Source organism: Cellulomonas endophytica (assembly GCF_004123805.1).
GTDB classification, from domain to species: Bacteria; Actinomycetota; Actinomycetes; order Actinomycetales; family Cellulomonadaceae; genus Cellulomonas; species Cellulomonas endophytica.
The window spans coordinates 1-46,578 of the sequence record NZ_RWJX01000030.1; the positions used below are offsets into that span (position 1 = coordinate 1).

The following is a 46,578-nucleotide window of genomic DNA, read 5'->3' on the forward strand; positions in this document are numbered from 1 at the left end:
CCGCGGTCGTCCGCCCGCGGCCCCGCCGAGGGCCCCGCGCCCTTCGACGCCGAGGCCACCTGAGCGACGCCGCGGCCCCGGCCGCGCGCCGGACGCCGGCCCGGCCGCCGCCCGGCGAGCCGGACCACCCCGCCCGGCCTGCGATGATGGGTCCATGGTGCCGTCCTCCACCCGGGCCCGGATCTTCTCGGGCATGCAGCCGACGTCGGACTCCCTCCACCTGGGGAACTACCTCGGCGCCCTGACGCAGTGGGTGCGGCTCCAGGACGACCACGACGCCATCTACTGCGTCGTCGACCTGCACGCGCTGACGGTGCAGCCCGACCCGGCCGTGCTCCGCGAGCGGACCCGTCGCACGGCGGCGCAGTACCTCGCCGCGGGCGTCGACCCGGCCCGCTCGCTCCTGTTCGTCCAGTCCCACGTGCCGCAGCACGCGTCGCTGGCCTGGCTGCTGAGCACGCTGACGGGCTTCGGCGAGGCCGGGCGCATGACCCAGTTCAAGGACAAGACCGCGCGCCTGGGGTCGGACAGCGCGAACGTCGGGCTGTTCACCTACCCCGTGCTCATGGCCGCGGACATCCTCCTGTACGACACGGCGCTCGTGCCGGTGGGGGAGGACCAGCGCCAGCACCTGGAGCTCACGCGCGACCTGGCGCAGCGCCTCAACGCGCGGTTCGGCGCCGGCACGGTCGTGGTGCCCGAGGCGTACATCGTGAAGGCCACCGCCAAGATCTACGACCTGCAGGAGCCGACGGCGAAGATGAGCAAGTCCGCCGCCAGCCCGGCGGGGCTCGTCGACCTGCTGGACGACCCGAAGGTCGTCGCCAAGCGCATCCGGTCGGCCGTGACCGACGCGGAGCGCGACATCCGCTTCGACCCGGTGGCCAAGCCCGGGATCGCCAACCTCCTCACCATCTACTCGGCGCTCTCGGGACGGCCGGTGCCGGCGCTCGAGGAGGAGTACGCCGGGCGCGGCTACGGCGACCTGAAGAAGGACCTCGCGGAGGTCGTCGTCGCGTTCCTCGAGCCGTTCCAGGCGCGCGTGCACGGGTACCTCTCCGACCCCGCCACGCTCGACGACGTGCTCGCCGAGGGCGCGGAGCGGGCGGGCGCGATCGCCGGGGAGACCCTGGCGCGGCTCGAGGGCGCCTTCGGCCTGCTGCCGCCGCGCCGCCGGTCGGCGTGAGCGCCCCGGGCGGGACGGACGCGCCGGACGGGACGGACGGGGCGGCGGCGCCCCTGCTCGGGGTCGCCGTCCGCGTGCCGGAGCCCTGGTCGACGCTGCTCCAGCGGGAGCGCGCGGCCACCGGGGACCCGGTGGCGTGGTCCGTCGCGCCGCACGTGACGCTCGTGAACCCCACGCCCGTCGCCCCGGCGGCGCGGGCCGCCGTGTCCGCGCACCTCGAGCGGGTCGCCGCGGCGGCGGACCCGTTCGTCCTGCGCCTGCGGGGGACCGGCACGTTCCGCCCCGTCTCGCCGGTCGTCTACGTGGACGTCGTCGCCGGGCACGAGGCGTGCGCCGCCCTCGAGCGTGCCGCCCGCCGGGGGCCCCTCGCCCAGCCCCTGCGCTTCCCGTTCCACCCCCACGTCACGGTGGCGCACCACGTCGACGACGACGCCGCGGACGCCGTGCAGGCCCGGCTGGCGGACCTCGAGGCGGAGTTCCTCGTCGAGGCGCTGGAGTGCTTCGTGCAGGGCCCCGACGGGGTCTGGCGCACGGAGGACGTCCACCGGCTCGGCGGCGGGTCCCCGGCGCCTGTGGCCGCCGCGTCGCGAGCGGATGCCCCGGGGACGCCCCGCCCCTAGCCTCGCGCCATGGAGCACAGGCGCGCCCCCGCACGCACCGCCGCGCAGGTGCCGGCCGTCCCGCCGCCCACCGCGCCGCGCGTGCCGCCGGGCTACGGCGGCACGGGCGGCGTCGAGGTCGGCCCCGCCCGGGGCGCCGGGTCGGCGCACCTGACCGCCGGGCTCGCCCTGGGGGAGGAGGACCCCACGAACTCGCGCCGGAAGCGGGGGTTCGCGGCGCTGCTCGCGCGGGTGCAGGCCCTGCTCGCCTGGTGGAACGGCACCCGGGCGGCGCGGGCCAACGCCCGGTTCGGGCAGGCCGGCGGCGGCGTGCTCACCGGCGGCATCGCCTACGCGGCGCTCTTCTCCGTGGCGGCGGGCCTCACCATCGGCTACACGGTCTTCATGGCCGTCCTCGGGCGCAACGACGCGTTGCGCCAGGAGGTGCTCGCGACGGTCGGGCAGTCGCTGCCGGGCCTGCTGAAGACCGGTCCGGACGCGCAGGACGGCCTCGTCGACCCGGAGAGGCTGCAGTTCTCGTCGGGCTCCTTCCTCGCCGGCCTCACCGCCGTCGTCGTGCTCGTGGTCTCGGCCACCGCCGCGATGGGGGCGCTCCGGACGGCCGTGCGGGCGATGTTCGCCGCCCCCGCCGCCGGGCAGAACGCGGTGCTGTCCAAGCTGCGCGAGGTCGGCGGGCTCGTCGCCGCCGGGCTCGTCGTCCTCGTGTCGACCCTGCTCACCGTCGGCGCGACGACCGCGGCGGACTGGCTCGTGGGCGTGCTCGGGGCGTCGGAGGCGGCGGGCGTCGTGGCCCGGGTGGTCGGGATCTCCGTGTCGTTCGTGGTCGACGCGGGCACCTGGGTGCTCGTCGTGAAGTACCTCGCCGTGCAGGACCCGCCGCGCCGCGACCTGCTCCAGGGCGCGGCCATCGCCGGCGTCGGGCTGGGGGTCGTGCGCGTGCTCGGGACCTCCGTGGTGGCCGGCAGCGCCTCGTCGAACCCCGTCTTCGCCGGTGTCACCGTGCTGGCGACGCTGCTCGTCTGGATCAACCTCATCGCGCGCATCGCGCTGCTGGCCGCGGCGTGGACGGCCGACCCCTCGACGGAGGAGCTCGCCGCCCCGGACGCGACGACGCCCGCCGACGCCGGCCGCTAGGACCGGGCGCCGACGGGCGCCGTGCGGGACCTGCGAGGGGGACCTCAGAAGGTGCGGGTGATCATCGCCCGCTTGACCTCCTGGATCGCCTTCGTGACCTCGATGCCGCGGGGGCAGGCCTCCGTGCAGTTGAAGGTCGTGCGGCAGCGCCACACGCCCTCCTTGTCGTTGAGGATCTCCAGGCGCTGGGCGGCGCCCTCGTCGCGGCTGTCGAAGATGAACCGGTGGGCGTTGACGATGGCGGCGGGACCGAAGTACTGCCCGTCCGTCCAGAAGACCGGGCAGCTCGTCGTGCACGCCGCGCAGAGGATGCACTTCGTCGTGTCGTCGAAGCGCTCGCGCTCCTTCGCCGACTGCAGGCGCTCCTTCGTCGGCTCCGTGCCCGTGGTGACGAGGAACGGCATGATCTCGCGGTAGGAGGCGAAGAAGGGCTCCATGTCGACGACGAGGTCCTTGAGGACCGGCAGGCCCTTGATGGGCTCGACCACGACGGGCTTGGACAGGTCCAGGTCCTTAAGCAGCGTCTTGCACGCGAGGCGGTTGCGGCCGTTGATCCGCATGGCGTCGGAGCCGCACACGCCGTGCGCGCACGAGCGCCGGAACGTCAGCGACCCGTCGTGCTCCCACTTCACCTTGTGCAGGGCGTCCAGCACGCGGTCCGTGCCGTGCATCGTCAGCGTGAACTCGTCCCAGCGGTACTCGCCGGGGGTGGGCGCGCCCACGTCCTGGCCCGCGGGCAGGTCGCCCGCGTCGGTGGGCAGGTAGCGCTGGACCCGCAGGGTCACCTGGAAGGACGGCACGGCGCCCAGGCCGGACTCGGCGGACCCGGGCCCGGGGGCGGTCTTCTCGAGGGTGGCGGTCATCAGTACTTGCGCTCCATCGGCTGGTAGCGGGTCATGGTCACGGGCTTCGAGCCGAGGACGACGCGGTAGCCGTCGAGCTCCGTGCTGCCGCTGAAGGAGCCGTCGACGTCACCGCCCGCCCCCGCCACCGGCGTGGACAGCGGCCGCCGGTACGTCATCGTGTGCCGCATGTAGCCCTCGTCGTCCCGCGTGGGGTAGTCCTCGCGGAAGTGCCCGCCGCGCGACTCCCGGCGGTTCAGGGCGCCGACGACGACCGTCTCGGCGATGTCGAGCAGGAAGCCGAGCTCCACGGCCTCGAGCAGGTCGGTGTTGAACGCCCGGCTCTTGTCCTGCACGCTCACCGCCGCGAACCGCTTGCGCAGGCTGCGCAGGTCGTCCATCGCCTGGTGGAGGGACTCCTCCGTGCGGAACACCTGCGCGTTGGCGTCCATCGTCTCCTGCAGGGCCTGGCGCAGGTCGCCCACGCGCTCCCCGTCGGGACGGGTGCGGATCTCCTCGAGCTCGGCCTGGACGAGCGCCGCCGGCGCCTCGGGCAGGTCGACCCAGGGGGCGTCGACCGCGTAGCGGGCCGCCGAGATGCCGGCGCGCTTGCCGAAGACGTTGATGTCGAGCAGGGAGTTCGTGCCGAGGCGGTTCGAGCCGTGCACGCTCACGCACGCGACCTCGCCCGCGGCGTAGAGCCCGCGGATGACGTCCGACTCGTTGCGCAGGACCTCGCCCTCGATGTTCGTGGGCACCCCGCCCATCGCGTAGTGCGCGGTGGGGTAGACGGGCACGGGCTCCGTGTAGGGCTCGATCCCGAGGTAGGTGCGCGCGAACTCCGTGATGTCGGGGAGCTTGGCGTCGATGTGCGCCGGCTCCAGGTGCGTGAGGTCGAGCAGGACGTAGTCCTTGTTCGGCCCCGCGCCGCGGCCCTCGCGCACCTCGTTCGCCATGGACCGCGCGACGATGTCGCGCGGCGCGAGGTCCTTGATGGTCGGGGCGTAGCGCTCCATGAAGCGCTCGCCCTCGCTGTTGCGCAGGATCGCGCCCTCGCCGCGGGCGGCCTCCGACAGCAGGATGCCCAGGCCGGCCAGGCCCGTCGGGTGGAACTGGAAGAACTCCATGTCCTCCAGCGGGATGCCGCGGCGGTACGCCAGCGCCATGCCGTCGCCCGTGAGCGTGTGGGCGTTGGAGGTCGTCTTGTAGATGCGCCCGGCGCCCCCCGTGGCGAGCACCACCGACTTCGCGCGGAACACGTGGATCTCGCCCGTCGCCAGCTCGTACGCCACGACGCCCGCCACCGCGACCTCGTCGCCCTCCGCGACCTCGCCGGCGGCCAGGTCGTGGTCGACCAGCAGGTCGAGGACGTAGAACTCGTTGAAGAACTCGACCTCGTTCTTCACGCACTGCTGGTAGAGCGTCTGCAGGATCATGTGGCCCGTGCGGTCCGCGGCGTAGCAGGACCGGCGCACGGCCGCCTCGCCGTGGTTGCGCGTGTGCCCGCCGAAGCGGCGCTGGTCGATGCGGCCCTCGGGCGTGCGGTTGAACGGCAGGCCCATCTTCTCCAGGTCGAGGACGGCGTCGATGGCCTCCTTGGCCATGACCTCCGCGGCGTCCTGGTCGACGAGGTAGTCGCCGCCCTTGACCGTGTCGAAGGTGTGCCACTCCCAGTTGTCCTCCTCGACGTTGGCGAGGGCGGCGCACATGCCGCCCTGCGCCGCGCCGGTGTGGGACCGGGTCGGGTACAGCTTCGAGATGACGGCCGTGCGGGTGCGGACCGAGGACTCGAGCGCTGCCCGCATCCCGGCACCGCCGGCGCCGACGATGACGACGTCGTACTGGTGGATCTGCATCGGGCGAGGCTTCTCTCTGCGGGGGGCGGTGCGGCGGGTGCTGCGGGCGGGGCTGCGGACGTCAGGGCAGGTCGCTGCACACGTCGGGCAGCAGGTCCATCGGGGCACCGGCCGGGCACGGGTCGAACGTGAAGATCACGAGCGTCCCGAGCACGACGACGACGGTGAACGCCAGGTACAGCGCGCTCTTGAGGACCAGCCGCGTCGAGTCCTTCTCCGCGTAGTCGTTGACGATCGTCCGCATCCCGTTCGTGCCGTGGATCATCGCGAGCCACAGCATCGTCAGGTCCCAGACCTGCCAGAACGGGTTGGCCCACTTGCCGGCGACGAAGCCGAAGTCGACCTGGCTGATCCCCTCGCCGGAGATGAGGCTCGACCACAGGTGCGTGAAGATGAGGATCAGCAGGAGCACCCCGGACACCCGCATGAAGACCCAGCCGTAGAGCTCGGTGTTGCCGCGCGTGCTGCGCCGGCCGGGGCCGGGGCGCGCCGCCCGCGGCGCCTTCGGGTCCGCGATCGTCGTCATCACTCGCCCCCGAAGACGGCCATGAGGTGACGGGGCAGGAAGCCCGCCATCACCAGGACGGTGAGGCCGACGACGACCCAGAACATGAGGCGGTGGCGGCGCGTGCCGCTCCACCAGAAGTCGACGAGCATGATCCGGACGCCGTTGAACGCGTGGAACACGATCGCCCCGACGAGTCCGGCCTCGGCCAGGCCCATGACCGGGTTCTTGTACGCGCCGATGACGTCGTTGTACGCCTCGGGGGACACGCGCACGAGCGCGGTGTCGAGCACGTGCACGAGCAGGAAGAAGAAGATGGAGACGCCGGTCACCCGGTGCGCGACCCACGACCACATCCCCTCCTGCCCGCGGTAGAGCGTCCCGAGCCCGCGGGACGGGCGTCGGGGAGCAGCCACCGGGGTGCGCTGCTCGGTCTGGGCTGTGGCCACGGGGGTTCCGCCTCCAGGGAGAGGGACGACGACGTCATCGTCGGATGATCAGGCGTCCATGGTAAGCACCGGCGCGGGTCCGGCCCGTCCGCGGCGGGCGCGTTCACAGCGACCGTTGTGAGCAAGTGCACAGGTGGCCGGTGCCACCACCGGGCACGCCCCGGCGCGCGGCGCCCCGCCGCTAGGGTCGCGGGCATGGCGAGCCCCGACCCCCAGACCCCGGCCGGCCCCGGCGGCCCGATCCCCGGCTTCCACGCCGTCGTCCCGGCCGGCGGCGCCGGCACGCGGCTGTGGCCCCTGTCCCGCGCGGGGCACCCGAAGTTCCTCCTCGACCTCACCGGCACCGGCCGGACCCTGCTCCAGGCGACGGTCGACCGCCTCGCCCCCCTCGCCGGGCCCGGCGGCGTCCTCGTCGTGACGGGCGCGAAGCACGCGGCCGCCGTCGCCGAGCAGCTGCCGGAGGTGGGGGAGGCCGACGTCCTCGCCGAGCCGTCGCCGCGCGACTCCATGGCGGCCATCGGCCTCGCGGCCGCGGTGCTCCTCGAGCGGCACGGCCCCGACGCCGTGCTCGGGTCCTTCGCGGCCGACCACGTCATCACCGACGACGACCTGTTCCGGCGCGCCGTGCGCGACGGCGTCGAGGGTGCCCGCGCCGGGTACGTCGTCACCATCGGCATCACCGCCACGGAGCCGTCCACCGCGTTCGGCTACGTGCGCGCCGGCGCCTCCCTGGGCCTGGAGGCGGCACCGTCGGTGCGGCACGTCGTCGGCTTCACGGAGAAGCCCGACGCCGGGACCGCCGCCGAGTACCTGGCGACGGGGGAGTACCGGTGGAACGCCGGGATGTTCCTCGTCCGGGCCGCGACGCTGCTCGAGCACCTGGCGACGCAGCTGCCCACCCTGCACGACGGCCTGCGGCGCATCGCGGCCGCCTGGGACGGGCCGGACCGCGAGGCGGTGCTCGCCGAGGTGTGGCCGGGGCTGACGAAGATCGCCATCGACCACGCCATCGCCGAGCCCGTGGCGGCCGCCGGGGGCGTGGCGGTCGTGCCCGGCGACTTCGGCTGGGACGACGTCGGCGACTTCGCCTCCCTCGCGGGCCTGCTCGCCGCGCGGGCGGGCGGCGCGGCGGCCGTCACGCTCGGCGACGAGGCCCTCGTCCAGCGGGTCGGCGCGGCGCAGGACGCCTTCGTCGTGCCCGGGACGGGCCGGACGGTCAGCGTGGTCGGCGTCCCCGACGCGGTCGTCGTCGACACCCCCGACGCCGTGCTCGTCACGACCCGCGCCCAGGCCCAGGCCGTGAAGGCGGCCGTGGACGGGTGGCGCGGGCGGGAGCGGACGGACCTGCTCTGACGGGCGTCCCGGCCGGCCGCGCCCGCCCGTCCGGCAGCCCCGGGCGGGCGCGGGCCGCCCCCGCCCGCGGGGCGGGCGCGCACTAGGCTCGCGGCGTGCCACCCGCCAGCGACCCGTCCGTGCCCCCGGTGCCCCCGGTGCCCCCGGTGCCCCCTGGTCCCGTGGTCGTCCCGGCGGTGCCGGGGCCCCCGGCGGACACCGCCGCATGGGCGGCGAGCCACCCCGTCGGCCCCGTGCGCGACGGCGCGGACGCGCCGACGGACCCGACGGTCGCGCTCCTGCTCAAGGTCGTCGACGAGCTGCGCGACGAGCTCGTCGCCGTCCGGAGGGACCTGCACGCCCACCCCGAGACGGCGCGGCTCGAGGAGCGCACGACGGCCGTCGTCGCCGCCCGCCTGCGGACCGCCGGGCTGCGGCCCCGCCTCCTGCCCGGCTCGGGCCTCGTGTGCGACCTCGGCGACACCACCCCCGGCACGCGCCGCGTCGCGCTGCGGGCCGACCTCGACGCCCTGCCCCTGCCGGACCAGTGCGGCCTGCCGTGGGCCTCGACGTCCCGCGGCGCCGCCCACGCCTGCGGCCACGACGTCCACGCGGCGGTCGTCCTCGGCGCCGGGCTCGCCCTCGCCCGCCTCGCCGAGCTCGGGCGGCCCGTCGGCGGCGTGCGGCTCGTGCTGCAGCCGGCCGAGGAGGTGCAGCCCGGGGGCTCCCTCGACGTCCTCGCCGCCGGCGGCCTCGACGGCGTGGGCCAGATCTTCGCGGTGCACTGCGACCCCAAGCTCGACGTGGGCCACGTCGGCACGCGCATCGGACCCATCACGTCCGCCAGCGACGAGGTGACGGTCAGCCTCTCCGGCCGCGGCGGGCACACCTCGCGCCCGCACCTCACGGAGGACGTCGTCTACGCCCTCGGCCAGGTCATCACGCAGGTGCCGGCGATCCTCGGCCGGCGGCTCGACCCGCGCTCGGGCGTCAACCTCACGTGGGGCGCGGTCCAGGCCGGCTCGGCGAACAACGCCATCCCCTCCCACGGCGTCGTGCGCGGGACCCTGCGGTGCCTCGACGTGCGGGCCTGGGAGCGCGCGTCGGAGGTGTTCGGCGAGGCGGTCACCCAGGTCGCCACGCCCTACGGGGTCGAGGTCGAGCTCCACCACCAGCGCGGCGTCCCGCCCGTGGAGAACCACGCCCGCTCGACGGGCCTGCTCGAGGCCGCGGCCCGCGACGTGCTCGGCCCGGCCGCCGTCGAGCTCACGGAGCAGTCCCTCGGCGGCGAGGACTTCGCGTGGTACCTGACCAAGGTCCCCGGCGCCATGGCCCGGCTGGGCACGCGCACCCCCGGCGGGCGCACCTTCGACATCCACCAGGGGGACCTGCGGGTCGACGAGCGCGCCGTCGAGGCGGGGACGCTGCTCCTGGCGCGCGTGGCCCTGCTGGCGTCGGCGGCCTGACCGGCGCCCGACGGCCTCACCCGGACGGGCGGCGGCCGTGTTCCGGTTCGGTAACGAACGGGCCCCCGCCGGGGGACGAAACACCGGCGTCACACCGCGCTCACTAGGGTCGCACCGGTCGGCACGGCACCGGCCCGGCACCGGGCGGACGCCCGGTGGCGGCGGCACGGGCGCGCCCCGGCCGCCGACCGGTCTACCCTCGTCCCGCCGGGTCGAGGTGCCAGCCGCACGAGCGCGACCCGGGGGCGGGTCGTCGACGGGGACGAGTGTCCGAGACGGAAACAGGAGTGACGACGTGAAGACCACCACACGCAGCGCGGTGCTCGTCGCCGTGAGCGCACTGGCGCTCGCGGCCTGCGGGGCCGCACCCGAGGAGGACGCGGGCTCGACCGGCGGCTCCTCCGCCGCCCCGGAGTCGGACTTCCGCGGCTGCATCGTGTCGGACGCCGGCGGGTTCGACGACAAGAGCTTCAACCAGCTGAGCTACCAGGGCGCCCAGCAGGCCACCGAGGAGCTCGGCGCCGCCTTCTCGGAGGTCCAGTCCGACTCGGAGACGGACTTCCAGCCCAACCTCGAGTCGCTCGTCGGCGAGGGTTGCAACGCCATCGTCTCCGTCGGCTTCGCGCTGTCGGCCGCGACGGTCGAGTCGGCCACCGCCAACCCCGAGATCGACTACATCCTCGTCGACGACGCGGCGGACAACGACTTCGACGGCACGAAGGACGCGGAGAACATCAAGCCGCTCCTCTACGACACGGCGCAGGCGGCCTTCCTCGCCGGCTACCTGTCGGCCGGCTACTCCACGAGCGGCATCGTCGGGACGTTCGGCGGCCAGCCCTACCCGACCGTGACGATCTTCATGGACGGCTTCCGTCAGGGCGTGGAGTACTACAACAGCGAGAAGGGCGCCTCCGTCCAGGTCGTCGGCTACGCCGGCGGCGAGGAGGGCTCCTTCACCGGCGGCTTCGTGGCGAACGACGACGCGAAGAACATCGCCGCGGGCCTCATCGACCAGGGCGCGGACGTGCTCCTGCCCGTCGGCGGGCCGATCTACCAGTCGGCGCGCGACGCGATCGCGGACGCCGGCGGCGGTGTGGCGCTCATCGGCGCCGACGCCGACGTGTTCGAGACGGACCCGTCGGTCCAGGACATCGTCCTGACCTCGATCCTCAAGAACATGCAGCTGTCGACGTACGAGGCCGTGCTGGCCTCCGGCAACGACGAGTTCGACCCCGAGGCCTACGTCGGCACGCTCGAGAACGAGGGCGTCGGCATCGCGCCGCTGCACGACTTCGAGGCGGAGGTCGACCCGGCCCTCGTCGAGGAGGTCGACGCGCTGCGCGAGGCGATCATCGCCGGCGAGGTCGAGGTCACCTCGTACCTGTCCGAGTGAGCCCGACGCTCCCCGGGGACGGCGCACGCCGACCCCGGGGAGCGTCGTGCTGCTCGCCCGGCACCCCCGGCCCCACCCGCCCGGACACCTCCCGAGGACAGGCATGAAGCTCGAGCTGCGCGGCATCACGAAGCGCTTCGGCGCCCTGGTCGCGAACGACCACATCGACCTGCGCGTCGAGCCCGGCGAGATCCACTGCCTCCTGGGCGAGAACGGCGCCGGCAAGTCCACCCTCATGAACGTGCTCTACGGCCTCTACACGGCCGACGAGGGCGAGATCCTGCTGGACGACGAGGTCCAGCGCTTCACCGGGCCCGGCGACGCCATGGCCGCGGGCATCGGCATGGTGCACCAGCACTTCATGCTCATCCCCGTCTTCACCGTCGCCGAGAACGTCATGCTCGGCCACGAGGAGACGAAGGCGGCCGGCCGTCTGGACCTCGACGCCGCCCGCCGCCGCGTCCGCGAGATCGCCGACCGGTTCGGCTTCCACGTCGACCCCGACGCCCTCGTCGAGGACCTGCCCGTCGGCGTGCAGCAGCGCGTCGAGATCATCAAGGCCCTCTCGCGCGACGCGAGGGTGCTCGTGTTCGACGAGCCCACCGCCGTGCTCACGCCGCAGGAGACCGACGAGCTCATGGCGGTCATGCGGCGGCTCAAGGAGGGCGGCGCCGCCATCGTCTTCATCACCCACAAGCTCCGCGAGGTCCGCGAGGTCGCCGACCGCATCACCGTCGTGCGCCGCGGCAGGATCGTCGGCGAGGCGAGCCCCACGTCGACGGACGCCGAGCTCGCCGCCCTCATGGTCGGCCGCGCGGTCGAGCTCACCGTGCCGAAGGAGGCGCCGCGGCCCACCGCCTCGGCCCTGGAGGTCCGCGGGCTCGAGGTCACGGACCCGACGGGCGCCGTCGTCGTCGACGACGTCTCGTTCACCGTGCGCGGCGGCGAGGTCCTCGTCGTCGCCGGCGTGCAGGGCAACGGGCAGACGGAGCTGGCCGAGGCCCTCGTCGGGCTGCAGCCGGCCTCCGGCGGCAGCGTCACGCTCGACGGCACGGAGCTCCTGGGCCGGTCCGTGCGGCAGGTCCTCGACGCGGGCGTCGGGATCGTCCCCGAGGACCGCACGCACGACGGCCTCGTCGGGGCGTTCACCGTCGCCGAGAACCTCGTCCTCGACCGGACCGACGGGCCGCCCTTCGCGCGCGCCGGCCAGCTCCAGCTCGGCCTGCGCGACCGGTTCGCCGCCGAGAAGGTCGAGGAGTTCGACATCCGCACGCAGGGCATCGACACGCCCGTCGGTCGGCTCTCGGGCGGCAACCAGCAGAAGGTCGTCCTCGCCCGCGAGCTCTCGCGCGACCTGCGCCTCCTCGTCGCCTCGCAGCCGACCCGCGGCGTGGACGTCGGCTCCATCGAGTTCATCCACCGCCGGATCGTCGAGACCCGCGACGCGGGCGTCCCGGTCGTCGTGGTGTCCACCGAGCTCGACGAGGCCGTGGCGCTCGGCGACCGGATCCTCGTGATGTACCGCGGCCGGGTGGTGGGCGTCGTGCCCGCGACGACCCCGCGCGACGTCCTCGGCCTCATGATGGCCGGCATCCCGCAGACGGAAGGCGCGTCGGCATGACCACCCCGGACCCCTACGCCGCGGGCGGCGCGGTCGCGCCCGACGCGGTCCCGCACAACCCGGCGACGCACCCCTCGCCGGAGGCGGACCCCGCCGGGCCGCCGCCCGCACCCGTCGAGGACGACTCCGCCCGGTGGCGCGCCGCCGTGCACCGCGTGTTCGCGGGCGGCTGGGCCGTCTCCGTGGGCGCCGTGCTGCTGGCCGTGCTCGCCGGCTCCGTGATGATCGCCTTCACGGACGAGGGCGTGCAGGAGGCCTCGTCGTACTTCTTCGCCCGCCCCCTCGACACCCTGGGCGCGGTCGGGTCCGCGGTGGGCAGCGCCTACGCGGCCCTGTTCCGCGGGGCGGTGTGGAACTTCCGCGCCGACGACCTCGCCGGCGCGATCCGGCCGCTCACCTCGTCCCTGAACTTCGCCACGCCGCTCATCGCCGCCGGGCTCGGCGTCGCGGTGGCGTTCCGGGCCGGCCTGTTCAACATCGGCGGCCAGGGGCAGATGCTCGCCGCGGCGGCCGGTGCGGGCTGGGTCGGCTTCGCCGCGGACCTGCCCGTGGGGCTGCACCTGCTGCTCGCGATGGTCGCCGGCATCGCCGCCGGTGCCGTGTGGGCGGGGATCGCCGGCGTGCTCAAGGCGTTCACCGGCGCCCACGAGGTGATCGTCACGATCATGCTCAACTACATCGCCTTCTACGGGATCTCCTACCTGCTCGCGACGCCCGGCCTGCTCCAGGCCCCGGGCTCGGCGAACCCCAAGACGCCGGCGATGCAGGACACCGCGATCCTGCCGCGGCTGCTCGGCGAGCGGTTCACGCTGCACGCGGGCTTCCTCGTCGCGCTGCTGGCGGTCGTCCTCGTGTGGTGGCTGCTGAACCGCTCCACGCTGGGCTTCGGCTTCCGGGCGGTGGGGGAGAACCCCGCGGCGGCGCGGGTCGCCGGGATCGACGTCCGGCGCACGACGGTCGTGGCGATGCTCGTCGCGGGCGCGCTCGTCGGGATCGCGGGCACCACGCAGGTGCTCGGCACCGTGACGACCGGCTTCTCCTACGACATCGACGCCGGGATCGGCTTCGACGCCATCACCGTCGCGCTGCTCGGCCGCTCGACCCCGTGGGGCGTGCTCGGCGCCGCGATCCTCTTCGGCGGCTTCAAGGCCGGCGGCTCGACGATGCAGGCGGCGGAGAACATCCCCATCGAGATCGTGCTCGTCGTGCAGTCGCTCATCGTGCTCTTCATCGCCGCGCCGCCCCTGGTGCGCGCCGTGCTGCGGCTGCCGCAGCCGCAGGCGCGCCCCCGACGCCGCGCCACGACCCGAGAGGCGGCGGCATGACCACGCTCGCCCCCACCCCGTCCTCCTCGCCGGCGCCCCAGGAGGGCGCCACGGCGGTCGTCGCGCGGCACGTCGCGGTCGTCAGCCGCAAGGCCGTCGTCGCCTCCGGCGTCCTCACGCTGCTGCTGGCGCTCCTCGTCGCGCTCGCGCCGCACGCGGGCCTGGCCCGGTTCCGGTTCTCCTCCGAGACCGACCTCTTCCGCATCCCGTCCGTCGCGGTGCCCGGGCAGACCGTCGCCTGGGTCTGCGTGGTGCTCGCCGTGCTCGTCACCGCGGGCATGGCGCTGCTCGTCCGCGCGGGGCGGCGGGTGCCCGTCGTGCTGTCCGCGCTGCTCGCCGTGCTCCTCGTGGTCGGGTTCCTCGCCTGGGCCGGCGCCGGCAGCGACCGCGACTTCCCCGTCGTCCGCCTCGTCGGCGGCTCCGTGCTCCTCGCGGTCCCCATCGTGTTCGGCGCCCTGGGCGGCGTCCTCGGCGAGCGCGCGGGCGTGGTGAACATCGCCATCGAGGCCCAGCTCCTCGCCGGCGCCTTCACCGCCGCCGTCGTCGGGTCCCTGACGGACAGCCCGTGGGCGGGGCTCCTCGCCGCGGTCCTGGCCGGCGCCCTCGTCGCCCTCGTGCTCGGCCTGTTCACCATCACCTACAAGGTCGACCAGGTCATCGTCGGCGTCGTGCTCAACGTGCTCGTCATCGGCCTGACGAGCTTCCTGTACTCGCAGGTGCTCGTGCCCTCGGCGGACCGGCTGAACTCCACGACCCGCTTCCCGCCGGTCGCGGTGCCGCTGCTGTCCGAGGTGCCCGTCCTCGGCCCGGCGCTGTTCCGGCAGTCCGTCGTCGTCTACCTCATGTACCTCGCCGTGCCGGCGGTCTGGTTCGCGCTGTACCGCACCCGCTGGGGCCTGCGCCTGCGCGCGGTGGGCGAGCACCCGAAGGCCGCGGACACCGTCGGCATCAAGGTGCAGCGCACCCGGTACGTCGCCGTGCTCGTCGCGGGGGGCATCGTCGGCCTCGGCGGCGCCTTCTACACCGTCGTCTCCGTGTCGTCCTTCGGCAAGGAGATGACCGCCGGCGCGGGCTTCATCGCGCTCGCCGCCGTCATCTTCGGCAAGTGGGACCCCGTGCGCGCCGCGCTGGCGGCCCTGCTCTTCGGCGCCGCCTCCAACCTCGAGGGCGCCCTCAGCATCGTCGGCGCGCCCGTGCCCAGCCAGTTCATGCTCATGCTCCCGTACGTCGTCACGGTGCTCGCGGTCGCGGGCCTCGTCGGCCGCTCGCGCGGCCCCGCGGCGTCCGGGCAGCCCTACGTGAAGGAGTGAGGCCGCGGTGACCGCTGCCACGCCCGCCCCCCCGTCCCCGACCACGCCCGCGCCGGAGGTGGACTGGGACGCCCTGCGTGCCGCGGCCCGCGCGGCCATGACCCACGCGTACGCGCCCTACTCCGGCTTCCCGGTCGGGTGCGCGGCGCTCGTCGACGACGGCCGGGTCGTCACCGGGTGCAACGTCGAGAACGCCTCCTACGGCGTGGGGCTCTGCGCCGAGTGCGCGCTCGTCGGCGCCCTGCACGGCTCCGGCGGCGGGCGCCTCGTCGCGTTCGCGTGCGTGGACCGGCACGGCGCGGCGCTCATGCCCTGCGGCCGCTGCCGGCAGCTGCTGTGGGAGGCGGGCGGTGCGCGGCTGCTCGTCGACACCGTCTCCGGCATCCGTCCCATGACCGAGGTGCTCCCCGACGCCTTCGGCCCCGACGACCTGACGGCGCGGGCATGAGCGCGCCGGGCACGACCGGCACGACCGGGACGACGGAGCCGTTCGACGCCGTCGACGTGATCGTCGCCAAGCGCGACGGGCACCGCCTCTCGGACGCGCAGGTGGACTGGGTCGTCGACGCCTACACGCGCGGCGTGGTCGCCGACGAGCAGATGTCGGCGCTGGCCATGGCGATCCTGCTCAACGGCATGGGGCGCGACGAGGTCGCCCGCTGGACGGCGGCCATGATCGCGACGGGGGAGCGCCTCGACTTCTCCGGCCTCTCGCGGCCCACGGCCGACAAGCACTCCACCGGCGGCGTGGGGGACAAGATCACCCTGCCGCTCGCGCCGCTGGTCGCCGCCTGCGGCGTGGCGGTGCCGCAGCTGTCCGGGCGGGGCCTGGGCCACACGGGCGGCACGCTGGACAAGCTCGAGTCCATCCCCGGCTGGCGCGCGGCGCTGTCGAACGAGGAGATGACGGCGCAGCTCGAGGGCGTCGGCGCCGTCATCTGCCAGGCGGGCTCCGGCCTCGCACCGGCGGACCGCAAGCTCTACGCGCTGCGCGACGTCACCGGCACCGTCGAGGCGATCCCCCTCATCGCCAGCTCCATCATGAGCAAGAAGATCGCCGAGGGCACCGGCGCGCTCGTCCTCGACGTGAAGGTCGGCACGGGCGCGTTCATGAAGAGCCTCGAGCAGGCGCGCGAGCTCGCGCGGGCCATGGTCGACCTGGGCACGGACGCCGGCGTGCGGACGGTCGCGCTGCTGACGGACATGTCGACGCCGCTGGGCCTCACGGCGGGCAACGCCCTCGAGGTGCGCGAGTCGCTCGAGGTGCTCGCCGGCGGCGGCCCCGCCGACGTCGTGGAGCTCACCGTGGCCCTGGCGCGGGAGATGCTCGCCGCGGCCGGCCGTCCCGACGAGGACCCCGCGGCCGCGCTCGCCGACGGCCGGGCCATGGACGCGTGGCGGGCCATGATCGGTGCGCAGGGCGGGGACGTGGACGCGCCGCTGCCGGTCGCGCGCGAGACGCAGACGGTCGTCGCCGAGGCCGACGGGGTGCTCGCCCGCCTCGACGCCTACGCCGTCGGCCTCGCGGCCTGGCGCCTCGGCGCGGGCCGCGCCCGCAAGGAGGACCCCGTGCAGGCGGGCGCCGGCGTGGAGTGGCACGCCCGCCCCGGGGACGCCGTGCGGGCCGGGCAGCCGCTGCTCACGCTCCACACGGACACGCCCGAGCGGTTCGGCCGGGCGCAGGAGGCCCTCGAGGGCGCGGTCGAGGTCGTCCCCGCGGGCACGCCCGTCGCGCTCACGCCCCTGCTGCTCGACCGGGTCGCCGCGCCCTGACGGCGCGGCGGGCCGCCCGGCCGGGGCGCCCGCCCGGGGCGACCCGCCCGGGGCGACCGCGGGGCGGCGGCGCCCCTCGGGGACGGTCGGCGCCCCGTCCCGGCGTCCCCGGGGGTGCGGCCGGGGGCCCGGCGGTCCACGATGGCCGCGACGGGCGGGGCCGACCGGTCCCGCCGCGCACGGCAGCGGAGGTCGGCATGAGCACCGTCCCGGGTGACGACGCGTTCAGGGACGCCGGCCTCGTCGCCGCGAGCCCCGGCGGGAACGGGCCCTTCGAGCCCGACCACGACTCGAGGCCGCGCCCCTCGGACGACGACTCGCCCTCGTTCGACGAGGCCGTGCCCACGGACCAGCCGGCGGGCGCGGGCACGAAGGGGGACGGCGGGTCGGGCGTCGACGACGCGCCCTTCGGCGGCGAGGACGCCCCCGTCGAGCCCTGACGGCGCCGATCAGGAGCCGTGCCGGGTCGCGTCCGGTTCGCGTCCGGGGCACGTCCCGGCGGTCGATACGGTGGGGGCATGACCGACCTCGCGTCGACCCTGCGCGCCCTGCCGACGGTGCTGCTGCACGACCACCTCGACGGCGGCCTGCGTCCGGAGACGGTCGTCGAGCTGTGCGCCGGGGCCGGGCACGCGCTGCCGACGCGGGACCCCGCCGAGCTCGGCGCCTGGTTCCACGACGCCGCCTCGTCGGGGTCGCTGGAGCGGTACCTCGAGACGTTCGAGCACACGGTGGCCGCGATGCAGACCGTCGAGGGCCTGCGGCGCGTCGCGCACGAGGCCGTCCTCGACCTCGCGGCCGACGGCGTGGTGCTGGCCGAGCTCCGCTACGCACCCGAGCAGCACCAGCGGGCCGGCCTGTCGCTGACCGCCGTCGTCGAGGCCGTGCAGGAGGGCTTCGCGAGCGGCGTCGCCGCGGCCGGCGCGCAGGGGCACCGCATCCGCGTCGGCACGCTGCTGTCCGCGATGCGGCAGGGGGGCCGCAGCCGCGAGGTCGCTGCGCTCGCGGTGGCGCACCGCGACGCCGGCGTCGTCGGGTTCGACATCGCCGGGCCCGAGGCCGGCTTCCCCGCCACGGACCACCGGGAGGCGTTCGACCTGCTCCGGGACGCCCTCGTCCCCGTCACCGTGCACGCGGGCGAGGGCGACGGGCCCGCCTCCGTGCGCGGCGCCCTGTCCGTGGGCGCCCTGCGCCTGGGGCACGGGGTGCGCGTCGTCGAGGACGTGGCGCCCGACGGCACGGCCGGGCGCGTCGCCGCGTGGGTCCGCGACCGCCGGGTGCCGCTCGAGGTGTGCCCCTCGTCGAACCTCCAGACGGGGATCGCGGGCAGCGTCGCCGAGCATCCCGTCACCCGGCTCCGCGACCTCGGCTTCGCGGTCACCGTCGGCACCGACAACCGCCTCCAGTCGCGCACGAGCCTCAGCCGGGAGATGGCGCTGCTCGTCGACGAGGCGGGCTGGACCCTCGCGGACCTGTGGGCCGCGACCCTGCGGGCGGCGGACGCCGCCTTCCTCCCCCTCGACGGGCGGACCCGCCTCGTCGAGGACGTCCTCCGTCCCGCCTGGACGGCCGAGCTCGACAGGAGCACCCATGAGCACGCCTGACGCCACCCCCGCCGCCCCCGCGGGGGGCACCACCGGTGCGGTCCCCGACGCGGCGGCCCTCGCCGGCCTCGTCGACCACACCCTCCTCAAGCCGGAGGCGACCCGGGCGGACGTCGACGCGCTCGTCGCGGAGGGCCACCGGCTCGGCGTGTTCTCCGTCTGCGTCTCGCCGTCGTTCCTTCCCCTCGACCTGTCGGCCGCGCCGGGGCTGAAGGTGGCCACCGTCTGCGGGTTCCCCTCGGGCAAGCACCACAGCGACGTCAAGGCGGCCGAGGCCGCGCGCGCGGTGGCCGACGGCGCGGACGAGGTCGACATGGTCATCGACGTCGGTGCGGCCCGCGAGGGGCGCTTCGACGCCGTGCGCGCCGACATCGCCGCCGTGCGGGCCGCGGTGCCGGCGCCCGCCCTGCTCAAGGTCATCATCGAGTCGGCCGCCCTCGACGACGCGGCGATCGTCGGGGCGTGCGAGGCCGCGCGGGACGCCGGGGCCGACTTCGTCAAGACCTCCACGGGCTTCCACCCGGCGGGCGGTGCGAGCGTGCACGCGGTGGCGCTCATGGCGCGGACCGTGGGCCCGGCGCTCGGCGTGAAGGCCTCGGGCGGCGTCCGCACCGCGCAGGACGCGCTCGCGATGGTCGAGGCCGGCGCGACCCGGTTGGGGCTCTCCGGCACGGCGGCCGTCCTGGCCGGGCTGGAGAGCGCGGCCGGGTACTAGCCGTCCGCCCGGCCGCCCCGGTACGGGGGCGGCCGGCCCGGCCGGTGCATCGCGGCCGGCGGTGGCTACAGTCCGAGCGCGGTGCGGACCTCGTCGGCCAGGGCGTCGAGGCGGTCCCGGGCGCTCGTGCGCGCCCGGGCGACCACGTCGTCCGGGGCGTCGGGGGCCAGCGGCAGGACGACCTCGAGGTAGCACTTCACCTTCGGCTCCGTGCCGCTCGGCCGCACGACCACGCGCGTGCCGTCCTCGGCGACGAGGCGCAGGCCCTCCGTCGGCGGGAGCCCGCCGCGGTCGTCGTCCGTGCCGGCCGCGAGGTCGACGGAATCGACGACGCGGGACCCGCCGAGCGAGGCCGGGGGCTCCGCCCGCAGCCGCTCCATCGTCGCCGGGATCTGCGACAGGTCGGTGAAGCGGGCGGACACCTGCCCGGAGACGTGCAGGCCGTGGGCGCGGGCGAGGTCGTCGAGCGCGTCCGGGATCGAGCGGCCCTGCACCCGCAGGTCCGCCGCCAGCCGCGCGACGCGCAGCGCCGCGGAGATGCCGTCCTTGTCGCGCACGCGCGCGGGGTCGACGCAGTAGCCGAGGGCCTCCTCGTAGCCGAAGACCAGCCCCGGCACGCGGGCGATCCACTTGAAGCCCGTGAGCGTCTGCTCGTGCCGCAGGCCCGCGGCCGCGGCGATGCGGCCCAGCAGCCGCGAGGACACGATGGAGCTCGCCAGCGCGGGCGGCGCGGGGACGGCGCCCGGCCCCCCGGTCCCGGCGGTCCCGGCCCCGGGGCTGACGCCGGGGCTGACGCCGGCGGTGACGTCGGCGGTGACGTCGGCGGTGACGTCGGCGACGGCGGCCGCGCCGAGGAGGGCGCCGGTCTCGTCGCCGTGGAGCATGCGCCAGCCGCTCGCCGCGGCGGTGAGGGGCCCGCCGGCGGCCCGGGTGCGGGCGTCGTCGACCGCGACGGCGCAGCGGTCGGCGTCGGGGTCGAGCGCGAGCACGAGGTCGGCGCCCGTGACGTCGGCGAGGGTGAGCGCCAGGTCGATGGCGCCGGGCTCCTCGGGGTTGGGGAAGTCCACGGTGGGGAAGTCCGGGTCCGGCAGGGCCTGCTCGGGCACGACGGTGACGTCCGTGAAGCCCGCCTCGCGCAGCACGCGCACGGCCAGGTCCCCGCCGACGCCGTGCAGCGGGGTGAGCACGATGCGCAGGTCGCGGCCGTCGGCCCGCACCCCGCCGGCCTCCCGCCCCTCGTCGCCCCGCCCGCCCGCCGGGACCGCCGGCCGACCGCCGCCCGCGGGCCCGGCGAGGACCGCCTCGACGTAGGCGTCGACGACGGACTCGTCGAGCACGCGCCAGCCGGTCCCCGCGCGCGGGACCGAGGCCACGGACGTCACCCGGGCGATCTCCGCGGCGATGCCGCCGTCGTACGGCGGGACGATCTGCGCGCCCTGGCCCGCGTCGGTGACGACCCGGCCGCCGAGGTAGACCTTGTACCCGTTGTCCTGCGGCGGGTTGTGCGAGGCCGTCACCATGACGCCCGCGTCGGCGTCGAGGTGGCGGACCGCGAACGCGAGCACCGGCGTCGGCAGGGGGCGGGGGAGGAGGTGGACCTCGACGCCCACCGCGGTGAGGACCGCCGCCGTGTCGTGCGCGAAGTCCACCGAGCGGTGGCGTGCGTCGTACCCGACGACGACGCGCGGCGCCGGGTCGACGCCCTCGAGCTCGCCCAGCAGGAAGTCGGCGAGCCCCGCCGCGGCCCGGATGACGACGGCACGGTTCATCCGGTGCGGGCCGCCACCGATCCGGCCGCGCAGGCCCGCCGTGCCGAACTGCAGGGGGCCGGAGAACCGGTCCTCGAGCTCGGCCCGCGCCTGGCCCGCCGCGGTGAGCACCGCGTGCTGCGTCGGGTCCGCCGGCGGCTGCCCGGGGGTCCACCCCGCGGGCAGGTCCCGGGCGGCGGCGAGCAGGTCGCGCAGCTCCTGCGCGGTGCGGGCGTCCGGATCGTCCTCGATCCAGCCCCGGACCCTCTCCTGCACCGACTCCCAGTCCCCGCCGTCCGCCATGCGCCCCACGCTAGCGCCCTGGTCAGGGGACCCGCCGCCCGGACCCGCGCGCCGCCCCGCGACCGGCGGCCCCGCACGGCCCCCCGCAGCGGGACGCGCGCCCGGCCGGCCCGTCCTCGTGGCCGACGGCCCCCGTCAGAGGCGGCGGACGATCTGCGCGAGCAGGTCGCTGATCCGCGGCCCGGCGGCCCTGCCGGCCTCGAGGACCTCCGCGTGCGAGAGCGGCTCGTCGCCGATCCCCGCCGCGAGGTTCGTGACGAGGGAGATGCCGAGCACCTCGAGCCCCACGTGCCGCGCGGCGATGGCCTCGAGCGTCGTCGACATCCCGACGAGGTGGCCGCCGAGCCGCCCCGCCATCGCCACCTCCGCCGGCGTCTCGTAGTGCGGCCCGGGGAACTGGACGTAGACGCCCTCGGGCAGCCCCGGGTCGATCTCCCGCGCCACCGCGCGCAGCCGCGAGGAGTACAGGTCCGTGAGGTCGACGAAGGTCGCGCCCTCGAGCGGGGACGTGGCGGTGAGGTTGATGTGGTCGCTGACGAGGACCGGCGTGCCGGGGCCCCACGACGGGTCGAGGCCGCCGCAGCCGTTCGTCAGCACGACCGTGCGGCAGCCGGCGGCGGCGGCGGTGCGGACGCCGTGCGCGACCCGGCGGACGCCGCGGCCCTCGTAGAGGTGGGTGCGCGACCCGAGGACGAGCGCGTGGCGGTCCGGGGCGCCGTCCGTCCCGGCGATGCGGACGGAGCGCAGCGTCCCCGCGTGGCCCACGACCGCCGCCGCCGTGAACCCCGGCAGGTCCGTGCTCGGCACCTCGGCGACCGTCTCGCCGAGGAGGTCGGCCGCGCCGCCCCAGCCCGAGCCGAGCACGAGGGCGACGTCGTGGCGCTCCACCCCCGTCGCGGCGGCGAGGGCCTCCGCGGCCGCGCGGGCGACGTCGAGGGGGTCGGTGGCGGGGTCGTCGAGCGAGGGGATGGGGGGCGTCGTCATGGGCACCGAGGCTAGCGACCGCGGCGCCGGGTGGGCGCCGGGTGGGCGCCGGGTCGGCGCCGGGTCGGCGCGGCGGCGTGACCTGGCACCGCGCCCGCCCGCGACGCGTGGGGCGCGGGACCGCACGGCATGATGGTCGCCGTGACCCCCACCACCGCCCCGCGCCCCGCCACCCGCGTCGTCGTCGTCGGCGGCGGTCCCGGCGGCTACGAGGCCGCCCTCGTCGCCCGGCGCCGCGGGGCGGACGTCACCGTCGTCGAGGCGCAGGGGGTCGGCGGCTCCGCCGTCCTCACGGACGTCATGCCCTCCAAGACCCTCATCGCCACCGCCGAGTGGCTGACGATCTCCGACCGCGCCCCCGAGCTCGGCATCCGCGTCGCGGGCCTGCCGGGCTCCGGCCAGGACGCGCGGCACGTCATCGACCTCGCCGCCGTCAACCGACGCGTCAAGGCGCTCGCGGCCGCGCAGTCGGCGGACATCCGCACCCGCCTCGAGACGGACGGCGTGCGCGTCGTCGCCGGGCACGGGCGCCTCGACGGCCCCGACCGCGTCGTCGTGACGGCGGCCGGCGAGGACGGGAGGCCGGGCGAGGAGACCGTCCTCGAGGCGGACGCCGTCCTCCTCGCGACCGGCGCCCGGCCGCGGACGCTGCCCGAGGCGGAGCCCGACGGCGAGCGCATCCTCACCTGGACCCAGCTGTACGACCTGGACCGCCTGCCCGAGCGCCTGGTCGTCGTCGGGTCGGGCGTGACGGGGGCCGAGTTCGCGGGCGCCTTCTCGGCGCTCGGGGCCGACGTCGTGCTCGTCTCCTCCCGCGACCGGGTGCTGCCCGGCGAGGACGCCGACGCCGCCGAGCTGCTCGAGCGCGTCTTCCTCCAGCGCGGCATGACGGTCATGAGCCGCTCCCGCGCCACGGGCGCCGTCCGCACCGCCGACGGGGTGCGCGTCACGCTCGAGGACGGCCGGACCGTCGACGGGTCGCACGTCCTCATGGCCGTCGGCGCGGTGCCGCGCACGGAGGGCCTCGGGCTCGAGACCGCCGGCGTCGCGACGACGCCTTCGGGCCACATCGAGGTCGACCGCGTCTCGCGCACCACCGCCAAGGGCGTCTACGCGGCCGGCGACTGCACGGGCATCTACCCGCTGGCCTCCGTCGCGGCGACGCAGGGCCGCGTGGCCATGTCGCACGCGCTCGGCGACGCGGTCCAGCCCCTGTCCCTGCGCGCGGTCGCGGCCAACGTCTTCACGAACCCCGAGATCGCGACCGTCGGCCGCAGCGAGAGCCGGCTGAAGGAGCTCGGCATCCGCTACGAGGTGCAGATGCTGCCCCTGGCGCGGAACCCGCGCGCGAAGATGCTCGGCGTCCGCGACGGCTTCTTCAAGATCTACGCCCGCGAGGGCTCGGGCACGGTGCTGGGGGCGGTCGTCGTCGGCCCGCGCGCGTCCGAGGCGGTCTACCCGCTCACGCTGGCGGTGACGCACCGGCTCCAGGTCGAGCAGCTCGCGGACGCCTCGACGGTCTACCCGTCGATGTCCGGCACCGCCGCGGAGGTCGCCCGCCTCCTGTGGCACGGCATCTCGGACTGACGCCACCCGTCGGCGGCGAGGGCGTCAGCGGAACAGCGCCTCGCCGACGAAGGGGCCGTCGGCGACGAGCACCGGCGTGCCGTCGGGCCCGGTCGGCACCTCCGTGACCCCCGGTGGCACGGCGAACAGCCCCGACCCGGTGTGCTGGAGGTACTCCGACAGCGCGTCCTGCGACGCCAGCGCCGTCTGCATGGGGACGTAGTGCGTGCGGGGGTCCGTGACGAACGCCAGGAAGACCAGACCCGCGTCGAGCCGGCCCAGGCGGTCGTTGCCGTCCGTGAAGGTGTAGCCCCGCCGGAGCATCCGCACGCCGCCGTTCGACGACGGGTGCGCGAGGCGCACGTGGCTGTCGGCCGCGATGAGGGGAGCCCCGCCCCGGCCCGAGGCCGCGAAGTCCGGCTCGGTGAACTCCTCGCCGCCGGACAGCGGCGCGCCGGCGCCCTTCGTCCGCCCGACCACGGCCTCCTGCTCGCGCAGGGAGGCCCGGTCCCAGGTCTCGATGGTCATGCGGATGCGGCGGGCGACGAGGTACGAGCCCCCCGTCAGCCAGCCCGAGTCGACGGCGGGGGCGTCGGCCGCCGCGGCGGAGGCGGGCACCCAGACGTGCTGCTCGAGCGCCTCGGCCTCCTCGGCCTTGACGGCGGCGGTGCCGTCCTTGAAGCCGAAGAGGTTGCGGGGCGTGGCCTGCTGCGTCGACGTCGACGAGGTCCGCCCGTAGCCGAGCTGCGCCCACCGCAGGGTCGCGGTGCCGAAGGCCGCCCGCGCGAGGTTGCGGACGGCGTGGACGGCGACCTGCGGGTCGTCGGCGCAGGCCTGCACCACGAGGTCGCCGTCGCTGCGGGCGGGGTCGAGGGCGTCGCCGGCGAAGTGCGGCAGCTCGACGAGGCCGCCGGGCAGCCGGCCCGCCAGGCCGAAGCGGTCGACGCCGGCCGCCGGGTCGGGCCCGGGCCGGCCCACGAACAGCGAGCGCCCGAACCCGAACGTCACCGTCAGGCCGGCCGGCGGGAGGTCGGCGGCCTCGCCGGTGTCGTCCGGCGGGGCGTCGTAGGCGCCCCCGGTGGGGCCGCCCGGGCCGGCGGGCAGGCCCTGCGTCATCCGCGCGGCCATGACCGTCCAGGTCCGCAGCAGGTCGACGAGCGCGCCGCGGTCGGACGTCGTCACGTCGAACGCCGCCAGGTAGAGGCGGTCCTGGGCGGGCGTGACGATGCCGGCCTGCCGCGCCCCGGTGAAGGCGTGGGCGCCCGCGGCGGTGCGGCCGCCGGGGCCGGTCGTCGCCCCGGTCGTCGACCCGGCCGTCGGCCCCGCGGGGGTGCGCACCTCGGCCAGGCCCAGCCCGCCGGCCGCGCCCACGGCGACGCCCGCCGCCACGCCGCCGCCCCAGCCGAGCAGCGCCCGGCGGGAGAGCCCGCGTCCCTCGCCCATGCCGTCCCCTCCCCGCCTCGTCCTGGCCGTGCCGTGCCGTGCGGTGCCGTGCCTGCCGTGCCTGCCGTGCCTGCCGTGCCTACGCGCTCGTCACCGTCGCGGTGAGCTGCGACAGGGGCTCGGACAGCGCGTCCACGGCCGCCGCGAGCGCCCTGACCTCGTCGGGCGTCAGCGTGTCGTAGCCGGCGAAGCCCGCCGCGTAGGAGCCGTGCCGGGCCAGCAGCCCCTCGAGCTCGGTGAAGCGCTCCTCCAGCTGCGCCGCGAGGTCGGCGTCCTCGCCCTCGACGACCTCGGCGAGGACCTCGTACGCCACGTGGGCGCCGTCGACGTTCGCGGCGAAGTCCCACAGGTCCGTGTGCGACCAGATCTCCTCCTCGCCCGTCACCTTGCCGGTGGCGACCTCGTCGAGGAGCTCCTTCGCGCCGTTGCCGATCTGGAACGCCTCGACCTCGAACCCCGGGGCGTTCACCTGGTCGACGAGGCGCTGGGTGTACGTCACCAGGTCGGCGGCGGCCGTGGCGCGCTGCTCGGGGGTCAGGGGCACGTACGCGACGCCGCCGTTCGCCTCGAGGGCGGGCTGCCACAGGTCCTTCTCCACGAGGTGCCAGCCGCTCCAGACGGCGCCCTCCTCCAGGTCCGCCTCGCGCAGGTCGAGGAGCGGGTCCAGGTCCCCGAAGGACTCCGCGACGGGCTCGATGCGCTCCCAGTGCACGCGGGCCGGCGCGTACTGCGCCCGCGCGGCGGCGTCGTCACCGGAGGCGTAGGCACCCGCGAAGGCCTGGGTGGCGGCGATGAGCGCGCCGGCCTGGTCCTTCACGTAGGCGAGGTAGGACGCCTCGGCGGCGGCGAGCAGCTCGGCGGTGTCGCCGGTGGGCCCGACGGGCGTGCCCGAGTCGGTGACGGTGAAGGGGGACCGCAGGCCGTCGCCGACCATCCCCGGCTTGCACGCGGTCCAGTAGGAGCCGGGCTCGGCCTGCACGACGAGGTCCCGCGTCAGCCCCGGCCCGATGTTCTCGACCTCGGAGACGATCCGCAGGCCGTCCTCGGCCAGCAGGTAGAACTCGGTGACGTCCGTGCCGTCGTTCGTCACGGAGAAGCGCAGGGTGCCCGAGGGGGCGGTGTCGGCCGACAGGGTGCAGGCGTCCGCGGTGGAGCTCACCGTGAGCGGCCCGGCGGCGGCGGCGGCGCCGCCCGTGCCGGCCGCCGCGGCGGGCGGGTCGTTCGGCACGCAGGCGGTCAGCGGCAGGGCCAGCGCGACGAGGCCGGCGGCGGTGGCGAGGCGGCGGGACATGTCTCTCCTCGGAAGGGGTGGGCGCGCACGCGCGGTGCGGGGAGCGGGCCGGGCTGCGGGCCGGGTGGGCCCGTGGGTCGGGTGGCGCGAGCGACGCCGGGTCGCCCGGGTGCGGTGGTGGGGCCTCAGGCGGCCGCGGCCGGGGTGCGCAGGCCGGCGTCCGGCGCCACGGGCCGCGCGGGCGGGCGGCCCCAGGCCCCCCGGACGAAGACCGTCATCGTGGGGACGACGTAGGCGACCCAGGCCGCGGCCTCGAGCCAGGTCGTCGCGGGGGAGAAGTTGAGGACGCCCTTGAGGAGGGTGCCGTACCAGCTCGTCGGCGGGACGGCGGCCGAGACGTCGAACGCGAGGGCGTGGAGCCCGGGGAGGATCCCGGCCTCCTGGAGGTCGTGGACGCCGTAGGACAGGACGCCGCCCGCGACGAGCACGAGGAACACCCCGGTCCAGGCGAAGAAGCGCCGCAGGTCGAGGCGGAGCGCGCCCCGGTACAGCAGCACGCCGAGGACGACGGCCGTGGCGATCCCGAGCAGCGCCCCGACGAGGGGGGCGGCCGTCCGGCCGGCGGCCTGCGCCCCCGCCCAGAGGAACAGGGCGGTCTCCAGGCCCTCGCGGCCGACGGCGAGCAGCGCCATGACGGCCACCGCACGCCGGCCGGCGGCGACCGCGTCGTCCAGCCGGCCGTGCAGGTGCGCGCGCAGGTGCCGCGCCGTCCGCGCCATCCAGAAGATCATCCAGGTGAGCAGGCCCACGGCCACGATCGACAGCCCGCCCCCGATGGCCTCCTGCGCCTCGAACGTCAGCCCCGAGGGGCCGTACGTGAGCAGCGCCCCGAAGGCCAGCGAGACGGCGACGGCCATGCCGACGCCCGCCCAGAGCGCGGGCAGCAGGGCGCGGTGCCCCGCCCGCACGAGGTACGCGACGAGGATGCCGACGACGAGGGCCGCCTCGAGCCCCTCGCGGAGCCCGAGCAGGTAGTTCACGACCATGGGGTGTCCCTGCGACGAAGGTGAGCCTTACCTCAGCCGGGGACAGTACACGAGCGCCGCGGGGGCGACGAGGACCCGTCCGTCGCCCCTCTCAGGTCATGGGGGCCCCTCTCGGGTGCCGCGTCAGGCCCCGTCTGCCGTCCCGCCGGGGCCGGCGTCCAGGCGCGCCCGCAGCCCCGGCCACGCCTCGCCGAACGCGACGAGCAGCGGACGCGCCGCGACGTCCTCGACCGCCACCCACGCCATGGCGAGGGACTCCGGGTCGGTGACGGCCGGCTCCAGGGTCCGCGCCTCCTCGGCGAGCACGGTCGTGTAGGACCAGTCCCCGTGGTCGAGGAGGTGGGTGCCGAGCACCCGCACGCCGGCCGGGTCGAGGCCGGCCTCCTCCCGCGCCTCCCGCAGGGCCGCCGCCACGGGCGTCTCGTCGGGCTCCCGCGCGCCGCCGGGGATGCCCCACGTGCCGCCCTGGTCGCTCCACCCGACGCGGTGCTGGAGCACGACGTGGCTGACGGGCGCGCCGGGTGCCGGCCGCCGCGCGAGCAGCAGCCCGGCCGCGCCGGCCAGGCCCCAGTGCCGGCGCCCGCAGCGGCACTCCACCCACCCGTCGCCGGGCCGCCGGGGCCGCGGCGGCGGACGGTCCGTCATCGGTCGACGATCTCGCAGAGCGCGGTGCCGGCCGCCACGGTGCTGCCGACGGTCGCGGTCAGGGCGCTGACGGTGCCGGCGCGGTGCGCCAGCAGCGGCTGCTCCATCTTCATGGCCTCGAGCACCACCACGAGGTCGCCCTCGGCCACCGTCGCGCCCTCCGCGACCGCGACCTTGACGATCGTGCCCTGCATGGGTGAGGCCAGGACGGTGCCGCCGCCGGCCGCGGCCCGCGTGGGGGCGGCACGCCGGGCGGGGCGGCGGGCGGGCCCGGGACGGCGCCCGCCCCCCGCGGCGCCGAGGGCGAGCGCCGCGGGCAGCACGACCTCGAGACGCTTGCCCCCGACCTCGACGACGACGCGCTCGAAGGCCGGCTCGTCCTCGTCCTCCGGGGAGGGCGCGGGAGCCGGCGCGGACCCCCGGGACCCGAGCGCCGCCAGCCGGCCCGCCATCTCGGTCTCGATCCAGCGGGTGTGCACGGCGAACGGCTGCGCGGGGTCCTCGGGGACGAAGTCGGGCTCGTCGAGGACGGCGACGTGGAAGGGCACCACGGTCGGGATCCCGCCGACCTCGAGCTCGGCGAGGGCGCGGCGGGCGCGCTGGGCGGCCTGCGTGCGCGTCGCGCCGGTGACGACGAGCTTGCCGATCATGGAGTCGAACGCCCCGGAGACGGAGTCGCCCTCGACGACCCCGAAGTCGCAGCGCACGCCGGGGCCGGAGGGCAGGCGCAGGGTGCTCACGCGGCCGGGCGCGGGCAGGAAGCCGGCGGCGGGGTCCTCGCCGTTGATGCGGAACTCGAAGGAGTGGCCGCGCGTCTCCACGTGGTCGTAGCCCAGGGGCTCGCCGTCGGCGATGCGCAGCTGCTCGCGCACGAGGTCGATGCCGCTGACCTCCTCCGTCACGGGGTGCTCCACCTGCAGGCGCGTGTTGACCTCGAGGAAGGAGACGGTGCCGTCGGCGCCGACGAGGAACTCGCAGGTGCCCGCGCCGACGTAGCCCGCCTCGCGCAGGATCGCGACGGAGGAGTCGACGAGCAGGCGCTCCTGCTCGGCCGTGAGGAAGGGCGCGGGCGCCTCCTCGACGAGCTTCTGGTGGCGGCGCTGCAGGGAGCAGTCGCGCGTCGAGACGACGACGACGGTGCCGTGCGCGTCGGCCAGGCACTGGGTCTCCACGTGCCGGGGGCGGTCGAGGTACTTCTCGACGAAGCACTCGCCGCGCCCGAAGGCGGCGACCGCCTCGCGCACCGCGGAGTCGTACAGCTCGGCGACCTCGTCGGCCGCGCGGACGACCTTGAGCCCGCGCCCGCCGCCGCCGAAGGCGGCCTTGATGGCCACGGGCAGCCCGTGCTCGGCGACGAAGTCGTGGATCTCGTCGACGGACGTCACGGGGTCGGGGGTCCCGGCGACGAGGGGCGCGCCTGCGCGCTGCGCGATGTGGCGGGCGCTGACCTTGTCGCCGAGCGCGTCGATGGCCGAGGGCGGCGGGCCGATCCAGACGAGCCCGGCGTCGAGGACCGCCTGCGCGAACTGCGCGTTCTCGGCGAGGAAGCCGTAGCCGGGGTGCACGGCGTCGGCGCCGGCCCGGCGGGCCACGTCGAGCAGCTTGCCGATGTCGAGGTAGGTCTCCGCGGCGCGGGAGCCCCCGAGGGCGAAGGCGGCGTCGGCGAGGCGGACGTGGGGGGCCTCGCGGTCCTGGTCGGCGTAGACGGCGACGGACTGCAGCCCCGCGTCCCGGCACGCGCGGACGATGCGGACCGCGATCTCCCCGCGGTTGGCGACGAGGACGCTGGTGATCACCCGCCGACCGTAACGCGCGCGGGACCTCGGTCCCGGGACGCCGCCGCCGTCGTCCGGAACACTGTGCGCCCGCCGCAGCCGGGCCGACCCCCGTTTGTGGGATCCCGACGAGGACACCGTCCCCGCGGCCGTCCCCGGGGCCGGATCAGGCCCGCACGGTGCCGGGACGCCACAACGCGACGAGCGGGACGCCGACCTCGGCGAGCAGCTCGCGCAGCAGCGGCAGGCCCACCCCGACGACGGCGTGGAAGTCCCCCTCCACGCCCGTGACGAACGGCCCGCCCAGCCCGTCGACCGTGAAGGCGCCCGCGACGGCGAGCGGCTCCTGCGTGGCGACGTACGCCTCGACCTCCTCGTCGGACAGGTCCGCGAAGTGCACGACGGTCGAGGCGGTCGCGCCCACGGAGGAGCCCGTGCCGGACCCGCCGTCGACGGGGGCGGGCCGGGCGTCGACGAGCCAGTGCCCCGTGTGCAGCGTGCCCGTCCGGCCGCGCATCGCGCGCCAGCGCTCCCGGGCGTCCGCGGCGTCCGTCGGCTTGCCCCAGATCCTGCCGTCGAGCTCGAGCATGGAGTCGCAGCCGAGCACGAGCAGGTCCTCGTCGGCGCCGGCGGGCGCGGTGGCGCCGGTCTCGTCGCCCGCGTCCGGCCCGGCGGCAGCCGCCTCGGCGGCGAACGGGTCGACCTCGCCGGCGGCGACGCGGGCGGCGACCGCCTCCGCCTTCGCCTGGGCCAGGAGCAGCACGGCGTCCGCGGGCCCGAGGTCCCCGTAGCGCTCGCGGCCGGCCCGGAGCGCGGCGTCCTCGTCGACGGCGGACACGACGACGAGGGGGTCGATGCCCGCGGCCGCGAGGGTGCTGCGGCGCGCGGGGGAGGCGGAGGCGAGGAGCAGGCGGGTCACGGCGGCGAGCGTAACGACCGGGACGACGGCCGGCACCGGGCGGCCTCCCGGCCGGCACCCGGGCCGGCACCCGGGTCGGCACCCGGGTCGGCACCCGGGCGGCACCCGGGCGGCACCCGGGTCGGAGGACCCAGGGACCTCCCAGGCCCGCGGGGGCATCATGGACGCCGCGGACGCCGCCCGGACGCCGCCCGGACGCCGGTCGGGCCCCCGGGACCTCGGTCCTCGCCGGGGACGGTGCGGCTGCCGATGGGTGGGTGGACGGCCGCCGGCAGGGGCGGGCCGACGAGGGGACGGGGACGCACGGTGGGCGCGACACGCACGGCGCACGAGGAGGTCCCCCTGGACCCGGACCCCGCCGACGGCACCGGGCCCGACCGCGAGCCCGACCGCGAGCCCGACCCCGACCCCGACCTGCTGCGCCCGGCCCCGCTCGCCTGGCGCCGCCGGACGGCCGTCGAGATGGTCGTGTCCGGGATGCTGGGCCTCCTCGCGTCCTTCGTGCTGTCGGTCGAGGCCGTGACGCTGGCGGCGGACCCCGGTGCCGCGCTGGCGTGCGACATCAACGCCGTCATCTCCTGCGGCAAGGTCGCGCTCAGCGACCAGGCCGCGCTGTTCGGGTTCCCCAACGCGTTCCTGGGGCTGGCGGCGGAGGCGGTCGTCATCACCCTCGCCGTGGCGCTGCTCGGCGGCGTCACGTTCCCGCGCTGGTACATGCTCGCCGCGCAGGCCGTCTACACGGCGGGCCTCGTCTTCGCGTACTGGCTCTTCTACGAGGCCTACGTGAACATCGGCGCGCTGTGCCCGTGGTGCCTGCTCATCACGGTGACGACCACGCTGGTCTGGGCCGGCCTCACGCGGATCAACGTCCGCGACCGGCACCTGCGCCTGCCGGGGCCGGCCGGGCCCGCCGCGCGGCGGTTCGTCGCCGCGGGCAACGACTGGTTCGTCACCGTCGCGGTGCTCGTGCTGCTCGCGGCGGTCGTGCTCGTCAGGTACGGCCCGTCGCTCGTCGCCTAGGACGGGCGGTCGGCCCGTCGCCGGCCGCGCCCTCGTCCGCCGCCGCGACCGTCGCCCACCACGCCGCGTAGGGGCCGGTGCGGGCCAGGTGCCGCGTGAGGTCGGGCGCCCCGTCGTCCCACCAGACCGGGCCCCGCTCGCCCAGGGCCGTCTTGGCGGCGTCCACCCGGGCGCGGGCGGCGTCACGGCCGGCGGTGTCGCCCGCGGCCAGCGCCGCCGCCTTCGCCCGCCGGGCGCCCATGAGCTCGGTGACCAGGCGCGCCCGCTCGCCGGGATCCAGCGACGGGTCCGACCGGCGCCACAGCCGCCCACGGACGACGAGGTACCGGCCGTCGGGCGTGACGAGGGGGCCGACGGCCGCCGCGGGCGTGCCCGGGGGGACGCCGCCGGGGACGGGCGCGGGCGCCCCGGCCCGGGTGGCGACGTCGTCGGCGGGCGTCAGGACGGCACGACCGCGGTGCGCAGCACGTCGAGCGGCAGGGAGCCCAGGGCGAGCGCGCGGTCGTGGAAGCCGCGCACGTCGAGGGTGCCGCCCGCCGCGGTGGCGCGGGCCTCGGCGTCGGCGCGCACGCCCTGCCACAGCCGGGCGCCGATGAGGTAGGACGGCGCCTGCCCCGGCCAGCCGAGGTACCGCAGGTGCTCGAAGCGGACCTGCGCCGGGTCCATCGCGAGGTTCTCGCGCAGGAACGCGCCCCCGGTCTCCCAGTCCCAGGTGCCGCCGCCCCAGCGCTCCGGGACGGGCAGCCCGAGGTGCGTGCCGATGTCGAAGACGACGCGGGCCGACCGGAAGCGGCGGCTCTCGAGCAGGCCGAGCCGGTCGGCGGGGTCGTCGAGGAAGCCCATCTCGGCCATGAGGGTCTCGGCGTAGAGCGCCCAGCCCTCGCCGTGGCCCGACACCCAGCACTGCATCCGGCGCCAGGAGTTCAGCGAGCGCTCCGCCACCGCGCGGCCGAGCTGCAGGTGGTGGCCCGGGACGCCCTCGTGGTAGACGGTCGTGCGCTCCCGCCAGGGGGAGAACGAGGTGACGCTCTCGGGCACGGACCACCACATGCGCCCGGGACGGCTGAAGTCGTCGCTCGGGGGCGTGTAGTAGATGCCACCCGTGTGCGTCGGCGCGATCCGGCACTCGAGGGCGCGCAGGGGCTCCGGGATGGTGAAGTGCGTGCCGTCGAGGGCGTCGACGGCCGCGTCCGAGACCTCCTGCATCCACCGCTGGAGGGCGTCGGTGCCCTCGAGGCGGCGGGCGGGGTCCGCCTCGAGCAGCGCGGTCGCGGCGGCGAGGTCGGCGCCCGGCCCGGCGATGGTGGCGGCGATCTCCGCCTGCTCGGCGATGACCGCGTCGAGCTCGGCGACGCCCCAGGCGTACGTCTCCTCCAGGTCGACGGCCGAGCCGAGGAAGGCCCGCGACCACAGCGCGTACCGCTCGCGACCGACCGCGTCCTCCTGCGGCGCGCGCGGCGCCAGGTCCTCGCGCAGCGTCCGGGCCAGCCCGGCGTAGGCCTCGCGCGCCCCCGCGGCGGCCGCGGCGAGCTCCTCGCGCAGGCTCCCGGGGACGTCCGTGGCGCGGCCCGCGAGCTCCGTGAAGAACGAGCGTGCCGGGTCGGCCAGCTCCTCCGTCTGGGCGACGACGTCCTCGACCTGCCGCAGGGCGGCCACCTGGCCCGCGTCCGCCGCGCGGCGCAGGGAGGCGCCGTACCCGGCGAGCGAGGCCGGCAGCGCGCGCAGGCGGCGGGCGACCACGTCCCAGTCGCCCTCCGTGGACGTGGGCATGAGGTCGAAGACGTCGCGCACGCCCTGCGCCGGGGACGCGATGGTGTTGAGGTCGCGCAGGTCCTCGCCCGCCGCCGCGAGCTCCAGCCCGATGCCGATGCGCTCGCGCATGGCCTCGACCGTCACCCGGTCCGTCGCGTCGAGCTCGGTGCCGGGCCGGGCGACGAGGGCCTCCAGCGCCGCGAGCGTCCGGCGGGCGGCGGCCTCGCGGGCGTCGTGGCCCTCCGGCGAGAAGTCCGTCATCTCCGCGTCGTAGCCCACGGCGCCGACCGAGGTGGCCGTGATGGGGTCGAGGCGGCAGGTGGTGCGGAAGTACTCCTCCGCCAGGTCGTCGACGGGGGAGGGCGTGCGGGGGGAGGGCTGCGTGCGGCTCACCCTCCGACCCTAGCCGCGGGCGCTCCAGCGCCACGCGTCCGGGCCGGGCGCCGGCACCGCCGACCGGCGCAGCGCCGCCGCGCGGTCGGTCCAGCGCGGCGCGGCCGGGGCCGGTGCCGCGGCGCGGTCGGCCGCCGCCCCGGCGCTCGAGGCCGCGACGAGACCCGCGACGAGCGCCGCGAGCTCGACCTCGTCGGGCGTGCCGCGCACGACCTGCACGTGCGGCACGTCCGCCACCTGGCTGCGCCCGAGGGGCACGGCGGACGGGTCGGCGCCGGCCGGCGCGAGGGGCTCGCTCACCGCTCGTCGTCCTCGTCCTCGTCGTCGTCGTCGCCGAAGGCGACCGGTCCGCCGCGCGCCGTGCCCCACTCCGACACCGCGAAGCCCGCCTGCGCCAGGCGCTCGGCGATCTCCGCGCCGCCGGCGTCGACGAGGTCGAGCGCGGAGTCGTAGGTCCGGTCCGCGGGCGGCGGGCCGACGACGAAGCCCAGGTGGAAGGTCTCGACGTCGCCGGCGACCGGGCCGCCGTCCTCGTCGTCCTCGCCGTCGTCCCACGCCATCCCGGTGAGGTCGGGGTGCAGCCCGAGCCGCTCGTGCAGCAGGTCGTAGAGGCGGGCGTTGAGGCTGCCGACGCGCTGCTCGAGCGCGAGGACGCGGGGGTCCTCGTCGGCCTCGGAGGCGCCGAACTCCGCGCGCACCCCGACCGCCGTGCCGACGTAGGCGTGCAGCACCTGCGCCAGCTCGTCGACGAGCGCGTGCAGCGGCGCCGGGTCGACGCCCGTGAGCGGGGCGGAGCCGTGCGTGCGGGCGTCGTGCTCGTCGTCGTGGTCGTGGCCCACGTGCGGGTCGTGCCCCGCCGGGTCGTGGGCGCCGTGCCCGTCGGGCCCGTGCCCGCCGGGTCCGGTCGCGGCGGCCTCGTCGGGCGTCCCCTGCTCGTCGGGCATCCCGTGCTCCTCGCGCTCGTCGTGCGTGTGCTGCTCGTCGTGGTGCTGGTCCTGGTGCGGTCCGTCCTGCCGGCGGCCGGGCCCGCCGCCCCTCACAGCGGGATGTTCCCGTGCTTCTTCGGCGGCAGGCTCGCGCGCTTCGTGCGCAGCAGGCGCAGGGCGCGCGTGACGTGGGCGCGGGTCGCCGAGGGGGCGATGACGTCGTCCACGTAGCCGCGGTCGGCGGCGTCCCAGGGGTTCACCAGCGCGTCCTCGTACTCCGCGGTGAGCCGGGCGCGCTCGGCCTCGACGTCGCCGCCCGCCTCGCCGACGGCCCTGAGGGCGCCGCGCTGGAGGATGTTCACCGCGCCGCCGGCGCCCATCACGGCGATCTGCGCCGTCGGCCACGCGAGGTTGACGTCGGCGCCGAGCTGCTTGGAGCCCATGACGATGTAGGCGCCGCCGTAGGCCTTGCGGGTGATGACGGTGACGAGCGGGACGGTGGCCTCGGCGTAGGCGTAGATGAGCTTCGCGCCGCGGCGGATGATCCCGTTCCACTCCTGGTCCGTGCCGGGCAGGAAGCCGGGCACGTCGACGAACGTCAGGACCGGCACGTTGAAGGCGTCGCACGTGCGCACGAAGCGGGCGGCCTTCTCCGCGGCGTTGATGTCGAGCGTGCCCGCCATGGACAGGGGCTGGTTCGCCACCACGCCGACCGTGCGGCCCTCCACGTGCCCGAAGCCGACGAGCACGTTCGGCGCGAAGAGCGGCTGGACCTCCAGCAGCCCCTCGTCGAGCACCGTCTCGACCACCGTGCGCATGTCGTAGGGCTGGTTGTCCGAGTCCGGGACGAGCGCGTCGAGCGCGAGGTCCTCCTCCGTCGGCTCCAGCGGCGCCTCGTGCGGGTACTCCGGCGCGTCGGCGAGGTTGTTCGAGGGCAGGTGGGACAGCAGGGCGCGGACGTAGTCGAGGGCGTCGTCCTCGTCGGCGGCCAGGTAGTGGGCCACGCCGGAGCGCGTGTTGTGCGTCGTGGCGCCGCCCAGCTCCTCGAAGCCGACGTCCTCGCCCGTCACCGCGCGGATGACGTCCGGGCCCGTGATGAACATGTTCGACGTGCCGTCGGCCATGACGATGAAGTCCGTGAGGGCGGGGGAGTACACCGCGCCGCCCGCCGACGGGCCGAGGATGAGGCTGATCTGCGGGATGACGCCGGACGCGGCGACGTTGCGGCGGAAGATCTCCGCGAACTGCGTGAGGCCGGCCACGCCCTCCTGGATGCGCGCGCCGCCGCCGTCGCTGATCCCCACGAGCGGCACGCCGGTGCGCAGCGCGAGGTCCATGACCTTCGTGATCTTCTCGCCGTGCACCTCCCCGAGGCTGCCGCCGAAGACCGTGAAGTCCTGGGCGTACACGCACACGGGGCGCCCGTCGACCGTGCCGTGGCCGGCGACGACGCCGTCCCCGGGCACGCGCCGGCGGTCGAGGCCGAAGTTCGTCGACCGGTGCCGCACGAGCGCGTCGAGCTCGACGAACGAGCCCTCGTCCAGCAGCGCCTCGACGCGCTCGCGGGCCGTGCGCTTGCCGCGCGCGTGCTGCTTCTCGGCGGCGGACGCCTCGGCGGCGCGGGCGGCGCCCTGCCGGGCGTGCAGGTCCGCCAGGCGGGCGGCGGTCGTGCGCGGGCCGGCCCCGTCCGGGCCGGCGGGCGCGGGGGACGCGGGGGATGCGGGGGACGCGGGGGACGCGGGCGCGGCGGGCTCGGCGCCACCGGGCCCGGGGGCCACGGCGGGCTCGGCGGGCGCGGCGGGCACGGCCGGGCGGGGGTCGGTCTGCGTCATCTGGCCCACGGTAGTTGTCGGCTCCCACAGGGCACGTGGAGGGCGGGCACCTGTCTGGCCCGGGCGTGTCGGTGGAAACCTCCAAAGCCGAGGCCGGTGGGTGGCGCCGGGCCGTTCCCCCGCACGGCGCGCCCGGGCAGGATGGCGCCATGACGGACGCCCGCGACCCGCTCGACGCCGAGGCCCTGCGTGCGCGCCTCGCCGCCCCGGCCGGACCCCTGGCCCGGCTCGAGGTGGTCGGGCGCGCCGGCTCGACGAACGAGGACCTCGCCGCCGCCGCGCGCGCCGACGCCGCCGCCTGGCCGGCGCCGGCGCTGCTCGTCGCGGACCACCAGAGCGCGGGCCGGGGGCGGGCGGGCCGCGGCTGGTCGACGCCGCCGGGGGCCGCCGTCACGGCGAGCCTGCTCGTGCGCCCCGCGGCCGACGCCGGGCTCGTGCCGCTCGTCGGCGGCCTCGCGGCGGTGCGGGCCCTGGCGGACGTCGGCGTCCCGGGCGCCCGCCTCAAGTGGCCGAACGACGTCCTGCTGCCGGCCGGGGCCGCCGGTGCGCTCGCGGGGTGGGGGCCGTGGCGCAAGGTCGGGGGCGTCCTGGCGCAGGTCGTCCCGCCCGCCGCCGGCGAGCCCGGGCCGCCGGCCGTCGTCCTCGGCGTGGGGCTGAACGTCGACCAGGGGGCGGAGGAGCTGCCCGTGCCGCACGCGACCTCGCTGCGCGCGGCCGGAGCCCGCGTGCGCCGGGAGGACCTGCTCGTGGCCCTCGTCCTGCGGCTCGACGAGCTCCTGCGCGCGATGGCCGGGGCTCCGGGTGAGGTCGTCGCCGCCGTCGCGGGGGCCTGCGCGACCCTCGGCGAGAGCGTCCGCGTCGACGCCGCCCCGGGCAGCGACGTCCCGCCCCTCGTCGGCCGGGCGACCGCCCTGCGGGACGACGGCGCGCTCCTCGTCGAGACGGCCGACGGGACGACGGTCGCCGCCCTCTCGGGTGACGTCCATCACGTGCGCACGGGTGCGTGATCTAGTCTCGTCGCCGTGCTCGACCTCCCCCGCGACGGCGACGCCCCGCCGGCCCGCCGCGACGGCGTGCCGCCCCCCGGCGCGGCCGGCACGGAGCCGTCGGGGAGCCCGTCGCCGGACGTCCCCGGCGGTCCGGCCGAGCGGCCCGGGGGAGGGCGCGTGACGCCCGGGCCCGGCGGCGCCGCCGGACCCTCCGGACCCGCGGGGGACGGGGCCGAGCGCGAGGGCACCGCCGGTCGCCTCGACGACGCGCTCCTCGGCGGTCCGCGCCGCTGGAGCATGCGGGACCTGGCCGTCCGCCTCGGGGTGGGGGTCGACGAGGTGCGGGCCTACTGGCGCACCCTGGGCCTGCCCCACGCGGACCCCGACGAGCTGCTGCTCACGGAGGCCGACGCGCGCGCCATGGAGCGCTCGACCGCCCTCGTGCGGGACAAGGGCCTGCAGGCGGCGACGGTGACGTCCCTCGTGCGCGCCCTCGGCCACACCTCCGACCGGCTGGCGCTGTGGCAGGTGGAGGCGCTCGTCGAGGACCTCGGCACGCGCCTCGGCCTCGACGACGTCAGCGCCCGGCTCCTGGTCATCGACCGGTTGCCCGAGATCGTGCCGCTCCTGGAGGAGCAGCTCGTCCACTCCTACCGCCGCCAGCTCGCCGCGATCGCCGGCCGGTACGCCGCGGAGTTCGGCGAGGCCGCGGCCCCCGGCGACGACCCCCTCGCGCTGCCGCTGGCCCGCGGGGTGGGATTCGCCGACATGGTGTCCTTCACCCGCCGCACCGCACGCCTCGGCCCCGTCGAGCTGTCGGAGTTCGTGCAGCGCTTCGAGGCCGCCACCCGGGACGTCGTGGCGGCGGAGGGCGGGCGCGTGGTGAAGACCATCGGGGACGCGGTGCTCTTCGCGGCCGACGACCCCGCCACCGGGGCCCGGGTCGCGCTCGGGCTCGCGGAGGCGTTCGGCGTCGACCCCGCGACCCCGGTCGACGCCGCCACCGGCGCGGGCCACGCGGGCCGCATGCCCAAGCTCGGGGCGGTGAAGGGCCAGCCGCGGACGGGGGCGCGGGAGGCGGAGGGTCTTCCGACGGCCGGCGGTGCCACGCCCGTGCGGGTCGGCTTCGTGTGGGGGCGCGTGCTCTCGCGCTTCGGCGACGTGTTCGGCCCCAGCGTCAACCTCGCCGCGCGCCTCACGGACGCCGCCGACCCCGGGACGGTGCTCGTCGACGCCCCGACCGCCTCCGCCCTGGCGCACGACGCCGAGCTGCGCTGCGCCCCGGTGGGCACGCGGGAGCTCAGCGGCCTGGGCCCCGTCGACGCCTTCCGGCTGGAGCGCCTGGCCGGCTGAGGTGCGCGTCCCGGCCGCGTGGGCGTGGCCGTGTGCGGTCAGCGGCCGCCGGCCGCCCCGCCGGGCGTGTCGAGGGGCAGCTCGCCGGGCACGGGCGCGTCCGGAGCGACGGGCTCGACGAGGTCCGGGCCGTCGTTCGCCACCGCGTTGACGCGCGTGGACACCGGCGTGGCGACGAGGGGCGGCGGCACCACCTCGAGCAGCGCCCTCGCGCCGTGCGCGTCGACCGCCGGGTCGAGCCACGCCTCCCACCGGTCGGGCGGCAGCGCGAGCGGCTGCCGGTCGTGCACGGGCGCGAGCGCCGGCGTGGCCGGCCGGGTGATGACCGTGGCGCTGACGAGCCACCGGTCGGGGTCGTCGTCGGCCTTCGTCGGGTCCTTCCAGAACTCGTACAGCCCGGCCAGCGCGAGCACGGACCCGTCCTCGGCGTGGATCCAGTACGGCTGCTTGCGCCCCTTCGTGCCCTCCGGCGGCTTCTGCCACTCGTAGTAGCCGTCGGCCGGCAGCAGGGCCCGCCGCACCGCGAAGGGCTTGGCGAACGCGGGCCTCTCCAGCAGCGTCTCCACCCGCGCGTTGATCATCCGGCTGCCGACGGAGGGGTCCTTCGCCCACGAGGGCACCAGCCCCCACCGCGCCAGCCGCAGCTGCCGGACCACCTCGCCGGTCTCCCGGTCCGCCCGCTCGACGACGAGGCGCACCGCGTCCGTCGGCGCGACGTTCCACGAGGGCGGCAGGAGCCGCACGTCGTCGGCGACCACCGCGACGGCGAACTCGTCGGCGAGGGCCTGGTCCTCGCGGAAGGAGGCGTAGCGACCGCACATGCGGCCAGCCTGCCACCGCCCCCCGACACGGCCCACCTCGACCGCTTCGACCGCTTCGACCGCTCGGCGCCGCGCCCTGGGATGCCGAGAGGGGTGCCGCGGGCCATGGTGGACGGGACATCCCGACCCGAGGAGCGCGCGTGGACGAGCAGAGCACGACAGGGACCACGAGCGGCGAGGTCGTCGAGGTCGTCCGCTCCGAGGAGCGTGCGCAAGGAGGCACGGAGCGCGTGGCGACCGGCCGTGTCCTCGTCGGCAAGCGGGTGGTGACGGAGCAGCGCACGGTCTCCGTGACCGTCCGGCGCGAGGAGCTCGTCGTCGAGGAGCGGCCCCTCGACGGCGCCGGCGCGGTGGGCCCCGACGACGGGCTGCCGCGGACCCCCGGGTCACCCGTCCTCGAGATCGTGCTGTCCGAGGAGGAGGTCGAGGTGGTCACCCGCGTCGTGCCCCGGGAGCGTGCGCTCGTGTACGTCGACGCGGTGAGCAGCACCGTCGGCGTGCCGACGACCGTGCGCCGCGAGGTCGTCGACGTCACCGGCGTCACCGGCGTCACCGGCGTCACCGGCGTCACCGGCGTCACCGGCGTCACCGACAGCACCGACACCGACGGCACCGACAGCCCCTTCGTCGACTGATCCCTCGCGCCGCTGCCCCGCGGGCTCCGGCCCGTGGGCCCCCGTCCCCCGGCGTTCGTGACCGCTCCCCGTCCCCGGCCCTCCACGACGGCACGGGCGCGGTCGCCCGACCCGCTCAGGTGAGGAGACGGTGCAGCAGCACCTCGCCGGCCGCACCCAGCGGCAGCACCAGCAGCAGCCAGGTCGTCGCGACGCCGACGCCACGGGCCCGCCTGCCGGCCGCCCGCGCCACGGGGGTGGTGGCGCCCAGCACCGCGACGACCACGGCGCCGAGGACGCAGAACACCACCGCGTCGGCCGCGTAGCCGAGGTAGAACCCGTAGGTGACCGCTCCCTCGGCGAGGAAGACGCCGCCGAGCAGCGCCGGCCCGAGCGCGGCCACGCGCAGCGACCGCGGACGCCGCCAGCACCACCCGGCCGCGCCCAGGACCGGTCCACCGAGCAGACCGGTGGCGGCCCACATCGCGACCGTGGCGGGGTTGACGCCGAAGCCGCGCAGCGCCGACAGGGCGTAGTAGCCCGCGACCTCGCCGAGGCACACCAGGACGCCGGCCAGCACCGCCGTCCAGGGCCGCCGGCTCCAGGCGCCGACCAGGAAGGCGGGCGCGACCCATGGGCCCACGGCGTTGGCCAGCCCCGCGAAGGGCCGGGGCAGCACCGTCTGGAGACCGGAGGTCGCGGCACCCCACAGCACCCCGACCAGCACCGCGGCACCGAGCACCACCGCGACCCCCGCGCCGGCCTCCGGCACGACCCACCGGGCGCGCGCGGCCGACGAGAGGTTCGGCGCGGTCGGCGCGGTCGGCGCGATCGGCGCGGTCGGCGTGGCGGCGGGTCGGCTCATGGTCGCAGGCTGCCGGACCGCCGGTGCCCCGGGCATCGGCGCCCGGTCGGACCGCGGCGCCCGGCAGCTCATCCCCCAGGCTGAGCCCCCGTCGGCCCCCGTCGGCCCCCGTCGGCCCCCATCGGCCCCCGTCCGACCCCGTCGGCCCCGGTCGGCCCCGCCGCCGCCCGGTGTCCGGGTCCCTGCGGCCGGGGGTCGTCCGCTCGTCCAGGCCGGCCCGGCTGCAGCGCCCCGCGTGCGAGGCTGGCGCCCCGCCCCGCCCCGCCCCGCCCTGCCCCGCCCCGCCCCGCCCCGCCGCCCCGCCGCCCCGATGCCGGAGACCCGCATGCCACCCCGCCCCGCCGACCGCCGTCCCGCCCGGCGATGACCGGCCCCGCCGCCCTCATCACCCTGGCCACCGCGTGCCTCGTCGCAGGGGTCGTCCTCGTCGTCGTGGGTCTGGTCCGGGTGTCCCGGGCGCGTGCCGTCGACCGCGTCCGGCTGCCGGCCCGGCTCGTCTCCCGGACGTGGGCCGTCAGCGGTTCGCAGGTCGTGGTGGAGTACCCGGCGCCGGACGGCTCGCCGCTGCGCGCGTCGATGTTCGTCTGGGTCGTGCGAGCCCCGGGGATGTCGCCGGGCTTCGACGGCACGGTCTGGGCCGCGCGCGACGACCCGTCGGACGTCACCCCGCGCCGGCAGGGGCGGACCGCGACCGGCGCGTTCCTGGCGGTCCTCGGCGGCGCGCTGCTCGCCGTGTCGTCCGGGCTCGGCATCACGGCCCTGGGCGTCGCGGCGTCCGCCACCGCGCGCTGACGGGGCGGCCGACAGTCAGGAGCGGACGCGGACCCCGAGCTCGAGCGGCCGGTGCCGCAGCCGCGTCCGGTCGGTGGCGACCACGAACAGGGTGCCCGCCCCCAGCACCGCGGCCGCCACCCACGGGATGGCCTCCACCCCCGGGCCGTCGAGGACGACGCCGCCGAGGAGCGCCCCCGCCCCGATCCCGATGTTGAACGCGGTCGTCACGACGGAGCCGGCCAGGCTGCGCGCCGGCACGGACGCGGCCTGCATGTTGCGGGTGTGGATCATCGGCGGGATCACGCCGAAGGCGACCGAGTACACCACCAGGACCGCGAGCACGAGGGGCAGCGTGCCGACGGAGGTCGCGAGGGCGACGAGCAGCACCGCGCCGCCCCCGCCGCCGGCGGCCAGCACGAGCCGCGGCCGCCGGTCGCCGAGCGCGCCGGCGAGCACCGCGCCGACGAGGCCCGCGATGCCGAGGGCGAGCAGGACGAGGCTCAGCCCGTCGGGCGTGACGCCCCCGACGTCGATGGTCCAGGGCGCGATGTAGGTGGAGAAGGCGTTGTGCCCCGTGCACAGGACGACGGCCGACACGGCCACGATCCCGACCCCGACGAGGGACCGGTCCCGGTGCAGGGGGGTCGTCGGGGTGCCCGCCGAGGCCCGGGGGCGGTGCTCCACGGACGGCAGGGCCACGACGACGAGGACGACGAACACGACGACGAGCAGCGCCATCACGCCGAAGGCCGCCCGCCAGCCGAAGGCGTGCCCCAGGGCGGCCGTGAACGGCACCCCGAGGATGAACGCGAGCGAGCCGCCGCCGGAGGTGATCGCGATCGCCCGGGCCAGCTGCGTGCCCGGCACGAGGAACGTGGCGTAGGGGCCCGCCACCGACCAGAACAGCCCGTGCGCCAGCCCGCCGACCACCCGGGAGGCCAGCAGGGCCTCGTAGGTCGGCGCCACCGCCGCCAGGACGTTCGTGACCGCGAACACCGACAGGGTGACGACGAGCAGCCGCTTGCGGTCGAACCGCTGGGTCGCGAGCGTCACGGGGATCGAGGTGAGCGCGACGGTCGCCGCGAACACCGAGACCAGCAGCCCCACCCGCGACTCGCGCACGCCGACGCCGTCGGCGATCTCGGGCAGCAGCCCCGTCGGCAGGAACTCGCTGGAGACGGAGGCGAAGATCGCCCCGGCCAGGACGAGCAGGCGGAAGGTCGGCAGCGGGGGGTTGACAGCGGGGGACGGGCGGGGTGGGGCCACGGGCACGCGCGGGACCCTAGCCGAGGCCACGGGCCTCGCCCCGTCCGTGTCCTCGGGGCCCCACGCCGCCGGTCCCCGGTCAGACCGGACGCTCCGCCTCCAGCGCGTCCACGAGCAGCCCGACGAGCGTGTCGAGCTGCACGTCCGAGGAGGAGGTGACGTCCTCCTCCGCCGCGCCGTCGAGGGCACGGGCGGCCAGGCCGGACTTGCTGTCGATGAGCTCGGCGATGCGGGCGTCGACGGTCTGCGCCGCGATGACCCGCCACGCGGTGACGGGCTCGGCCTGGCCGATGCGGTGGATGCGGTCGATGGCCTGCGTCTGCTCGGCGTAGGTCCAGGACAGCTCGGCGAGCACGAGGTTCGAGGCGACCTGGAGGTTGAGGCCCACGCCGGCCGCGGTGAGGGAGCACACGACGATCGCCACCTCGGGGTCCTCGACGAACGCCGTGACGTTCCGCTCGCGCACCTTCGGGGTCTGGTCGCCGCGGATGGAGGCGTACCGGATCCCGCGCTCGGCGAAGGTCTGCTCGGCGGTGTCCATGACGTCGACGTGCTTGGCGAAGAAGACGACCTTGCCGACGTTGCGGGCCAGCTGGGCGGCGTAGTCCGCCGCCAGCCCGGCCTTCGCCTGGCCGATGCGGCGCACCATCGTGAAGACGTTCTCGCCGCCGGCCGAGCTGGTGTCCTTGAGCTCGGCCGCCGCGACCCGGCGGGCCAGGTCCACGTCCACCTCGTCGGAGGTCGCGCTGCCCGTGCGCACCTCGAGGGCGGACCGGTAGCGGGCGACGAGCCGCCGCGCCAGCGCCTCCTCGGCGGCCCGGACCGACCGCCCGGCGGCGCCGTCGAGCTCGACCGGCAGGTCCGCGACGCGACGGGCGGGGATGTCGGCGACGACGTCGGCCTTGCGGCGGCGCACGACGCCCATGTCGATGACGGCGGCGCGCGCCGCGGTCGAGAACCCCGGGTCGGCCGGCGTCAGGCCCGTCTCCTCGAGGGCCGCCCCCAGCGCGCCGAGCGGCTTCGTGTCGTCGATCCAGCCGAGGAGCTGCCAGATCGCCCGGAAGTCCTCGATGTCGTTGATGAGCGGCGTGCCCGTCAGCGCCATGAGCAGCGGGCGGCCCGTGCGCTCGCGGATGCGCTCGGCGATGGCCAGCACGTGCTGCGAGCGCTGCGAGCGCTTGTTCTTGATGAAGTGCGCCTCGTCGACGACCATCCCGCGGAAGCCGAAGTCGCCGAGCCAGCCCACGTGCCGGTCGAGGAGCTCGTAGTTGACGATGACGACGTCCGCGAAGCCGTCGACCCGCTCGCCGTCGCCGTGGACGACGGTCGGCCGGTGCTGCGGGGTCCACAGGTCGACCTCGTGGGCCCAGTTCGTCTTCACCACGTTGGGTACCACGACGAGGAGCGGGTACGCCTGCGCGACCTGGGCGGCCAGCAGCGCCTGGGCGGTCTTGCCCAGGCCGGGCTCGTCGGCGAGCAGGAACGTGCGGTGGCCGCGCGCGGTCGCGGCGACGACCTGCGCCTGGTGCGGCATGAGCTCGCGGCCGACGGGGACGCGCACGGGGCGGGGGTCGGGCAGCGGCATGCAGGCGGGCGCCCCCGGGGAGGCCTGCTCGAAGCTGCGGAAGAGCGGCTCGAGGAGCTCCCACCCGGCCAGCCGCCGCGCCTGCGTCGGGACCCGCGCGGCGGCGGCCTCGTAGTCCGGGGCGAGGAACGGGTTCGCCCGCTGCCGCGCGAGGACGGACAGGGGGACCACGCGGTTCTCGGTGCCGGGCGGGGGAGCGGCGGGCGCGGGGGCCTCCTCGGGCTCCGGCTCCTCGGGGGGCTCGACCCCGCCGGCGCGCAGGACGCTGGCCGTGTAGGCGCGCGCGGCGTCGGAGACCCGGGCGTCCTCGGCGAGGAGCGCGAGCAGGGAGGTGTCGCGGGCGGCCGTGCGGGCGAGCATCGTCGCGACGCCGTCGAGGCGCTTGAGCTGCTCCGTCCGCCTCGACGCGGACAGGGTGGTGTCGGCGGTGACCCGCGCGCGCTCCTGCCGGACGAGCAGCGCCACGACCTGGAACTTCGTGCGCACGGCGGGGCGCGTCGGGGGGCGCTGGACGGCACCGTCGACCTCGCGGGCGATCCCCGCGAGCACCGGGACCAGGCCCGGCTCGACCGCCCGGGGGCTGCGGCGGCGCTGCGCCCCGGCGTCCGGGCGCGTGCCCGTGGACCGACGTCGGCCCTCTCGTGCCACTTCTCCTCCGTCTCCCGCGTCCGCGCCGCGAGGGCGGCACGACGCGCCGTGCCGCGTGCCCGCCCGGGACCGGGCGGGGCGTCGGACACCGCGCCCGTGCCGCGGGGGCCGCGGCCCCGGGGCGGCGGCATCGGGCGCACGCTCACCGCACGGCGTCGCGGCCTGCGCCGCCCGACGTCCGTGCTCGGGTCGATGGTGACATGTCCCGGGCCCCTCGGTGCGCCACCGCGCGGGACGGACGGGCGCGGGGGTCGCCCGAGGGCCGGCCCCAGGACCGCGCGGGCGGCGACCGGCGCCGCCCCGGACGGCCCGCGACCTGCCCCGGCACCGCCGTCGGCGTGCGACCCTCGGGCATGGACCTGCCCTCCGGCGCCGACGAGCGCCCCCTCGGCTCGAGCTTCCCCGACCGGCCCACGGGCGCGCCGGCCCCGGGCGCCCTCGTGGTCCGGGCCCTCGTGACGGTCGCCGGCGTCGTCGCCCTGCTCGGGCTGCCTCTGCTCGCCGGGCGCTGACGCCGTCCTCCGAGAGGCCGCGGGACACCGGCGACGGGTCCGTCAGCACCGGCCCGTGACCCGCTCCAGACCGGCCCCAGACCCGCCGATGGGCGGCTGTCGAAACGATTCGTGCGGACGCCGGTGAGGTGTCACCATGGACGGCGATGAGCGCCGAGACCCGCTGCACCCCGTCCGACACCCTCCCCGTCTCCGACCCGGCCCCCGCCCCTCGCCCCCGCGAGGGCCGTCCCGTCGTGCCCACGCCCGTCCGCGCGCCGGGAGCCGTCGGCACCGCCGGCACCGCCGGCACCGTCGGCACCGTCGGCACCGCCGCCACCGGGGCCGCCCGCGGCGGCGACGCGTCCACGGTCGCCGACCCCGCCGAGGCCGCCCCCGACGCGCCGGCCTCCGCCGCCACGACGACCACCACCACGACGGTCGGCGCCTGCAACGGC

42 protein-coding genes and 1 pseudogene are annotated in these 46,578 nt (G+C 76.8%); 22 read left to right on the plus strand and 21 right to left on the minus strand.

Annotated elements, in window-relative coordinates; all coding sequences use genetic code 11:
* Positions 1–154 precede the first annotated feature (154 nt).
* From trpS to EJA20_RS10440, 3 genes are read left to right on the plus strand one after another with little or no spacing between them, the layout of a single operon-like run.
* The gene (gene trpS, locus EJA20_RS10430) at positions 155–1,186 is read left to right on the plus strand and encodes a tryptophan--tRNA ligase (protein WP_129338095.1); all 1,032 of its coding nucleotides are present in this window, start codon (positions 155–157) and stop codon (positions 1,184–1,186) included.
* Positions 1,183–1,806 (plus strand): 2'-5' RNA ligase family protein, encoded by a 624-nt coding sequence (locus tag EJA20_RS10435; protein ID WP_240675343.1) that lies wholly within the window; start codon positions 1,183–1,185, stop codon positions 1,804–1,806. Before trpS ends, EJA20_RS10435 begins: the two co-directional genes overlap by 4 nt.
* A gap of 9 nt (positions 1,807–1,815) precedes the next feature.
* Positions 1,816–2,940 (plus strand): YihY/virulence factor BrkB family protein, encoded by a 1,125-nt coding sequence (locus EJA20_RS10440; RefSeq protein ID WP_129338096.1) that lies wholly within the window; start codon positions 1,816–1,818, stop codon positions 2,938–2,940.
* A 44-nt stretch (positions 2,941–2,984) separates the two neighbouring features.
* Here EJA20_RS10440 and EJA20_RS10445 read toward each other — a convergent pair whose 3' ends face one another.
* The 4 genes from EJA20_RS10445 to sdhC all read right to left on the minus strand — a co-directional run bounded on the left by EJA20_RS10445 (position 2,985) and on the right by sdhC (position 6,592).
* On the minus strand, positions 2,985–3,803 hold the full coding sequence (locus EJA20_RS10445; protein WP_129338097.1) for a succinate dehydrogenase iron-sulfur subunit: 819 nt from the start codon (positions 3,801–3,803) through the stop codon (positions 2,985–2,987).
* Complete coding sequence (gene sdhA / locus EJA20_RS10450; protein WP_129338098.1) at positions 3,803–5,638, minus strand: succinate dehydrogenase flavoprotein subunit; 1,836 nt, start codon at positions 5,636–5,638, stop codon at positions 3,803–3,805. The genes EJA20_RS10445 and sdhA overlap by 1 nt, the downstream gene beginning before the upstream one ends.
* A 61-nt stretch (positions 5,639–5,699) precedes the next feature.
* Complete coding sequence (locus tag EJA20_RS10455; protein ID WP_129338099.1) at positions 5,700–6,164, minus strand: succinate dehydrogenase hydrophobic membrane anchor subunit; 465 nt, start codon at positions 6,162–6,164, stop codon at positions 5,700–5,702.
* A complete protein-coding gene (sdhC, locus tag EJA20_RS10460; protein ID WP_129338100.1) occupies positions 6,164–6,592 on the minus strand; it encodes a succinate dehydrogenase, cytochrome b556 subunit in 429 nt (142 codons plus the stop codon). Before sdhC ends, EJA20_RS10455 begins: the two co-directional genes overlap by 1 nt.
* A gap of 195 nt (positions 6,593–6,787) precedes the next feature.
* Here sdhC and EJA20_RS10465 point away from each other — a divergent pair, with 195 nt between their 5' ends.
* The 11 genes from EJA20_RS10465 (at position 6,788) to deoC (ending at position 19,131) form a co-directional block, all read left to right on the plus strand.
* Entirely contained in the window at positions 6,788–7,945 is a 1,158-nt protein-coding gene (locus tag EJA20_RS10465) for a mannose-1-phosphate guanylyltransferase (protein WP_129338101.1), read from the plus strand.
* A 233-nt stretch (positions 7,946–8,178) separates the two neighbouring features.
* The gene (locus EJA20_RS10470; RefSeq protein WP_129338130.1) at positions 8,179–9,390 is read left to right on the plus strand and encodes an amidohydrolase; all 1,212 of its coding nucleotides are present in this window, start codon (positions 8,179–8,181) and stop codon (positions 9,388–9,390) included.
* Between the two features lie 295 nt (positions 9,391–9,685).
* Positions 9,686–10,783: a BMP family lipoprotein gene (locus tag EJA20_RS10475; RefSeq protein WP_129338102.1), complete on the plus strand. Its 1,098-nt coding sequence runs from the start codon at positions 9,686–9,688 to the stop codon at positions 10,781–10,783.
* Between the two features lie 103 nt (positions 10,784–10,886).
* Positions 10,887–12,404, plus strand: coding sequence for an ABC transporter ATP-binding protein (locus EJA20_RS10480; protein WP_129338103.1), 1,518 nt, complete (start codon positions 10,887–10,889; stop codon positions 12,402–12,404).
* A complete protein-coding gene (locus EJA20_RS10485) occupies positions 12,401–13,729 on the plus strand; it encodes an ABC transporter permease (protein ID WP_129338104.1) in 1,329 nt (442 codons plus the stop codon). The genes EJA20_RS10480 and EJA20_RS10485 overlap by 4 nt, the downstream gene beginning before the upstream one ends.
* Positions 13,726–15,039, plus strand: coding sequence for an ABC transporter permease (locus EJA20_RS10490; RefSeq protein ID WP_129338105.1), 1,314 nt, complete (start codon positions 13,726–13,728; stop codon positions 15,037–15,039). Before EJA20_RS10485 ends, EJA20_RS10490 begins: the two co-directional genes overlap by 4 nt.
* A 97-nt stretch (positions 15,040–15,136) precedes the next feature.
* Entirely contained in the window at positions 15,137–15,487 is a 351-nt protein-coding gene (locus tag EJA20_RS10495) for a cytidine deaminase (protein WP_129338131.1), read from the plus strand.
* Positions 15,484–16,812, plus strand: a complete 1,329-nt coding sequence (locus EJA20_RS10500) for a thymidine phosphorylase (protein WP_129338106.1) — start codon at positions 15,484–15,486, stop codon at positions 16,810–16,812. The genes EJA20_RS10495 and EJA20_RS10500 overlap by 4 nt, the downstream gene beginning before the upstream one ends.
* Positions 16,813–17,009: 197 nt before the next feature.
* On the plus strand, positions 17,010–17,252 hold the full coding sequence (locus tag EJA20_RS10505) for a hypothetical protein (protein WP_129338107.1): 243 nt from the start codon (positions 17,010–17,012) through the stop codon (positions 17,250–17,252).
* Between the two features lie 78 nt (positions 17,253–17,330).
* Positions 17,331–18,416: an adenosine deaminase gene (locus tag EJA20_RS10510; RefSeq protein WP_129338108.1), complete on the plus strand. Its 1,086-nt coding sequence runs from the start codon at positions 17,331–17,333 to the stop codon at positions 18,414–18,416.
* Positions 18,403–19,131, plus strand: a complete 729-nt coding sequence (gene deoC, locus EJA20_RS10515; protein WP_129338109.1) for a deoxyribose-phosphate aldolase — start codon at positions 18,403–18,405, stop codon at positions 19,129–19,131. Before EJA20_RS10510 ends, deoC begins: the two co-directional genes overlap by 14 nt.
* Before the next feature lie 65 nt (positions 19,132–19,196).
* On the opposite strand, the gene EJA20_RS10520 is transcribed toward deoC, so the two are convergent.
* Positions 19,197–21,182, minus strand: a complete 1,986-nt coding sequence (locus tag EJA20_RS10520; RefSeq protein WP_129338110.1) for a phospho-sugar mutase — start codon at positions 21,180–21,182, stop codon at positions 19,197–19,199.
* 135 nt (positions 21,183–21,317) lie between these two features.
* Positions 21,318–22,166, minus strand: coding sequence for a purine-nucleoside phosphorylase (locus EJA20_RS10525; protein WP_129338111.1), 849 nt, complete (start codon positions 22,164–22,166; stop codon positions 21,318–21,320).
* Between the two features lie 132 nt (positions 22,167–22,298).
* Between EJA20_RS10525 and EJA20_RS10530 the strand changes: the two genes are divergently transcribed.
* Positions 22,299–23,753, plus strand: coding sequence for an NAD(P)H-quinone dehydrogenase (locus tag EJA20_RS10530; RefSeq protein ID WP_420836425.1), 1,455 nt, complete (start codon positions 22,299–22,301; stop codon positions 23,751–23,753).
* Between the two features lie 24 nt (positions 23,754–23,777).
* Here the strand turns inward: EJA20_RS10530 and efeB are convergent, their stop codons facing one another.
* From efeB to EJA20_RS10560, 6 genes are all read right to left on the minus strand, one after another.
* Positions 23,778–25,175: an iron uptake transporter deferrochelatase/peroxidase subunit gene (gene efeB / locus EJA20_RS10535; protein ID WP_129338113.1), complete on the minus strand. Its 1,398-nt coding sequence runs from the start codon at positions 25,173–25,175 to the stop codon at positions 23,778–23,780.
* Between the two features lie 79 nt (positions 25,176–25,254).
* On the minus strand, positions 25,255–26,466 hold the full coding sequence (gene efeO, locus EJA20_RS10540; protein ID WP_129338114.1) for an iron uptake system protein EfeO: 1,212 nt from the start codon (positions 26,464–26,466) through the stop codon (positions 25,255–25,257).
* 125 nt (positions 26,467–26,591) lie between these two features.
* Positions 26,592–27,452, minus strand: coding sequence for an iron uptake transporter permease EfeU (gene efeU / locus EJA20_RS10545; RefSeq protein WP_129338115.1), 861 nt, complete (start codon positions 27,450–27,452; stop codon positions 26,592–26,594).
* A gap of 123 nt (positions 27,453–27,575) precedes the next feature.
* Positions 27,576–28,097 (minus strand): NUDIX domain-containing protein, encoded by a 522-nt coding sequence (locus tag EJA20_RS10550; RefSeq protein ID WP_129338116.1) that lies wholly within the window; start codon positions 28,095–28,097, stop codon positions 27,576–27,578.
* Positions 28,094–29,893 (minus strand): acetyl/propionyl/methylcrotonyl-CoA carboxylase subunit alpha, encoded by a 1,800-nt coding sequence (locus EJA20_RS10555; protein ID WP_205687451.1) that lies wholly within the window; start codon positions 29,891–29,893, stop codon positions 28,094–28,096. The genes EJA20_RS10550 and EJA20_RS10555 overlap by 4 nt, the downstream gene beginning before the upstream one ends.
* A gap of 145 nt (positions 29,894–30,038) precedes the next feature.
* Entirely contained in the window at positions 30,039–30,791 is a 753-nt protein-coding gene (locus tag EJA20_RS10560; protein ID WP_129338117.1) for a Maf family protein, read from the minus strand.
* A 306-nt stretch (positions 30,792–31,097) separates the two neighbouring features.
* Between EJA20_RS10560 and EJA20_RS10565 the strand changes: the two genes are divergently transcribed.
* On the plus strand, positions 31,098–31,811 hold the full coding sequence (locus EJA20_RS10565) for a vitamin K epoxide reductase family protein (protein WP_240675346.1): 714 nt from the start codon (positions 31,098–31,100) through the stop codon (positions 31,809–31,811).
* Here EJA20_RS10565 and EJA20_RS10570 read toward each other — a convergent pair.
* From EJA20_RS10570 to EJA20_RS10585, 5 genes are all read right to left on the minus strand, one after another.
* Positions 31,783–32,052, minus strand: a complete 270-nt coding sequence (locus tag EJA20_RS10570; protein ID WP_205687452.1) for a hypothetical protein — start codon at positions 32,050–32,052, stop codon at positions 31,783–31,785. The two genes, EJA20_RS10565 and EJA20_RS10570, sit on opposite strands and share 29 nt — an antisense overlap.
* 197 nt (positions 32,053–32,249) lie before the next feature.
* On the minus strand, positions 32,250–33,956 hold the full coding sequence (locus EJA20_RS10575; RefSeq protein ID WP_129338119.1) for a DUF885 domain-containing protein: 1,707 nt from the start codon (positions 33,954–33,956) through the stop codon (positions 32,250–32,252).
* A 9-nt stretch (positions 33,957–33,965) separates the two neighbouring features.
* A complete protein-coding gene (locus EJA20_RS18695; RefSeq protein WP_164983933.1) occupies positions 33,966–34,256 on the minus strand; it encodes an acyl-CoA carboxylase epsilon subunit in 291 nt (96 codons plus the stop codon).
* Entirely contained in the window at positions 34,253–34,996 is a 744-nt protein-coding gene (locus EJA20_RS18700) for a hypothetical protein (protein ID WP_164983934.1), read from the minus strand. The genes EJA20_RS18695 and EJA20_RS18700 overlap by 4 nt, the downstream gene beginning before the upstream one ends.
* Positions 34,993–36,714: an acyl-CoA carboxylase subunit beta gene (locus EJA20_RS10585; RefSeq protein WP_129338121.1), complete on the minus strand. Its 1,722-nt coding sequence runs from the start codon at positions 36,712–36,714 to the stop codon at positions 34,993–34,995. Before EJA20_RS10585 ends, EJA20_RS18700 begins: the two co-directional genes overlap by 4 nt.
* Positions 36,715–36,863: 149 nt before the next feature.
* Between EJA20_RS10585 and EJA20_RS10590 the strand changes: the two genes are divergently transcribed.
* Positions 36,864–37,721: a biotin--[acetyl-CoA-carboxylase] ligase gene (locus EJA20_RS10590; protein WP_129338122.1), complete on the plus strand. Its 858-nt coding sequence runs from the start codon at positions 36,864–36,866 to the stop codon at positions 37,719–37,721.
* A 15-nt stretch (positions 37,722–37,736) separates the two neighbouring features.
* Positions 37,737–39,056: an adenylate/guanylate cyclase domain-containing protein gene (locus tag EJA20_RS10595; RefSeq protein ID WP_240675348.1), complete on the plus strand. Its 1,320-nt coding sequence runs from the start codon at positions 37,737–37,739 to the stop codon at positions 39,054–39,056.
* A 38-nt stretch (positions 39,057–39,094) separates the two neighbouring features.
* Here EJA20_RS10595 and EJA20_RS10600 read toward each other — a convergent pair whose 3' ends face one another.
* The gene (locus EJA20_RS10600) at positions 39,095–39,877 is read right to left on the minus strand and encodes an SOS response-associated peptidase (protein WP_129338123.1); all 783 of its coding nucleotides are present in this window, start codon (positions 39,875–39,877) and stop codon (positions 39,095–39,097) included.
* A 140-nt stretch (positions 39,878–40,017) separates the two neighbouring features.
* On the opposite strand from EJA20_RS10600, the gene EJA20_RS10605 reads away from it, so the two are divergent.
* Complete coding sequence (locus EJA20_RS10605; protein ID WP_164983935.1) at positions 40,018–40,512, plus strand: DUF2382 domain-containing protein; 495 nt, start codon at positions 40,018–40,020, stop codon at positions 40,510–40,512.
* Positions 40,513–40,627: 115 nt separating this feature from the next.
* On the opposite strand, the gene EJA20_RS10610 is transcribed toward EJA20_RS10605, so the two are convergent.
* Positions 40,628–41,356 carry a DUF6518 family protein gene (locus EJA20_RS10610; protein ID WP_129338125.1) on the minus strand — a complete coding sequence of 243 codons (729 nt, stop codon included), beginning with the start codon at positions 41,354–41,356 and terminating at the stop codon, positions 40,628–40,630.
* A 363-nt stretch (positions 41,357–41,719) separates the two neighbouring features.
* Between EJA20_RS10610 and EJA20_RS10615 the strand changes: the two genes are divergently transcribed.
* Complete coding sequence (locus tag EJA20_RS10615; RefSeq protein WP_129338126.1) at positions 41,720–42,148, plus strand: hypothetical protein; 429 nt, start codon at positions 41,720–41,722, stop codon at positions 42,146–42,148.
* Between the two features lie 15 nt (positions 42,149–42,163).
* Here the strand turns inward: EJA20_RS10615 and EJA20_RS10620 are convergent, their stop codons facing one another.
* Together EJA20_RS10620 and EJA20_RS10625 are read right to left on the minus strand one after the other, a co-directional pair.
* Positions 42,164–43,396, minus strand: coding sequence for an MFS transporter (locus EJA20_RS10620; RefSeq protein WP_164983936.1), 1,233 nt, complete (start codon positions 43,394–43,396; stop codon positions 42,164–42,166).
* A 79-nt stretch (positions 43,397–43,475) separates the two neighbouring features.
* Entirely contained in the window at positions 43,476–45,629 is a 2,154-nt protein-coding gene (locus EJA20_RS10625; protein WP_129338128.1) for a DEAD/DEAH box helicase, read from the minus strand.
* A gap of 353 nt (positions 45,630–45,982) precedes the next feature.
* Here EJA20_RS10625 and EJA20_RS18705 point away from each other — a divergent pair, with 353 nt between their 5' ends.
* Together EJA20_RS18705 and EJA20_RS10630 are read left to right on the plus strand one after the other, a co-directional pair.
* On the plus strand, positions 45,983–46,141 hold the full coding sequence (locus EJA20_RS18705) for a hypothetical protein (protein ID WP_164983937.1): 159 nt from the start codon (positions 45,983–45,985) through the stop codon (positions 46,139–46,141).
* A 146-nt stretch (positions 46,142–46,287) separates the two neighbouring features.
* Positions 46,288–46,578, plus strand: a pseudogene (locus EJA20_RS10630) (hypothetical protein); the annotation flags it as partial.

Coding starts and splice junctions, on each gene's coding strand:
- trpS (WP_129338095.1), top strand. CDS start 155: ATGGTGCCGTCCTCCACCCGGGCCCGGATCTTCTCGGGCATGCAGCCG.
- EJA20_RS10440 (WP_129338096.1), top strand. CDS start 1,816: ATGGAGCACAGGCGCGCCCCCGCACGCACCGCCGCGCAGGTGCCGGCC.
- EJA20_RS10445 (WP_129338097.1), bottom strand. CDS start 3,803: ATGACCGCCACCCTCGAGAAGACCGCCCCCGGGCCCGGGTCCGCCGAG.
- sdhA (WP_129338098.1), bottom strand. CDS start 5,638: ATGCAGATCCACCAGTACGACGTCGTCATCGTCGGCGCCGGCGGTGCC.
- EJA20_RS10455 (WP_129338099.1), bottom strand. CDS start 6,164: ATGACGACGATCGCGGACCCGAAGGCGCCGCGGGCGGCGCGCCCCGGC.
- EJA20_RS10465 (WP_129338101.1), top strand. CDS start 6,788: ATGGCGAGCCCCGACCCCCAGACCCCGGCCGGCCCCGGCGGCCCGATC.
- EJA20_RS10480 (WP_129338103.1), top strand. CDS start 10,887: ATGAAGCTCGAGCTGCGCGGCATCACGAAGCGCTTCGGCGCCCTGGTC.
- EJA20_RS10485 (WP_129338104.1), top strand. CDS start 12,401: ATGACCACCCCGGACCCCTACGCCGCGGGCGGCGCGGTCGCGCCCGAC.
- EJA20_RS10490 (WP_129338105.1), top strand. CDS start 13,726: ATGACCACGCTCGCCCCCACCCCGTCCTCCTCGCCGGCGCCCCAGGAG.
- EJA20_RS10495 (WP_129338131.1), top strand. CDS start 15,137: ATGACCCACGCGTACGCGCCCTACTCCGGCTTCCCGGTCGGGTGCGCG.
- EJA20_RS10500 (WP_129338106.1), top strand. CDS start 15,484: ATGAGCGCGCCGGGCACGACCGGCACGACCGGGACGACGGAGCCGTTC.
- EJA20_RS10505 (WP_129338107.1), top strand. CDS start 17,010: ATGAGCACCGTCCCGGGTGACGACGCGTTCAGGGACGCCGGCCTCGTC.
- EJA20_RS10510 (WP_129338108.1), top strand. CDS start 17,331: ATGACCGACCTCGCGTCGACCCTGCGCGCCCTGCCGACGGTGCTGCTG.
- deoC (WP_129338109.1), top strand. CDS start 18,403: ATGAGCACGCCTGACGCCACCCCCGCCGCCCCCGCGGGGGGCACCACC.
- EJA20_RS10520 (WP_129338110.1), bottom strand. CDS start 21,182: ATGGCGGACGGCGGGGACTGGGAGTCGGTGCAGGAGAGGGTCCGGGGC.
- EJA20_RS10525 (WP_129338111.1), bottom strand. CDS start 22,166: ATGACGACGCCCCCCATCCCCTCGCTCGACGACCCCGCCACCGACCCC.
- EJA20_RS10530 (WP_420836425.1), top strand. CDS start 22,299: ATGGTCGCCGTGACCCCCACCACCGCCCCGCGCCCCGCCACCCGCGTC.
- efeB (WP_129338113.1), bottom strand. CDS start 25,175: ATGGGCGAGGGACGCGGGCTCTCCCGCCGGGCGCTGCTCGGCTGGGGC.
- efeO (WP_129338114.1), bottom strand. CDS start 26,466: ATGTCCCGCCGCCTCGCCACCGCCGCCGGCCTCGTCGCGCTGGCCCTG.
- efeU (WP_129338115.1), bottom strand. CDS start 27,452: ATGGTCGTGAACTACCTGCTCGGGCTCCGCGAGGGGCTCGAGGCGGCC.
- EJA20_RS10550 (WP_129338116.1), bottom strand. CDS start 28,097: ATGACGGACCGTCCGCCGCCGCGGCCCCGGCGGCCCGGCGACGGGTGG.
- EJA20_RS10570 (WP_205687452.1), bottom strand. CDS start 32,052: ATGGGCGCCCGGCGGGCGAAGGCGGCGGCGCTGGCCGCGGGCGACACC.
- EJA20_RS10585 (WP_129338121.1), bottom strand. CDS start 36,714: ATGACGCAGACCGACCCCCGCCCGGCCGTGCCCGCCGCGCCCGCCGAG.
- EJA20_RS10590 (WP_129338122.1), top strand. CDS start 36,864: ATGACGGACGCCCGCGACCCGCTCGACGCCGAGGCCCTGCGTGCGCGC.
- EJA20_RS10600 (WP_129338123.1), bottom strand. CDS start 39,877: ATGTGCGGTCGCTACGCCTCCTTCCGCGAGGACCAGGCCCTCGCCGAC.
- EJA20_RS10610 (WP_129338125.1), bottom strand. CDS start 41,356: ATGAGCCGACCCGCCGCCACGCCGACCGCGCCGATCGCGCCGACCGCG.
- EJA20_RS10615 (WP_129338126.1), top strand. CDS start 41,720: ATGACCGGCCCCGCCGCCCTCATCACCCTGGCCACCGCGTGCCTCGTC.
- EJA20_RS18705 (WP_164983937.1), top strand. CDS start 45,983: ATGGACCTGCCCTCCGGCGCCGACGAGCGCCCCCTCGGCTCGAGCTTC.